At 70.4% G+C, this 53,021-nt stretch carries 64 protein-coding genes and 1 pseudogene (1 of these 65 cut by a window edge); 30 read left to right on the forward strand and 35 right to left on the reverse strand.

Going from position 1 to position 53,021, the window contains the following annotated elements:
- Positions 1 to 11 carry the beginning of a DoxX family protein gene (locus ABZ887_RS37850; RefSeq protein WP_361300131.1) on the reverse strand. Its footprint begins 349 nt before the window's first position, so the window shows 11 of its 360 coding nt (coding positions 1-11); the start codon lies at positions 9 to 11; the stop codon falls past the left edge of the window.
- Entirely contained in the window at positions 8 to 478 is a 471-nt protein-coding gene (locus tag ABZ887_RS37855; protein WP_361300134.1) for a cupin domain-containing protein, read from the reverse strand. Before ABZ887_RS37855 ends, ABZ887_RS37850 begins: the two co-directional genes overlap by 4 nt.
- An 80-nt stretch (positions 479 to 558) precedes the next feature.
- On the opposite strand from ABZ887_RS37855, the gene ABZ887_RS37860 reads away from it, so the two are divergent.
- Complete coding sequence (locus ABZ887_RS37860; protein WP_361300137.1) at positions 559 to 1,407, forward strand: LysR substrate-binding domain-containing protein; 849 nt, start codon at positions 559 to 561, stop codon at positions 1,405 to 1,407.
- 98 nt (positions 1,408 to 1,505) lie between these two features.
- Here ABZ887_RS37860 and ABZ887_RS37865 read toward each other — a convergent pair whose 3' ends face one another.
- Positions 1,506 to 2,246, reverse strand: coding sequence for an SDR family oxidoreductase (locus tag ABZ887_RS37865; RefSeq protein ID WP_361300140.1), 741 nt, complete (start codon positions 2,244 to 2,246; stop codon positions 1,506 to 1,508).
- Between the two features lie 87 nt (positions 2,247 to 2,333).
- Here ABZ887_RS37865 and ABZ887_RS37870 point away from each other — a divergent pair, with 87 nt between their 5' ends.
- A complete protein-coding gene (locus ABZ887_RS37870; protein WP_361300143.1) occupies positions 2,334 to 2,921 on the forward strand; it encodes a helix-turn-helix domain-containing protein in 588 nt (195 codons plus the stop codon).
- On the opposite strand, the gene ABZ887_RS37875 is transcribed toward ABZ887_RS37870, so the two are convergent.
- Together ABZ887_RS37875 and ABZ887_RS37880 are read right to left on the reverse strand one after the other, a co-directional pair.
- Positions 2,911 to 3,111, reverse strand: coding sequence for a DUF397 domain-containing protein (locus tag ABZ887_RS37875; RefSeq protein ID WP_361300146.1), 201 nt, complete (start codon positions 3,109 to 3,111; stop codon positions 2,911 to 2,913). The genes ABZ887_RS37870 and ABZ887_RS37875 overlap by 11 nt on opposite strands.
- Positions 3,093 to 3,935: a helix-turn-helix transcriptional regulator gene (locus ABZ887_RS37880; protein WP_361300149.1), complete on the reverse strand. Its 843-nt coding sequence runs from the start codon at positions 3,933 to 3,935 to the stop codon at positions 3,093 to 3,095. Before ABZ887_RS37880 ends, ABZ887_RS37875 begins: the two co-directional genes overlap by 19 nt.
- 177 nt (positions 3,936 to 4,112) lie before the next feature.
- Here ABZ887_RS37880 and ABZ887_RS37885 point away from each other — a divergent pair, with 177 nt between their 5' ends.
- Positions 4,113 to 4,487 (forward strand): hypothetical protein, encoded by a 375-nt coding sequence (locus ABZ887_RS37885; RefSeq protein ID WP_361300152.1) that lies wholly within the window; start codon positions 4,113 to 4,115, stop codon positions 4,485 to 4,487.
- 144 nt (positions 4,488 to 4,631) lie between these two features.
- Here ABZ887_RS37885 and ABZ887_RS37890 read toward each other — a convergent pair whose 3' ends face one another.
- A complete protein-coding gene (locus ABZ887_RS37890; RefSeq protein WP_361300155.1) occupies positions 4,632 to 5,225 on the reverse strand; it encodes a hypothetical protein in 594 nt (197 codons plus the stop codon).
- 155 nt (positions 5,226 to 5,380) lie between these two features.
- The gene (locus ABZ887_RS37895; RefSeq protein ID WP_361300158.1) at positions 5,381 to 6,409 is read right to left on the reverse strand and encodes a LacI family DNA-binding transcriptional regulator; all 1,029 of its coding nucleotides are present in this window, start codon (positions 6,407 to 6,409) and stop codon (positions 5,381 to 5,383) included.
- Between the two features lie 189 nt (positions 6,410 to 6,598).
- Here ABZ887_RS37895 and ABZ887_RS37900 point away from each other — a divergent pair, with 189 nt between their 5' ends.
- The 3 genes from ABZ887_RS37900 (at position 6,599) to ABZ887_RS37910 (ending at position 8,514) form a co-directional block, all read left to right on the forward strand.
- On the forward strand, positions 6,599 to 6,769 hold the full coding sequence (locus ABZ887_RS37900) for a hypothetical protein (protein ID WP_361300161.1): 171 nt from the start codon (positions 6,599 to 6,601) through the stop codon (positions 6,767 to 6,769).
- Positions 6,770 to 7,381, forward strand: a complete 612-nt coding sequence (locus ABZ887_RS37905; protein ID WP_361300164.1) for a TIM barrel protein — start codon at positions 6,770 to 6,772, stop codon at positions 7,379 to 7,381.
- A gap of 92 nt (positions 7,382 to 7,473) precedes the next feature.
- On the forward strand, positions 7,474 to 8,514 hold the full coding sequence (locus ABZ887_RS37910; protein ID WP_361300167.1) for a Gfo/Idh/MocA family oxidoreductase: 1,041 nt from the start codon (positions 7,474 to 7,476) through the stop codon (positions 8,512 to 8,514).
- Here the strand turns inward: ABZ887_RS37910 and sigJ are convergent.
- Entirely contained in the window at positions 8,507 to 9,454 is a 948-nt protein-coding gene (gene sigJ, locus ABZ887_RS37915) for an RNA polymerase sigma factor SigJ (RefSeq protein ID WP_361300170.1), read from the reverse strand. The two genes, ABZ887_RS37910 and sigJ, sit on opposite strands and share 8 nt — an antisense overlap.
- Before the next feature lie 162 nt (positions 9,455 to 9,616).
- On the opposite strand from sigJ, the gene ABZ887_RS37920 reads away from it, so the two are divergent.
- Both ABZ887_RS37920 and ABZ887_RS37925 read left to right on the forward strand, forming a co-directional pair.
- The gene (locus ABZ887_RS37920) at positions 9,617 to 10,678 is read left to right on the forward strand and encodes an LUD domain-containing protein (protein ID WP_361300173.1); all 1,062 of its coding nucleotides are present in this window, start codon (positions 9,617 to 9,619) and stop codon (positions 10,676 to 10,678) included.
- A gap of 55 nt (positions 10,679 to 10,733) precedes the next feature.
- A complete protein-coding gene (locus ABZ887_RS37925; RefSeq protein WP_217546300.1) occupies positions 10,734 to 11,096 on the forward strand; it encodes a DsrE family protein in 363 nt (120 codons plus the stop codon).
- Here the strand turns inward: ABZ887_RS37925 and ABZ887_RS37930 are convergent.
- The 8 genes from ABZ887_RS37930 to ABZ887_RS37965 form a co-directional block, all read right to left on the reverse strand.
- The gene (locus ABZ887_RS37930) at positions 11,090 to 11,350 is read right to left on the reverse strand and encodes a DUF3099 domain-containing protein (RefSeq protein WP_361300177.1); all 261 of its coding nucleotides are present in this window, start codon (positions 11,348 to 11,350) and stop codon (positions 11,090 to 11,092) included. The two genes, ABZ887_RS37925 and ABZ887_RS37930, sit on opposite strands and share 7 nt — an antisense overlap.
- A 297-nt stretch (positions 11,351 to 11,647) precedes the next feature.
- On the reverse strand, positions 11,648 to 11,935 hold the full coding sequence (locus ABZ887_RS37935) for a DUF1416 domain-containing protein (protein ID WP_003991226.1): 288 nt from the start codon (positions 11,933 to 11,935) through the stop codon (positions 11,648 to 11,650).
- 25 nt (positions 11,936 to 11,960) lie between these two features.
- On the reverse strand, positions 11,961 to 12,800 hold the full coding sequence (locus ABZ887_RS37940; RefSeq protein WP_361300180.1) for a sulfurtransferase: 840 nt from the start codon (positions 12,798 to 12,800) through the stop codon (positions 11,961 to 11,963).
- A 121-nt stretch (positions 12,801 to 12,921) separates the two neighbouring features.
- Positions 12,922 to 13,002, reverse strand: coding sequence for an Ms5788A family Cys-rich leader peptide (locus tag ABZ887_RS37945; RefSeq protein ID WP_350751515.1), 81 nt, complete (start codon positions 13,000 to 13,002; stop codon positions 12,922 to 12,924).
- Positions 13,003 to 13,203: 201 nt separating this feature from the next.
- Entirely contained in the window at positions 13,204 to 13,941 is a 738-nt protein-coding gene (locus ABZ887_RS37950; protein ID WP_361300183.1) for a DUF2993 domain-containing protein, read from the reverse strand.
- Positions 13,942 to 14,286: 345 nt separating this feature from the next.
- The gene (locus ABZ887_RS37955; RefSeq protein WP_361300186.1) at positions 14,287 to 15,402 is read right to left on the reverse strand and encodes a hypothetical protein; all 1,116 of its coding nucleotides are present in this window, start codon (positions 15,400 to 15,402) and stop codon (positions 14,287 to 14,289) included.
- A 9-nt stretch (positions 15,403 to 15,411) separates the two neighbouring features.
- Positions 15,412 to 15,666 (reverse strand): MoaD/ThiS family protein, encoded by a 255-nt coding sequence (locus ABZ887_RS37960; protein WP_361300189.1) that lies wholly within the window; start codon positions 15,664 to 15,666, stop codon positions 15,412 to 15,414.
- Positions 15,667 to 15,738: 72 nt separating this feature from the next.
- Positions 15,739 to 16,575: an alpha/beta fold hydrolase gene (locus tag ABZ887_RS37965; protein ID WP_361300191.1), complete on the reverse strand. Its 837-nt coding sequence runs from the start codon at positions 16,573 to 16,575 to the stop codon at positions 15,739 to 15,741.
- 179 nt (positions 16,576 to 16,754) lie between these two features.
- Here ABZ887_RS37965 and ABZ887_RS37970 point away from each other — a divergent pair, with 179 nt between their 5' ends.
- The 6 genes from ABZ887_RS37970 (at position 16,755) to ABZ887_RS37995 (ending at position 22,691) form a co-directional block, all read left to right on the forward strand.
- Positions 16,755 to 17,534 (forward strand): response regulator transcription factor, encoded by a 780-nt coding sequence (locus tag ABZ887_RS37970; protein ID WP_217546290.1) that lies wholly within the window; start codon positions 16,755 to 16,757, stop codon positions 17,532 to 17,534.
- Positions 17,535 to 17,641: 107 nt separating this feature from the next.
- Positions 17,642 to 18,664, forward strand: coding sequence for a LacI family DNA-binding transcriptional regulator (locus ABZ887_RS37975; RefSeq protein WP_361300194.1), 1,023 nt, complete (start codon positions 17,642 to 17,644; stop codon positions 18,662 to 18,664).
- A 319-nt stretch (positions 18,665 to 18,983) separates the two neighbouring features.
- On the forward strand, positions 18,984 to 20,156 hold the full coding sequence (locus tag ABZ887_RS37980) for a trypsin-like peptidase domain-containing protein (RefSeq protein ID WP_361300197.1): 1,173 nt from the start codon (positions 18,984 to 18,986) through the stop codon (positions 20,154 to 20,156).
- A gap of 54 nt (positions 20,157 to 20,210) precedes the next feature.
- Positions 20,211 to 20,438 carry a hypothetical protein gene (locus ABZ887_RS37985; protein ID WP_361300200.1) on the forward strand — a complete coding sequence of 76 codons (228 nt, stop codon included), beginning with the start codon at positions 20,211 to 20,213 and terminating at the stop codon, positions 20,436 to 20,438.
- Positions 20,439 to 20,538: 100 nt separating this feature from the next.
- Positions 20,539 to 21,273, forward strand: coding sequence for a response regulator transcription factor (locus tag ABZ887_RS37990; RefSeq protein WP_361300203.1), 735 nt, complete (start codon positions 20,539 to 20,541; stop codon positions 21,271 to 21,273).
- Entirely contained in the window at positions 21,270 to 22,691 is a 1,422-nt protein-coding gene (locus ABZ887_RS37995; protein WP_361300206.1) for a HAMP domain-containing sensor histidine kinase, read from the forward strand. The genes ABZ887_RS37990 and ABZ887_RS37995 overlap by 4 nt, the downstream gene beginning before the upstream one ends.
- Here the strand turns inward: ABZ887_RS37995 and ABZ887_RS38000 are convergent.
- The 6 genes from ABZ887_RS38000 to ABZ887_RS38025 all read right to left on the reverse strand — a co-directional run bounded on the left by ABZ887_RS38000 (position 22,666) and on the right by ABZ887_RS38025 (position 25,232).
- The gene (locus tag ABZ887_RS38000) at positions 22,666 to 23,025 is read right to left on the reverse strand and encodes a hypothetical protein (RefSeq protein WP_361300209.1); all 360 of its coding nucleotides are present in this window, start codon (positions 23,023 to 23,025) and stop codon (positions 22,666 to 22,668) included. The genes ABZ887_RS37995 and ABZ887_RS38000 overlap by 26 nt on opposite strands.
- Positions 23,022 to 23,378, reverse strand: coding sequence for a DUF6247 family protein (locus ABZ887_RS38005; RefSeq protein WP_361300212.1), 357 nt, complete (start codon positions 23,376 to 23,378; stop codon positions 23,022 to 23,024). Before ABZ887_RS38005 ends, ABZ887_RS38000 begins: the two co-directional genes overlap by 4 nt.
- Before the next feature lie 125 nt (positions 23,379 to 23,503).
- A complete protein-coding gene (locus tag ABZ887_RS38010; protein WP_361300215.1) occupies positions 23,504 to 23,707 on the reverse strand; it encodes a DUF397 domain-containing protein in 204 nt (67 codons plus the stop codon).
- 42 nt (positions 23,708 to 23,749) lie between these two features.
- Positions 23,750 to 24,148: a hypothetical protein gene (locus ABZ887_RS38015; protein ID WP_361300218.1), complete on the reverse strand. Its 399-nt coding sequence runs from the start codon at positions 24,146 to 24,148 to the stop codon at positions 23,750 to 23,752.
- On the reverse strand, positions 24,145 to 24,435 hold the full coding sequence (locus ABZ887_RS38020; RefSeq protein WP_361300221.1) for a hypothetical protein: 291 nt from the start codon (positions 24,433 to 24,435) through the stop codon (positions 24,145 to 24,147). The genes ABZ887_RS38015 and ABZ887_RS38020 overlap by 4 nt, the downstream gene beginning before the upstream one ends.
- Before the next feature lie 149 nt (positions 24,436 to 24,584).
- Positions 24,585 to 25,232 carry a Uma2 family endonuclease gene (locus ABZ887_RS38025; protein WP_361300224.1) on the reverse strand — a complete coding sequence of 216 codons (648 nt, stop codon included), beginning with the start codon at positions 25,230 to 25,232 and terminating at the stop codon, positions 24,585 to 24,587.
- A 262-nt stretch (positions 25,233 to 25,494) separates the two neighbouring features.
- Between ABZ887_RS38025 and ABZ887_RS38030 the strand changes: the two genes are divergently transcribed.
- From ABZ887_RS38030 to ABZ887_RS38040, 3 genes are all read left to right on the forward strand, one after another.
- Positions 25,495 to 26,238: a PH domain-containing protein gene (locus ABZ887_RS38030; protein WP_361300227.1), complete on the forward strand. Its 744-nt coding sequence runs from the start codon at positions 25,495 to 25,497 to the stop codon at positions 26,236 to 26,238.
- A 318-nt stretch (positions 26,239 to 26,556) separates the two neighbouring features.
- Complete coding sequence (locus ABZ887_RS38035; RefSeq protein WP_361300230.1) at positions 26,557 to 26,904, forward strand: hypothetical protein; 348 nt, start codon at positions 26,557 to 26,559, stop codon at positions 26,902 to 26,904.
- 90 nt (positions 26,905 to 26,994) lie between these two features.
- Complete coding sequence (locus ABZ887_RS38040; protein ID WP_361300233.1) at positions 26,995 to 27,708, forward strand: response regulator transcription factor; 714 nt, start codon at positions 26,995 to 26,997, stop codon at positions 27,706 to 27,708.
- Here the strand turns inward: ABZ887_RS38040 and ABZ887_RS38045 are convergent.
- Both ABZ887_RS38045 and ABZ887_RS38050 read right to left on the reverse strand, forming a co-directional pair.
- Positions 27,698 to 29,488 (reverse strand): ABC transporter ATP-binding protein, encoded by a 1,791-nt coding sequence (locus ABZ887_RS38045; protein ID WP_361300236.1) that lies wholly within the window; start codon positions 29,486 to 29,488, stop codon positions 27,698 to 27,700. The genes ABZ887_RS38040 and ABZ887_RS38045 overlap by 11 nt on opposite strands.
- Positions 29,489 to 30,354: 866 nt before the next feature.
- On the reverse strand, positions 30,355 to 32,151 hold the full coding sequence (locus ABZ887_RS38050) for a bifunctional metallophosphatase/5'-nucleotidase (RefSeq protein ID WP_361300239.1): 1,797 nt from the start codon (positions 32,149 to 32,151) through the stop codon (positions 30,355 to 30,357).
- Between the two features lie 178 nt (positions 32,152 to 32,329).
- Here ABZ887_RS38050 and mshD point away from each other — a divergent pair, with 178 nt between their 5' ends.
- Positions 32,330 to 33,259 carry a mycothiol synthase gene (gene mshD, locus ABZ887_RS38055; protein ID WP_361300242.1) on the forward strand — a complete coding sequence of 310 codons (930 nt, stop codon included), beginning with the start codon at positions 32,330 to 32,332 and terminating at the stop codon, positions 33,257 to 33,259.
- Positions 33,260 to 33,294: 35 nt separating this feature from the next.
- Here mshD and ABZ887_RS38060 read toward each other — a convergent pair whose 3' ends face one another.
- The 4 genes from ABZ887_RS38060 to ABZ887_RS38075 form a co-directional block, all read right to left on the reverse strand.
- On the reverse strand, positions 33,295 to 34,836 hold the full coding sequence (locus ABZ887_RS38060) for an ABC transporter permease (protein ID WP_361300245.1): 1,542 nt from the start codon (positions 34,834 to 34,836) through the stop codon (positions 33,295 to 33,297).
- The gene (locus ABZ887_RS38065; protein ID WP_361300248.1) at positions 34,833 to 35,696 is read right to left on the reverse strand and encodes an ABC transporter ATP-binding protein; all 864 of its coding nucleotides are present in this window, start codon (positions 35,694 to 35,696) and stop codon (positions 34,833 to 34,835) included. Before ABZ887_RS38065 ends, ABZ887_RS38060 begins: the two co-directional genes overlap by 4 nt.
- Positions 35,697 to 35,764: 68 nt before the next feature.
- Positions 35,765 to 36,574 carry a zf-HC2 domain-containing protein gene (locus ABZ887_RS38070; protein WP_361300251.1) on the reverse strand — a complete coding sequence of 270 codons (810 nt, stop codon included), beginning with the start codon at positions 36,572 to 36,574 and terminating at the stop codon, positions 35,765 to 35,767.
- Complete coding sequence (locus tag ABZ887_RS38075; protein WP_361300254.1) at positions 36,571 to 37,122, reverse strand: RNA polymerase sigma factor; 552 nt, start codon at positions 37,120 to 37,122, stop codon at positions 36,571 to 36,573. Before ABZ887_RS38075 ends, ABZ887_RS38070 begins: the two co-directional genes overlap by 4 nt.
- A 111-nt stretch (positions 37,123 to 37,233) precedes the next feature.
- Between ABZ887_RS38075 and ABZ887_RS38080 the strand changes: the two genes are divergently transcribed.
- The 8 genes and pseudogenes from ABZ887_RS38080 to ABZ887_RS38115 all read left to right on the forward strand — a co-directional run bounded on the left by ABZ887_RS38080 (position 37,234) and on the right by ABZ887_RS38115 (position 44,330).
- Positions 37,234 to 37,659 carry a GntR family transcriptional regulator gene (locus ABZ887_RS38080; protein ID WP_361300257.1) on the forward strand — a complete coding sequence of 142 codons (426 nt, stop codon included), beginning with the start codon at positions 37,234 to 37,236 and terminating at the stop codon, positions 37,657 to 37,659.
- Positions 37,656 to 38,534 (forward strand): ABC transporter ATP-binding protein, encoded by an 879-nt coding sequence (locus tag ABZ887_RS38085; RefSeq protein WP_361300260.1) that lies wholly within the window; start codon positions 37,656 to 37,658, stop codon positions 38,532 to 38,534. Before ABZ887_RS38080 ends, ABZ887_RS38085 begins: the two co-directional genes overlap by 4 nt.
- Positions 38,531 to 39,439, forward strand: a complete 909-nt coding sequence (locus ABZ887_RS38090) for an ABC transporter permease (protein WP_361300263.1) — start codon at positions 38,531 to 38,533, stop codon at positions 39,437 to 39,439. Before ABZ887_RS38085 ends, ABZ887_RS38090 begins: the two co-directional genes overlap by 4 nt.
- On the forward strand, positions 39,439 to 40,221 hold the full coding sequence (locus ABZ887_RS38095) for a hypothetical protein (RefSeq protein WP_361300266.1): 783 nt from the start codon (positions 39,439 to 39,441) through the stop codon (positions 40,219 to 40,221). Before ABZ887_RS38090 ends, ABZ887_RS38095 begins: the two co-directional genes overlap by 1 nt.
- A 319-nt stretch (positions 40,222 to 40,540) precedes the next feature.
- Positions 40,541 to 42,775, forward strand: coding sequence for an RNA degradosome polyphosphate kinase (locus ABZ887_RS38100; RefSeq protein ID WP_361300269.1), 2,235 nt, complete (start codon positions 40,541 to 40,543; stop codon positions 42,773 to 42,775).
- Positions 42,756 to 43,778 (forward strand): CHAD domain-containing protein, encoded by a 1,023-nt coding sequence (locus ABZ887_RS38105; protein ID WP_361300272.1) that lies wholly within the window; start codon positions 42,756 to 42,758, stop codon positions 43,776 to 43,778. The genes ABZ887_RS38100 and ABZ887_RS38105 overlap by 20 nt, the downstream gene beginning before the upstream one ends.
- Positions 43,775 to 43,858 (forward strand): annotated as a pseudogene (locus tag ABZ887_RS38110) (DNA mismatch repair protein MutT); the annotation flags it as partial. The gene ABZ887_RS38105 and the pseudogene ABZ887_RS38110, both read left to right, overlap by 4 nt.
- Positions 43,859 to 43,895: 37 nt before the next feature.
- The gene (locus ABZ887_RS38115) at positions 43,896 to 44,330 is read left to right on the forward strand and encodes an NUDIX hydrolase (protein WP_361300275.1); all 435 of its coding nucleotides are present in this window, start codon (positions 43,896 to 43,898) and stop codon (positions 44,328 to 44,330) included.
- A gap of 55 nt (positions 44,331 to 44,385) precedes the next feature.
- On the opposite strand, the gene ABZ887_RS38120 is transcribed toward ABZ887_RS38115, so the two are convergent.
- From ABZ887_RS38120 to ABZ887_RS38145, 6 genes are all read right to left on the reverse strand, one after another.
- Positions 44,386 to 44,850, reverse strand: coding sequence for a VOC family protein (locus ABZ887_RS38120; RefSeq protein ID WP_361300278.1), 465 nt, complete (start codon positions 44,848 to 44,850; stop codon positions 44,386 to 44,388).
- Positions 44,851 to 45,195: 345 nt separating this feature from the next.
- The gene (locus ABZ887_RS38125; RefSeq protein ID WP_361300281.1) at positions 45,196 to 45,522 is read right to left on the reverse strand and encodes a DUF1048 domain-containing protein; all 327 of its coding nucleotides are present in this window, start codon (positions 45,520 to 45,522) and stop codon (positions 45,196 to 45,198) included.
- A gap of 1 nt (position 45,523) precedes the next feature.
- Positions 45,524 to 45,880, reverse strand: a complete 357-nt coding sequence (locus tag ABZ887_RS38130; protein ID WP_361300284.1) for a DUF1048 domain-containing protein — start codon at positions 45,878 to 45,880, stop codon at positions 45,524 to 45,526.
- On the reverse strand, positions 45,877 to 46,203 hold the full coding sequence (locus ABZ887_RS38135; RefSeq protein ID WP_361300287.1) for a PadR family transcriptional regulator: 327 nt from the start codon (positions 46,201 to 46,203) through the stop codon (positions 45,877 to 45,879). Before ABZ887_RS38135 ends, ABZ887_RS38130 begins: the two co-directional genes overlap by 4 nt.
- Positions 46,204 to 46,872: 669 nt before the next feature.
- On the reverse strand, positions 46,873 to 48,567 hold the full coding sequence (locus ABZ887_RS38140; protein WP_361300290.1) for a hypothetical protein: 1,695 nt from the start codon (positions 48,565 to 48,567) through the stop codon (positions 46,873 to 46,875).
- 506 nt (positions 48,568 to 49,073) lie between these two features.
- Positions 49,074 to 49,265 (reverse strand): hypothetical protein, encoded by a 192-nt coding sequence (locus ABZ887_RS38145; RefSeq protein ID WP_361300293.1) that lies wholly within the window; start codon positions 49,263 to 49,265, stop codon positions 49,074 to 49,076.
- 101 nt (positions 49,266 to 49,366) lie between these two features.
- On the opposite strand from ABZ887_RS38145, the gene ABZ887_RS38150 reads away from it, so the two are divergent.
- Complete coding sequence (locus tag ABZ887_RS38150; protein WP_361300296.1) at positions 49,367 to 50,221, forward strand: hypothetical protein; 855 nt, start codon at positions 49,367 to 49,369, stop codon at positions 50,219 to 50,221.
- A 104-nt stretch (positions 50,222 to 50,325) separates the two neighbouring features.
- The gene (locus tag ABZ887_RS38155) at positions 50,326 to 50,493 is read left to right on the forward strand and encodes a hypothetical protein (RefSeq protein ID WP_361300299.1); all 168 of its coding nucleotides are present in this window, start codon (positions 50,326 to 50,328) and stop codon (positions 50,491 to 50,493) included.
- A 43-nt stretch (positions 50,494 to 50,536) separates the two neighbouring features.
- Here ABZ887_RS38155 and ABZ887_RS38160 read toward each other — a convergent pair whose 3' ends face one another.
- A complete protein-coding gene (locus ABZ887_RS38160) occupies positions 50,537 to 50,875 on the reverse strand; it encodes a metal-sensitive transcriptional regulator (protein ID WP_217546246.1) in 339 nt (112 codons plus the stop codon).
- A gap of 197 nt (positions 50,876 to 51,072) precedes the next feature.
- Between ABZ887_RS38160 and ABZ887_RS38165 the strand changes: the two genes are divergently transcribed.
- Positions 51,073 to 51,693 (forward strand): DUF47 family protein, encoded by a 621-nt coding sequence (locus ABZ887_RS38165; RefSeq protein WP_361300303.1) that lies wholly within the window; start codon positions 51,073 to 51,075, stop codon positions 51,691 to 51,693.
- A gap of 7 nt (positions 51,694 to 51,700) precedes the next feature.
- A complete protein-coding gene (locus tag ABZ887_RS38170) occupies positions 51,701 to 52,699 on the forward strand; it encodes an inorganic phosphate transporter (RefSeq protein ID WP_361300306.1) in 999 nt (332 codons plus the stop codon).
- The last annotated feature ends 322 nt before the right edge of the window (positions 52,700 to 53,021 follow it).

Below are 53,021 nucleotides of genomic sequence, written 5' to 3' on the forward strand. Positions count from 1 at the left end.
GCGCCCCTCACGAGGCAGGCTCGGTGGCGTAACGGCTCATCGCGTCGATGTTCGCCTGCCGGGTCGGTGCCGCACCGGTCGCGAACATGTCCCGCAGGTCGCGGAAGTACTGCACGTACAGGTCGGGCGTGAACGTGCTGAGCATGACGGCCGGTTCGCCGGTGACGTTGGCGAAGGTGTGCGGGGCGCCGGGCGGCACCATGACGAGCGTCCCGGCCCCGGCGTCGTACTCCTCGTCCCCGACGGTGAAGCGGACCGAGCCGGAGATGACGTAGAACCCCTCGTCGTGCCGGGCGTGCCGGTGCTGCGGCGGGCCGGGGGTGTGCGGCGCGAGGACGGACTCGGCGAGACCGAGCCGGTGACCGGTGGTACGCCCGTCCTCCAGGACCCGCATACGGGTGGTCCCGAGCATCAGCACCTCGCCGTCGCCGGGTCCGACGACGGATACGGCGGGGGTGTTGTTGTCGTGAGTCGTCATGCGTCGATTCGACGCCCCGGGCGGCACGGCCGTCCAAGACCTGTTCCGTCGCCCCGATACCCGATCGGTATCGTTGCAGCATGGAGCTACGTACGCTGCGCTATTTCGTGGCGGTCGCCGAGGAACTCCACTTCGGCCGGGCCGCCGCACGGCTCCATATGAGCCAGCCCCCGCTGAGCCGTGCGGTCAGGGCGCTGGAGGCCGAGCTGGGCGCGCGGCTCTTCGAGCGGTCGCCGGCAGGGGTCGCCCTGACCCCGGTCGGAACGGTCCTGCTGGACGAGGCCCGCGCACTCCTCGACCAGGCCGACAGGCTGCGCGTGCGGGTCGCTACGGCGGCGGGCGCCGGGGTGCTCACCGTCGGCCTCCTGGGCGACAGCACGGATCCGGGCGTACGGCGGCTGGCCCGGGCGTACCGCGAACGGCACCCGGGCGTCGAGATCCGTATCCGCGAGACCGACCTGACGGACCCCACGTGCGGATTGCACGCCGGTGCCGTCGACATCGCGCTCACCCGTGCGCCGTTCGACGAGACAGGGCTGGTGGTACGGGAGTTGCGCGCCGACCCGGTGGGAGCGCTGCTCCGTGCCGACGATCCGCTGGCCGGCCGGGAGAACCTGGAACTGGCCGACCTCGCCGGCCGGCGCTGGTTCCGGTTCCCGGAGGACACGGACCGGCTCTGGCAGTCGTACTGGAACGGCGGGGAGGTGCGGGAGGGGCCGGTGGTGCGGGCCGTCCAGGAATGCCGGCAGGCCGTGCTCTGGAACGGCACGGTCGGCATGACACTGGCCGGCCACGACCCGGGAGCCGGCCTCACGGTGGTGCCGGTCGCCGACATGCCACCGAGCCGGGTGGTGGTGGCATGGACGGAGGGAGACGGCAATCCGTTGCTGCGGTCGTTCGTGCGGGTGGCGGTGGCCGCCTACCGGTGATCGCCGCGCCGGACCGGTGACAGCCTGCGTCCGAGGGCATGGGAGATCCGGGGGATGTCCCCCGTTCCGATGCCGGGGCGGGCCGGCGCCGTTGAGCGTCAGGCCTGCACGGTCGGCCGGACGACGATCTCGCTGATGTCGATGCCGGCGGGCTGCTCGATCGCGTAACCGATCGCGGACGCGACGGCGGAGGGCGGCATCGCGATCTCGTCACGCTGCCGAGCCAGTGCTGCCGCCGCCTCGGGACTCCCTCCCCTGCCCACCCCCTCGGTGTCGGTGAACCCGGGTGAGACCAGGGTGACCCGCAGGTCAGGTCCCGACTCCTGCCGCAGCCCTTCGGTCAGCACCTTCACCGCCGTCTTGGTCGCCGCGTAGACACCCTGCGGGGATTTCACGACGTTGGCCGCGGTGGAGGCGACGTTGACGAACTGGCCGGAGCACTGCCGCCGGAAGACCGGAAGCGCGGCCCCGATACCGTTCAGCAGTCCGGTGACATGCGTCGCGACCATCGCGTCCCAGTCGTCCTGGCGCAGTTCGTCGAACGGTGACACCGCCATCGTGCCCGCGTTGGAGACCAGGACGTCGAGCCGCCCGAACCGGTCGACCGCCATGTCCGTCAGCCGCCCCAGGTCCGCCCGGCGCGTCACGTCGACGACGGCCCCCACGGCCGAACCGCCCTTCGCCGTGATCTGGTCCACGACCTGGTTCAGCCGGTCCTCCCGCCGGGCCCCGAGCACGAGCCGTGCGCCCCGCTCAGCAAGGTAGGCCGCCGTCGCCGCACCGATACCACTGCTGGCACCCGTGATCGCCACGACCTTGCCCTCGATCCCTGATGACATGATCAACGCCCTTCCCAAGGGGATGTGCGCAGGCCAGAGCATGGCCTACGATGGAAGTGGAGGCGCCACCACTTACCCCAAAGCTAAATGGGCACGCCCCCAGTTAGCAAGTCGAAGGAGATCCCGTTGCGGGCCGACGCACAGCGCAACAGAGACAAGATCCTCGCGGCGGCGGTGCGGATGTTCGCCGACGAGGGCCTGGACACGCATCTGGAGCGCATCGCCAAGGAGGCGGGCGTGGGCAGCGCGACGCTCTATCGCAACTTCGCGACCCGGGAAGCCCTGATCGAGGCCGTCTACCGCAACGAGGTGGCCCAGCTCTGTGACGCCGTCCCCGGCCTGCTCGCGGCGAAGCCGCCCTACGAGGCCCTGCACGCCTGGACGCGTCTCTTCCTGGACTACGTCACCACGAAATACGGCATGATCGACGCCCTGCGGGCCATCGCCGCGGCAGGAGACAGCCCCTACGGCCAGAGCCGGGACATGATCCGGGCCGCCATCACCGCACTGATGGACCCCTGCGTGGCCGCCGGCGCAATCCGCACGGACATCAGCCCCGCCGACCTTGCCACCGCCCTTGAGGGCATCGCCCTCACCTCGGCGAAGCCCGAACAACGCGAACGCGCCGAGCGCCTGCTCGACCTCACGCTGGACGGCCTGAAGATCAGCGCTTGACTCCGCGGACGAAGGCCGCCCAGGCGGAGGCTTCGAAGAGGAGGGTTCCGCGGGAGGGGGCCTTGCTGTCACGGACGGGGACGAGGGAGGGGGAAGGGAGACCGGCGGCGACTTCGAGGCATTCGCCGCCGTCCTGGTTGCTGTAGCTGCTCTTGCGCCAGATTACGTCGCTCAGGTCGATGGCTCGCATGGCGCTTCCTCCAGCATCCGTTCAATGAACTGCCGTGATTCGTCAGGAGATAGGGACAAATCACGTACCCGATCGTATCGGAGCTGAAGGTGTTCGACGGCGGCTGTTTCCTGCACGAGTTCGCCGGAATAGCCGGTCTCGACCCAGGCCACAGTCAGACCGCCGGGGCCCCGCAGGAACATGGTGTGGGTGTTCGTCAGGCCGTGAAGGCCAACGAACATCGGTAGCACCTGGATCGTGACATTGAGCCGGTGGCTCATCAATTCCAGGTGCTCCAACTGCCGCTGCCACTCCTCGGGTTCCTGTAGCGGCGTGCGCAGCACAGCTTCGGAGAGAATGGCGCGGTACTGGGGACAGTCATCCCGCAGCAGCGCCTCCCGTCGGCCCATACGAGCCTCGACCTGCGCTCCCAGTTCGTCGCCCTTGAGTCCGCCCTGCCTCAGCAACTCCGTCGCGTACTCAGGAGTTTGCAGCAGACCCGGGAGGAGGCTCGGCGAGTACTGCCACATGCTCACCGCGTCCGCCTCCAGCACCATGTACCGCCGATACCGCTCCCGGAACTGCGCAGGATCCGCCATCGCCAGCTCCCACAAAGCAAGCAGCAACCCCGGCGTCCCGTAGTACTGGTCGAGCGCCTGCACCACCTCCGGTCCGCCCAGCGTGTGTCCGTTCTCCAGCTTCCCGAACTGCGACGGATCCCAGCCCAATCGCTCGGCCAGCTCCCTCAGACTCACCCCCTTCTCCGCCCGCAACAACCGCAGCTCCTCCGCGAACCGCCGCCTGGGCTCCTGACTGCGCCCCGTCACCACCCGCCTCTGCGGCACCGGCGCCCCTCCCTGATTCCCCATGGAATGTGTGGAATCAGCGCCGCCAGACGGGGAAGAACCGGTCCTCCTCGGCGTGCCGACCCCACCTCCTGGCCATCCTCGTAGCAGCCTCGACACGCAGAGTAGTCCAACTCTCGCATTTCGTATAGATGTTGGACAAAAGGAGCGAATGCCATGGAGCCCGGAGCCCTGCTCTACGACACCGCCACCGACCAGGTCGGCGAGTACCGGGACCAGTCGGGGCCGTACGCGATGCTGCGTCCTGTGGGGGGAGGGAGAGAGTGGCAGGCGCATCCCTCGACGCTGCGGCCCGCCACCGACAGAGAGCGGCTGAGCGCGGGCGTACGTGCGGCGAACGACCGTAGCTCGTGGGCCGTACCGCCGAGTCCGGACGACCTGAGCCGCCCGCCCTGGCCCGTCCCCGGCTGCGCCGAGTGCACGGAGCTGGGCGGCCGCCGGGAGACCGCACTGGTCGCCCACGACCACAGCGCGGCCACCGACGCGAACGTGCTGCTGCGCCAGCACCAGCTTGCGGAGCACCGGCCGTGACCCGCCGTGTCTTCCGGTACGTGCCGTACGTGATCGCGCAGGACGCGAACGCGGCGCCCGAGTACGCGGCGCGGTGCGTGTCGGGGGACGAGGAGGACTGCGGGGCCGAGTCGGGAGTGCGCGGTGCTGACCCCGGCCTGAGCCTCACACCACCGTGGAGCCCTCGCCCGGGGGCCGGCGGACCAGGTGCAGGCAGACGACCGAGGCGATGACGGTCTGCCGTTCGGAGGCGTCCAGGTGGTGGGTCATTTCGACGTCGTACTGCTGTAACCCGGTCCACGAGTCGATGCTGCTCACGGTGACCCGGCCGAGGATCTCCGGCGCCGGGCCCCCTGCCGGGTCCGGCTCGGTGAGGTGCCATTCGGCGGACAGCTGACCCCGGCGGGTGAGCAGGAGCCGGCGTCCCCCCTCCGTCCGGAGGGTCAGCTGCCGGGACTTGACGAGTCCGCGGGCAGCGGCGGTGCCGACCTCCCGGTCCGCTCGGTCGGCGAAGTGGAACCGCACCGGTCCGAACTGCTGGAGCGGCTCGTACCAGGAACGTTTCTCGATGCGCAGGATGAACTCACCGGACGTTCTCGTCAGGAAGAAGTGCTGGTGGTTGATGTCCTTGACCTGGGCGAGCGGGGTCCCCTCCACGGTGGACACGGCCAGGAGAGGGCCCGTGTACCTGCGCCACATCGAACGCTTCGGCTGCCCCACCACGACGGCTTCCAGTGCGAACAGATCGGGTTCCGTCATCGGCTCCGTCTCCCCCCGTCCCGGTTTCCCCTCGACCGAGTACACCCACTGTGACCGAAAACCTGTGCGACTCCCACCCCTCGGGCACACATCGAGGGCGCGCCGGCGAGGTGCTGCGGTACCGGCGGATCTTCACGGACTACGCGGCACAGGGCTCACACGGGCGCCGTGGTGCCCCTGACGACCAGGCGCGGGGCGACCACGTCCTCGCTCGTCGCCTTGGCGGCGGGCGTCGCGTCCAGGCGGGTCGTTGCCGCCGCGACGGCGAGTTCGGCGATACGGGAGACGTCCTGGGCCACCGTCGTCAGGTCGATGTGGGGCAGGCGGGCCACGCGGCTGTCGTCGAAGCCGACCACGGAGAACTCGCCGGGAACCGAGACCCCGGCGCGGAAGAACGCGCCGAGCAGGCCGGTGGCGCAGGCGTCGTTGAAGGCGAGGACCGCGGAGGGCCAGGGGGTGGCGTCCAGGATCGTGCGGGCGGCCGTCGCGCCGTCCTGCTCGGTCAGGCCGCCGGGCAGGACGCGGACGCGGTCGGCGAGACCGTGGTCGTTCATCGCGGTGCGGTAGCCGCGGCGGCGTTCGGCCGCGCCCGGCGCCCGGCCGCCGTCGATGTGCAGGATGTCCCGGTGGCCCAGGGACACCAGGTGGTCGACGGCCTGGCGGGCGCCCTCGTCGTCGGCGGTGCGGACGACCCGGACGCCGGGTACGGCGGGACGCAGCCGCCGGGCCACGGAGACGACGGGCAGGAGGGCGGCGAGTTCGGCGAGGCGGGCGGCCGGCGCCCGGGGGCCCAGCAGAACCAGCGCCTCGCAGCGGTCGCCGAGCAGTGACTCGACGGCCTGCCGCTCACCGCGGCCGGCCGCGACCGCGCTGAGCGCGAGCTGGTAGCCCGCCGACTCGGCGGCCGCGTACAGGTGCTCCACCAGGTCGGTGTGGAAGGGTTCCTGGATCTCGAACTGCACGCCGATCAGGTGGGTGCGGTTGCTGCGCAGGAGGCGGGCGCGGGCGTCGGGGCGGTAGCCGATCTCCCGGGCGGCCTGCAGGACGCGTTCCCGGGTGGCCGCGCTCGCGCCCGGCACGTCGCGCATCACGATGGAGACCAGCGCCGTGGAGACGCCGGCACGGGCGGCGACGTCGGCGAGGGTCGGCCGACGGCCGTCGGGAACCGCGGGGGGCGGTGGCACGGCAAGTCTCCCTGAGCAGGTGTGTGGTGGTGTCGACGATCGTAGACGAGGGTGAACCCCGAGGTCAGGGTTACTGCAACGTTCTAGGAACCATGTCTTGACATGGCTGCCGCGTGCTGGCGTACTGACGGCAGCAATCTAGAACGTTCTAGATGCCAGCTTCCAGATGACAGACAGGGGCGGACGACGATGTTCACACTGGCGGTCTGTGCCGAGATGGTCTTCCGGGACCTGCCCGTCGACGAGCGGGCGCGGCGGCTGCACGACGAGGGGTTCCAGGTCGAGATCTGGGACTGGACCCGGCACGATCTCGACGCGCTGGCCCGCACCCCGGCCGAGTTCGGCTCGATGACCGGGTAAGTGCGGGGCAACCTCACGGACCCGGACGGCGTGGCCGAACTGCTGCGCACCGCGCGGGAGTCGATCGACGCGGCCGACCGGCTCGGCTGCCCGCGACTCAACCTGCACGGCACCGGCCTGGACGGGGACGGGCTGCCCGTGGACCCGGTGAAGGGCGAGCCGACGCAGGAGATGTGGGCCGCCGCGCGGGACACGCTCACGCGGGTCGCCGAGCTGGGCGAGCGGGCCGGTGTCGTCTTCACGCTGGAGAACCTCAACACGGCCGTCGACCACCCCGGCGTGCCGTTCGCGAAGGCCGCCGACACGCTGGCGCTGGTCGCCGCCGTGGACCGGCCGGGCCTGCGGATGAACCTGGACCTCTACCACGCCCAGATCGGCGAGGGGAACCTGATCGAGCTGGTCCGCGCGGCGCACGGCGCGGGTCTGATCGGCGAGATCCAGGTGGCCGACGTGCCCGGCCGTCGCGAACCCGGCACCGGCGAGATCAACTACCCGGCGGTCGCCCGCGCCCTGACCGCCCTCGGGTACGACGGCACGGTGGCGATGGAGGCCTGGGCGAGCGAGGACAGCGACAGCGCGCTCCGCCGGTTCCGCACCGCGTTCACCGTCTGACCAGCCCCGTCAGCCCTGTCGGCCCTGTCGGCCCTGTCGGCCCTGTCGGCCCCGTCAGCCCGCCCAGCGCCCACGGACGTAAGGAAACCCTCATGACCCCCATGGCCGGCACGGCCTCCGCGCCCACCTCGCACACCCTCTCCGTCGGCCTCATCGGCACCGGCCGCATGGGCTCCTTCCACGCCGAGACGCTCGCCCGCCGGCTGCCCGGCGTCCGGCTCGGCGCCCTCGCCGACCCCGTCCCGGGCGCCGCCCGGGCCCTCGCCGACCGGCTCGGCTGCGCCACCGCCCACACGGACACGGCCGACCTGTTCGCGGACCCGGACATCGACGCGGTGGTGATCGCCACCCCGGCCCGCACCCACGCCGACCTGGTCGAGGCCGCGGCCAAGGCCGGGAAGGCGGTCTACTGCGAGAAGCCGATGGCGGTCACCCTCGCCGACGCCGACCGGGCCGTCGAGGCGGCGCGGGTGGCGGGCGTGCCGCTCCAGGTCGGCTTCAACCGGCGCTACGACGCGGGCTTCCGGGCCGCCCACGACCGGATCAGGGCCGGTGACATCGGCACCCCGCAGCTGCTGCGTTCGCTGACCCGGGACCCGGGCCTCGCCGACCCGTCCCGCGTCCCGCCGTGGACGATCTTCCTGGAGACCCTCATCCACGACTTCGACACCCTGCGCTACCTCAACCCCGGCGCCGAACCGGCGGAGGTCTTCGCGATGGCCGACGCGTTGGTCCGCCCGGACTTCAAGGACCGGGGCCTCCTGGACACGGCCGTGGTCACCGTCCGTTTCGACAACGGCGCCCTGGCCACGGCGGAGGCCAACTTCCAGGCGGTGTACGGCTACGACGTGCGCGGCGAGGTCTTCGGCTCGAACGGCATGTTCACCATGGGCGACATCCGCCGCACCCACCTCACCGCCTACGGCCCCGACGGCATCGGCGCCGACTGCACGACGTACGACCAGGACCTGTTCCGGGACGCCTACGTCGCCGAGCTGGCCGACTTCACGGAGACCGTCCGTACCGGCCGCACCCCGTACGTGACCGGCGAGGACGCCCGCGCGGCCCTGGCCGTCGCCCTGGCGGCCGTCGAGTCGGTCACCACGGGCCGGCCGGTACCGGTCCTCAGGTGATCCGCCAGGGGCGGAGCTTCTCCGGGTTGCGTACCGCCCAGATGCGCCTGATCCGTTCGCCCGCGATCTCGAAGGCGAAGACGGTCGCGACGGCGCCGTCCTGCTGGGCGACCAGGCCGGGCAGGCCGTTGACGGTGCACTCCACGAACGTCGTGCGGTGGCCCGCCACGCGCGCGATCGCGGCGTAGGCACGGGCGATCCGCTCGCCGCCCACGATCGGGGAAGGGTGGGTGACGGCCAGCCCGCCGCCGTCGGCGGTCGCGATGGCGTCGGGGTCGAGCAGGCCGATCAGGGCCTCGATGTCCTTGGCCTCCCACGCCGTCCGGAACCGCCTGACGATGCCGGCCTGCCCGGCGCTCGGCCCCACGGGGGTCTGCGCGGTGCGGACGCGGCGGCGGGCGGAGGAGGCCAGCTGACGGCAGGCCGCCGGGGTGCGGCCGACGATCCCGGCGACCTCGCCGAACGGGTAGCCGAAGACGTCGTGCAGGACGAACGCGACCCGCTCGGCCGGGGTCATCGCGTCGAGGACGACGAGGAAGGCCATGGTCACCGACTCGTCGAGGGTGATCCGGTCGGCCGGGTCGGTCCCGCCGGAGCGCGCGGTGATCCACTCCGTGGGCTCGGGCAGCGGTTCCGGGATCCAGTCGCCCACGTACGTCTCCCGCCTGGCCCGCGCCGAGCCGAGCAGGTTCAGGCAGATGCGGCCGGCGACCGTGGTCAGCCAGGCGCCGGGCGACGCGATGGCCTGCCGCTCGGACGCGGGCATGGCGTACCAGCGGGCGTAGGTCTCCTGGACGACGTCCTCGGCGTCGGCGACGGAGCCGAGGAGCCGGTAGGCGAGGTTGATCAGCTGACGGCGCTCGCTCATGACCGCACGGAGGCCCGGATCACTCTGGTCGCCCTGCTCACCCTGTGCGTCCTGCTCGGCTCCCGCGGTCATGGCCGGCCCGTCTCCCTCGCTCGCCCGTGTGCCTGTGCCTCTACCCGTTACGACAGAACAGCGCGCCGGAATGTGAGGCCGACGTGCCGCCTCACATTCCGCGGGGCTGCGTTGTCGTACCGGTGAGGACGACGACAACACGTCGACGGTGAGGGGACTTTCATGAACGACTTCCAGGCCATCGCGGACCGGGTCGAGATCGAGGCACTGCGCGGCGAGTTCACCGACGCGGCGATGATGCGCGACCGGCCCCGCCTGGCCTCGCTGTTCACCCCGGACGGTGCCCTGCGCATGCCCGACATCCCCGTCGAGCTCATAGGCCGCGAGGAGATCCTCGCCGGGGGCGAGCGGCTGCAGAGCCAGTGGGACTTCTTCGTGCAGAACACGCACCCCGGCACGATCCTGATCGACGGCGACGGCGACACCGCGACCGGCCGCGCCTACATCCAGGAACTCGCCCGCACCCTCGACGGCCGCCAGGGACTCAACTACGCCGTCTACCACGACCGTTACCGGCGCACCGCGGAGGGCTGGCGGTTCGCCGAGCGGGTGTACGAGGTCAGGTACCTCGACACCTCCCCGCTGGCGGGCGCGGCGCCCCGAGCGGCCCCTGCCGCCTCCTTCGCCGACCCGGCGCCGTCCGAACGGCTGGAGCGGACGGCCGCCGCGCTGCGTGCCAACGGCTTCGCCGCCGAGATCCTGGACGACACCGCGGCCGCGCGCGCCCGCGTCAGGGACCTGCTCCCCGAGGGCGCCACCGTGTTCACCGGAGCCAGCGAGACGCTCCGGCTGTCCGGCATCGAGGAGGACATCAACAGCGGCGGGCGCTACGACGCCGTCAGGCCGCGCGTCCTGGCCATGGACCGGGTCGGCGACGCCGACGAGATCCGCAGGCTGGTCGCCGTTCCCGACTTCGTCGTCAACAGCGTCGCCGCGGTCACCGAGACCGGTTCGCTCGTCCTCGCCTCGGGCAGCGGCAGCCAGCTCCCCGCCAACGCGGGCGGGGCCGGCCACGCGGTCTGGATCGTCGGCGCGCAGAAGGTGGTGCCCGACCTGAACACGGCGCTGCGCCGCGTCGAGGAGCACGCCCTCCCGCTGGAGGACGCCCGCGCCCGGGAGGTGTACGGGTCGCCCAGCGCCGTCAACCGCCTGCTCGTCCTCAACGCGGACCTCCGCCCGGGACGCGGCACCGTACTGCTGCTCCGCGAGGCCGTCGGATACTGACGCCCGCGCCGAGCTGCCCGGCGCGGGCGCCCCGGGCGGTGGTTACGCTTCCGGCATGGCGAAGAAGCTGGTGATCAAGGTGACGGCGGGGGCGGACGCCCCCGAGCGGTGCTCGCAGGCGTTCACGGTGGCGGCGGTGGCCGTGGCGAGCGGCGTCGAGGTGTCGATGTGGCTGACCGGCGAATCCGCGTGGTTCGCCCTGCCGGGCCGGGCCGCCGAGTTCGAACTCCCCCACGCGGCCCCGCTCCCCGACCTGATCGAGTCGATCCTCGCCGGAGGCACGCTCACCCTCTGCACGCAGTGCGCGGCCCGCCGGGACATCACGGAGAAGGACGTCATCGAGGGTGTGCGCATCGCGGGCGCCCAGGTCTTCGTCCAGGAGGCGATGACGGACGGGACCCAGGCGCTGGTCTACTGACGGCGCTTCTTGCCGTCCAGCTCGTCCCACCACTCGTCGGACTGGGGGTCGCCGGAGGGATCGTCCCACCAGCGGTCGTCGGGGCCCCGGCGGTTCGCGACCATCGCGGCGATCGGCGGGATGACCATGGCCACCACGCACATCCCCACCGCGGCGGGAACCGACCAGATGCGCACGACACCCCACGCCAGGACGAAGAGACCGATGCAGATCCCCATCATGACGAAGTAGACGCGACGGCGACGGGCCAGCATGCATCCAGGGTAGGTCGGCAGGGCCGGTCCGGCGCCATGGCAGAACCGTCGGCACACACCCGCCGCAGGGCCGACGGACGGAGTCCGGCGCAGCGGCCCCGAAGCCTGCGAAGCAGTGCGAGGGACGCGTCAAGAAGGGGCGACGCGACGGCGACGGGCCAGCGTGCATCCAGGGTAGGTCGGCAGGGCGGGTCCGGCGCCATGGCGGAGACAGGGGCCCGGCTCGGTCCGGGTACGGCGAAGGGCCGCGGCTCCGGGGTGGGTACCGGAGGCGCGGCCCTTGTGCTGCCGCTGGTCTCAGACCGCGATCGCGACCTCGGCCAGGCCGCCCTGCTGGGCGACGACCGTGCGGTCGGCGGTGGCGCCGGGGACGAGGGCGCGGACGGTCCAGGTGCCCTCCGCCGCGTAGAAGCGGAACTGTCCGGTGGCGGAGGTGGGGACCTCCGCGGTGAACTCGCCGGTCGAGTCGAGCAGGCGGACGTAGCCGACCACGGGCTCGCCGTCCTTCGTCACCTGACCCTGGATCGTGGTCTCACCGGGCTTGATCGTCGAGGCGTCCGGGCCGCCGGCCTTCGCTCCACACATGGTCTGTCCTTAAGGGGTCGGGGGCTTACTTGTTGGCGCCGAGCTCGATCGGGACGCCGACGAGGCTGCCGTACTCGGTCCAGGAGCCGTCGTAGTTCTTGACGTTCTCGACACCGAGCAGCTCGTGCAGGACGAACCAGGTCAGGGCCGAACGCTCGCCGATCCGGCAGTAGGCGATGGTGTCCTTGGCGAGGTCCACGTTCTCCTCGGCGTAGAGCTCCTTGAGCTCGTCGTCCGACTTGAAGGTGCCGTCGTCGTTGGCGTTCTTCGACCACGGGATGTTGCGCGCGGACGGGACGTGGCCGGGGCGCTGGGACTGCTCCTGCGGCAGGTGGGCCGGGGCGAGCAGCTTGCCGGAGAACTCGTCGGGGGAGCGCACGTCGACGAGGTTCTGCGAGCCGATGGCCGCCACGACGTCGTCGCGGAAGGCGCGGATGGCGGTGTTCTGCGGCTTGGCCTTGTAGGTGGTCTCGGTGCGGTCCGGGACCTCCTCGACCAGGTCGCGGGCGTCCAGCTCCCACTTCTTGCGGCCGCCGTCGAGGAGCTTGACGTTCTCGTGGCCGTAGAGCTTGAAGTACCAGTAGGCGTAGGACGCGAACCAGTTGTTGTTGCCGCCGTAGAGGATCACCAGCGTGTCGTTGGCGATGCCCTTCGCCGACAGGAGCTTCTCGAAGCCCTCCTGGTCGATGAAGTCGCGGCGGACCGGGTCCTGCAGGTCCTTGGTCCAGTCGATGCGGATCGCGCCTCGGATGTGGTTCTTCTCGTAGGCGGACGTGTCCTCGTCCACCTCCACGATCGCGATCTCGGGGTTGTCCAGGTTGTCCTGGACCCAGTCGGCGTCGACGAGGACGTCGCTGCGGCTCATGCTCTTTCTCCTCCGGGGCAGTTGCGGCGGGGCGTGCGAGTGCGGGTGGGTGCGCGGCTGGGCGCACGGATGCCCTCGGCAGGGAGGGCAGGGGGATGCGGAGGCGGCACGGCCTCCGCCGTCAGAAGGGGCGACAGAGCATGGCGGCGACGCGGCACAGGTCGACTGCCCGCCGCTTCGTGAGATCCGCCTGACGCTTCATGGGCTCGATCGTAGGGACGGATAAGCGGGCATGTCACCGGCATGTCGTATGGTGAGACGCGATCGTCCGAATTGTGGGACGGGGTGGGGGTCCGGAGCGTGATTCCGGGGCCGCCGGGCGCCTGTATCGGTCATCACATCTACTGTACGGACGCGACCGTCTCGCGTGCTGGAACGGCGCCGGTCCCCGCCGTGCCGCTTCCTACCCGGCCAGCCTGACGTTCGAACCCTTCACCGCGATCTCCACACCGTCCTGCGCGGCCTCCACCTTGTCCAGCTTGATGCCGCCGGGGAGCTGGTCGATCGCCTGCTGGAAGTCGGAGGCCTGCCGGAAGCGGTCCTCGGCGAGGCCGACACCGGCGAGCTTGGGGAGGTTGTCGGCGTGCACCTGGACGGTGTTGTCCTTGACGGTGACCGTGCTCAGGACGGTCGCCTTCTGGTGGGCGCTGACGCCGGGGACGATGACGTCGACGGTGACCTTGATCTTGCCGTTGCCGCCGTAGGCGAGCCCGACGACCTGGCCGGTGAAGCCGAGGCCGAGGTCGGTGGGCTCCGTCTGGGCGTCCTTCAGCAGGTCGGCGTAGGAGATGTGCGCGGTGCCGGTGGCGGTCTGCGCGGTGGCGGAGCTGTAGTCGCCGGTGAAGGTGACGTCCTTCATGTCGGCGTTCAGGTCCTGGATCCGGATGGTCTTGCCGGTGGTGCCGGTGGTGGCGTCGTACTCCTTGATGGCGACGTGCACGTCGTCGAGGGTGCCGCCGGCGATCTGGGTGAGGAAGGGGAAGCCCTTGATGGAGACGTCCGGGGTGCTCGCGAGGTCCTCCGTCGTCTTCAGCTTGTCGGCGGCCTCACCCTGGGCGAAGTGCACGGCGACCCGGTCGACGACCACGAAGAGGACGCCGAGGACGACGACGACGATCAGAAAGATTCGCAGGGCACGCATGTGGTCGGTTTCCCCCGGGGTCGGCTGCTCATGTCGGTGCCGCCACGCTAACCCTGCGGGGGCGGGCCGACGGGAGATTGTCGAGCACCTGTGACAGTGCGGGCGCTGGTGATGCTGGGGGCTGCCGCCCCCAGACCCCCGCATCAGGGGTGAACCGGCCGATGTTCGGGTGCGGGCCGGTGGGGGCTGGTCGCGCCCACGCGGCGGAGCCGCATGTCGGACACAGCCCCGCGTCCCTGACGGGGCGCTGCACGACCGGCGTTCGAAGCCCAGCCACTTTTCTTCGACCTCGCCCCACCCCGCCAACCGAGTCGGGTGGGTGGGCAGAGGTCGGTGGGCGAAACGTCAGTGCAGGATCCACACCACCGGGGCCGCCGCCGTCAGGGGAAGGGCCACGCCCGCTGTGAAGTGGACGAACCTCGACGGGTAGTCGTAGCTCGCCGCGCGGTGGCCGACGAGGGCGCAGACCGCGGCCGACGCTCCGATCAGCGCGCCCTTCGTGCCCAGCCCCGTCATGCCGCCCACCGCGATACCCGCCCCGGCCGCGGCCAGCAGGGACACCGTCACCGACGCCGGGGTCGGCAGGGGCAGCGCCCGGGCCAGGACCGCCACCGCGACCGCGGCCGCGCCGACCGACACCGCGTCGGGGTCCGCGCCCAGGTAGCCGGTCGCGATGATCGCCAGCGCGGATGAGGCGACCGTGGCCATCAGGCCGTACATACGGGTGTCGGGGTCCGCGTGCGAGCGGAGCTGGAGGACGAGGGTGAGGAGGACCCAGATGCCCAGGGGGCCGAGGATCGCCGCCGGCGCCTGGTCGCGGCCCGCCACCAGGACCGCCACGTCCGCCGTGACCCCGCCCAGGAAGGCGAGCGCGATGCCCTGCCGGGCCGGCCACATGCCGTTCAGCCGGAACCAGCCCGCCGCCGTCACGGCCTGCAGGATCACCAGGGGGACGACCAGGGCGTACGAGGAGACGGGCGCCGCCACCGCGAGCAGCAGGCCCAGCGCCGCCGTGAGCAGCGCCGGCTGCATGCCCGGCTCGATGATCGGCGAGCGGCCCTCCAGGCGGGCCCGCTGGGCGTCCGTGATGCGCGCGTTGCCGGCGAGGGTCGTGGGACCGTAGCCCTGGTCCGCGGACTCGGCGGGGGCAGGGGCAGGAGTCGGGGCCGGGGTGGGTGCCTCGGGCTGCGGCTGCGCGGGAGCGGGGTCGGGGTACGGCTGCTGCTGGTCGGCGACGTACGGCCGCTCGTAGGACTGCGGCGGCAGGTAACCCGTCTCCGCGGCCCCGGCCTGCACCGGGGCGTGCGTCTGCGTCTCCCAGGTCTGCCCCTGCCACTGCTGCGTGGCGTACTGCTGCTCCTCGTACCCCCACTGCGGCTGCGGCTGGGCGGGAGGCTGCTGCTGGTACGACGGGTCGTGGCCCTCGTACTGCCCGTACGAGTCATACGGCTGGTTGGTCATCGCTCTCGCTCACCCTCCTGCGAACGGCGGGAGCACCTCGACCGTGCCGCCCTCGGCCAGCCGTACCGTCTCATGTTCGCGCGTGCCCACGGGGTCACCGTCGATGAGGAAGGAGCATCGCCGCAGGACGCGCGCCAGTTCCCCGGGGTGTCGCACGCGTACCTCCGCCAGCGCCTCGGCGAGGGTGTCCGCGTCGTACGGCTCCTCGGCGATGCCGGCCGCGGCCTTCGCGGCGGCCCAGTAGCGCACCGTGACCTTGGGCATCCGGTTCCTCAAGAGAGTCGATCAGTCGGCTGTGTACATCGGTTGTGTACATCGGCTGTGTACGGGGTCAGGCTAGCCCGCCCGGGAGACCGCCCAGTCGCCGATCCTGGCCAGGAGCCGGTCGTCCGCCGCGTGTTCGGCGTGGCCCATGCCCGGCTCCAGCCAGAAGTCGGCCGCGCCACCTGCGGCGTCGGCCAGCATCCGGGGGTGGTCGACCGGGAAGTAGCCGTCGCTGTCGCCGTGCACGATCAGCAGCGGGGTCGGGGCGATCTTCGGCACCGCCTCGACCGGGGAGATCGGCACCGGGTCCCAGTCGCGGTAGTGGATACGGGTGTGGAAGCCGTAGCGGCCGACCAGCCGGCCCGCCGGTCTGGTGACCAGCCAGTGGACGCGGCGCATGGGGGCGGTGCCCCGGTAGTACCAGCGGGCGGGGGACGACACGGAGACCACGGCGTCCGCTCCGGCGTGCAGGGCCGCGTGCCGCAGGACCACCGAGCCGCCCATCGAGAAGCCGACGGTGACGACGCGGGTGTGGCCGAGGTCCCGGGCCCACGCCACCGCCGCCGCCAGGTCGAGGACCTCGCGGTCGCCGACGGTGGTGCGGCCGGCGGACCGGCCGTGGCCGCGGAAGGAGAAGCTGACCACCGGGGCGTAATCCGTCAGGGCCGCCACCACCCGTCGTACGTGTGGCCGGTCCACGTCGCCCGTGAAACCGTGGGCCATGACGAACACCAGGTCACGGGAGAGTGGCCGGGAGCCGTCGTATACGACGGCGGCGGGATCGTATACGGAATCGATGGAAACCCCGTCGTCCGTGCGCAGAAACGTCCGCATAGAGCCGTTTCTGCTCGTCTCATATGCCGGACGAACGACGGAACGTGCCACATGACCTGCCGGACCGATGCTCATGTGGGCTATTCTGCTGGGCAGAGGACTCGGGCAGCGCCGCCACCGGGTCCTTTTGTGCTTTCGGAAGGGCTGTATACGAAGCGGGAAACTCCAGGTGACCGCCGGTGTACAGAACATCGGGAGCGCAGCGCAGTGTCATTGCACACAGTCCTCGCAGGGACCGAGGAGGAACCAGACATATGAGTTCTCTGCTGCTCCTGACCAACGCCCTCCAGCCGTCGACGGAGGTGCTGCCGGCCCTCGGCCTGCTCCTGCACAACGTGCGGGTCGCACCGGCCGAAGGCCCCGCACTCGTCGACACCCCGGGTGCCGACGTCATCCTGATCGACGGCCGCCGCGACCTCCCGCAGGTCCGCAGCCTCTGCCAGCTGCTCCGGTCGACCGGCCCCGGCTGTCCGCTCATCCTCGTCGTCACCGAGGGCGGACTCGCCGCCGTCACCGCCGACTGGGGCATCGACGACGTACTCCTCGACACCGCGGGTCCCGCCGAGGTCGAGGCCCGGCTGCGGCTCGCCATGGGCCGCCAGCAGATCGTCAACGACGACTCCCCCATGGAGATCCGCAACGGCGACCTGTCGGTCGACGAGGCGACGTACAGCGCGAAGCTGAAGGGACGGGTCCTCGACCTCACCTTCAAGGAGTTCGAGCTGCTCAAGTACCTCGCCCAGCACCCCGGCCGGGTGTTCACTCGCGCACAGCTGCTCCAGGAGGTCTGGGGGTACGACTACTTCGGCGGCACCCGGACCGTCGACGTGCACGTACGACGGCTGCGCGCCAAGCTCGGCGTGGAGCACGAGTCCCTGATCGGAACGGTCCGGAACGTCGGTTATCGATTCGTTACGCCGGAGAAGGGCGACCGGCTCAGCGACGAGGCCCGGGCCAAGGCAGAGCTCGCAAAGGCGGAGGATGCGGACGCATCGGCCGCCCTGGACGCGGTCGAGGTACCCACCGAGGCATAGTCGTCGTCCGGGCGAGGCATGAGCGTCGCCCGGACGGGGCATTGCTTCCGCAAGCGAAGCTTCGATACGCCCTGCCCAGAGCGGGTCCATCCGCGTAGACTCCGCGCGTGGCCAAGGTGACTCGGGATGATGTGGCGCGGCTGGCGGGTACTTCGACCGCCGTTGTCAGCTATGTCATCAACAACGGACCCCGGCCGGTCGCCCCGGCCACGCGCGAGCGTGTCCTCGCGGCGATCAAGGAACTGGGGTACCGCCCCGACCGGGTCGCCCAGGCGATGGCCTCGCGGCGCACCGACCTCATAGGCCTCATCATCCCGGACGCCCGTCAGCCGTTCTTCGGCGAGATGGCGCACGCGGTCGAGCAGGCCGCGTCCGAGCGCGGAAAGATGGTGCTGGTCGGCAACACCGACTACGTCGGGGAGCGCGAGGTCCACTACCTGCGCGCGTTCCTCGGGATGCGGGTCTCCGGCCTCATCCTCGTCTCGCACGCCCTGAACGACCTGGCGGCCGCCGAGATCGAGGCCTGGGACGCCCGGGTGGTGCTGCTGCACGAGCGGCCGGAGGCGATCGACGACGTGGCGGTGGTGACGGACGACCTCGGCGGCGCCCAGCTCGCCGTCCGTCATCTGCTGGAGCACGGCTACGACTACGTGGCCTGTATGGGCGGCACCGCCGACACCCCGGCCGTCGGCGACCCGGTCTCCGACCACGTCGAGGGCTGGCGCCGGGCCATGGACGAGGCGGGCCTGCCGACGGCGGACCGGCTCTTCGAGGCGCCGTACAACCGGTACGACGCGTACAAGGTCGCCCTGGAGATCCTCGCCGGTCCCCAGCGCCCCCCGGCGATCTTCTGCTCCACCGACGACCAGGCGCTCGGCGTCCTGCGGGCGGCCCGCGAGCTGCGCATCGACGTGCCGGCGGAGCTGGCGGTGGCCGGCTTCGACGACATCAAGGAGGCGGCGCTGGCGGACCCGCCGCTGACGACGATCGCCTCCGACCGCCCGGCGATGGCCCGAGCGGCGGTGGACCTGGTCCTCGACGACGGGCTGCGGGTGGCGGGGTCGCGGAGGGAACGCCTGAAGACGTTTCCTTCACGGCTGGTGGTGCGGGGTTCCTGCGGCTGCGTGTAGTACGTCGACTGCGGCTTGCTTCTTCGACCGCGGCGCACGTGGTTCCTTGACTGCGGGTGCGTCGTGGTTGCTCGCGCAGTTCCCCGCGCCCCTGACGGGGCGCTGCAGCAAGGGGCACCACAGACGCGCCCCAAAGGGGCGCGGGGAACTGCGCGACCAGCCCCCACCGAGCCGCACCCACAGGAAACCCTTCATGAACCCTTTCTGAGAACCCTCCCCGACCTGCGAGAAGGTTCCTTATATCGGGCAAACACGCTTCTCGCGGCGTTCTCAGCGGGCACTCAGGAGGCTCTCATGGTCGCGGGACAAGCTAATTGTCATGACCGAGAGCTTCCGCCGCAGCGGCGAGTACGAGAACCCGCAGGGTCCCCAGGGTGACGCCTACCAGGGCGCGTACCCCCAGCAGCAGCACGCCTCCTCCCCCGTCAACCCGGAGTGGCCGCCCCCGCCCACCCACCAGCCGGCGCAGCAGCCGGTGGCCGCGGAGCCGGCGGCGGACGGCGGTCAGGGCGGCGGCTACGGCGGCGGCACGGCCGTACTCCCCGCGGTCGGCGCCGACGCCGAGCACCCGGCGGAGCACCCCGAGCACTCGGTCCACGCAAAGAAGAAGCGCACCCGGGGCCCGATAGCCCTCCTCGCCGCGGTCGCGATCGTCGCGGCTGCCGTCGGCGGCGGCACCGCGTACGCCTTCCAGGAACTGACCGGCAAGAACAACGTCGTCTCCAGCAGCACCACCACCAGCGTGGTGCCCTCCAGCAAGAAGGGCGACGTCGCCACGATCGCCGCCGCCGTCAGCCCGAGCGTCGTCGAGGTCAACGCGACCCTCAGCAACGGCACCTCCACCGGTTCCGGCATCATCATCACCAGCGACGGCGAGATCATCACCAACAACCACGTGATCTCCGGCGCCCAGTCGATCAAGGTCTCCACCAGCGACGGCAAGTCGTACACCGCCGAGGTGGTCGGCACCGACAGCTCCAAGGACCTCGCCCTTCTCAAGCTCAAGGGCGCAAGCGGCCTCAGCGTCGCCACCCTCGGCAACTCCGACGGCGTCCAGGTCGGAGACTCGGTCGTGGCGATCGGCTCCCCCGAGGGCCTGACCGGCACCGTCACCAGCGGCATCGTCTCCGCGCTCAACCGGGACGTGACCGTCTCCACCGACGAGAGCCAGGGGCAGCAGAGCCAGGGCAGCGGCGGCAGCGGTCAGTGGCCGTTCTCCTTCGGCGGCCAGCAGTTCAACGGCGAGACGGGTACGTCGACGACGACCTACAAGGCGATCCAGACCGACGCGTCCCTCAACCCCGGCAACTCCGGCGGCGCGCTGATCGACGCCGGCGGCAACATCATCGGCATCAACTCGGCGATGTACTCGGCCAGTTCGGACTCCTCCTCGTCCTCCTCGGACGCGGGCAGCGTCGGCCTCGGCTTCGCCATCCCGATCAACACCGTCAAGTCCGACCTGGCCAAGCTGCGGGCGGGCTCCACCAGCTGAGCAACGGCAGACCACGCACGGCACGCACGGCACGAACGAGCAAGGGAGTACGTCATGATCAAGCAGGTTTCGCACCCGATGGCCGCCGACAGCCCGGCCGGTTTCAGCCTGGCCCTTGCCGTGGCGTACGAGCTGCACGCACCGACGGAGGCGGCGGTGGCCCCGGCCCCGCGCGCCCCGGAGGTCGCACCGGCTCCGCAGCTGATGGGGCTCCGCACCTCCGCGGCCCGGCCGCACCAGCGCAAGGTGCCGCTGAGCCGCATGACCCTGGTACGCGGCTAGGGCGTTCGCCCCACCAGCGTGCATACCCGACAGCCCGGAAACATGCGAGGCTGAGAGGCGTCCCGACCCAGTACCACCGCACCCCGAGGAACCGCGAGCGATGAGCCCCGCCGATGGCGACCGTGAACCCCAGCGCATCCTGATCGTCGACGACGAGCCGGCCGTACGCGAGGCTCTCCAGCGCAGCCTCGCCTTCGAGGGGTACGAGACCGAGGTCGCGGTCGACGGCGCGGACGCGCTGGAGAAGGCGACCGCCTACAAGCCGGACCTGATCGTCCTCGACATCCAGATGCCCCGCATGGACGGCATGACGGCGGCCCGCCGCATCCGCGGGGCCGGCGACACCACCCCGATCCTGATGCTGACGGCCCGGGACACGGTCGGCGACCGCGTGACCGGCCTCGACGCCGGGGCCGACGACTACCTGGTCAAGCCGTTCGAGCTCGACGAACTCTTCGCCCGCATCCGCGCCCTCCTCCGCCGCAGCTCCTACGCGGCTTCCCTGGCCGACGGGGTCGAGGAGGACGAGGCCCTGACCTTCGGCGACCTGCGCATGGACCTCGCGACCCGCGAGGTCACCCGGTCCGGCCGCCAGGTCGAGCTCACCCGCACCGAGTTCACCCTCCTCGAGATGTTCATGGCGCACCCGCGCCAGGTCCTCACCCGCGAGCAGATCCTGAAGGCCGTCTGGGGCTTCGACTTCGAGCCCTCCTCCAACTCGCTCGACGTCTACGTCATGTACCTCCGCCGCAAGACCGAGGCCGGCGGCGAGCCGCGCCTCGTCCACACCGTGCGCGGCGTCGGGTACGTCCTGCGCCAGGGCGGCGCCGAGTGAACAGGCTCACCGCCCGCTTCCGCACCCTCCCCCTCCGCGCCCGCCTGTCGATGCTGGTCGCGGCGGCGGTGGCGTTCGCGGTGGCGGCGGTTTCGGTGACGTGCTGGTTCATCGTGCAGGGGAAGCTGTACGACCAGCTCGAGAGTGACCTGCAGAAGGTACGCGGGCCGGCGTACATGGCCGCCCAGAACGCCCTCATCGAGTGCACCGACACGGTTCAGGACACCAACGGTCTGCGGATCAGCTACGGCCAGGTGGTCAAGACGGACGGCACGATCTGCCTCACCCATGACTCGACAGGCGTGATCAAGGTCAGTCAGTCCGACAAGGACGCCATCAAGGCCGGGAGTACCAACGCCCTCTACTTCCGCGACGGCACCGACGAGGACGGCAACGCGCTGCGTGTGATGACCCAGGTGTTCCCCACCGAAGGTGGCTCCTACGTCGGCCTGATCACCGCCGTGCCCCTGAAGAGCACCCAGGACACCCTCAAAGACCTAGCCCTGATCCTCCTCCTCGTCTCCGGCATCGGAGTCCTCGGCGCCGGCGCCGCCGGCCTCGCCGTCGCCCGGGCAGGCCTCCGCCCCGTCGACAAGCTGACCGAAGCCGTCGAGCACGTCGCCCGTACCGAGGATCTGAGCGTCCGCATCCCGGTGGAGGAGGAGTCGGACGACGAGATCGCCCGTCTCTCCCGCTCCTTCAACAGCATGACCACCTCTCTGGCGAACTCCCGGGAGCTGCAGCAGCAGCTCATCGCGGACGCAGGACACGAGCTCCGCACCCCCCTCACCTCCCTCCGCACGAACATCGAACTCCTCACCCGCAGCGAGGAGACGGGCCGCCCGATCCCCCCGGCGGACCGCAAGGCGCTGCTCGCGTCGGTGAAGGCGCAGATGACGGAGTTGGCCTCGCTGATCGGCGACCTCCAGGAGCTGTCCCGCTCGGAGGGGCAGCGCGGTGAGCGCGTGCAGATGGTGGCCCTTCAGGACACGGTCGAGGCGGCCCTGCGCCGGGCCCGGCTGCGCGGCCCGGAGCTGACGATCACGGCGGACGTGCAGCCGTGGTTCGTCCGGGCGGAGCCCTCCGCCCTGGAGCGGGCGATCGTCAACATCCTCGACAACGCGGTGAAGTTCAGCCCGGAGGGCGGCAAGATCGACGTCACCCTGGACCGCGGCGTCCTCACCGTCCGCGACCACGGCCCCGGCATCCCCGAGGACGAACTCCCCCACGTCTTCGACCGCTTCTGGCGCTCCCCCGGCGCACGGGCCCTCCCGGGCTCGGGCCTGGGCCTGTCGATCGTGGCCCGCACGGTGCAGCAGGCCGGCGGCGACGTCACCCTGGCCCGCGCGAGCGGCGGCGGCACGGTCGCAACGGTACGACTGCCGGGGGCGCCTACGGCTCCGCCGGAGATTCCGTAGGCGGTTCGACTCCCATCCAGAAAAGCTCTTCCACGATGATCTGGGGGTCTTCGAGGCGGGGTACGAACGTGTACTTGAGCCAGCCGTTCTCGTAGTCGAAGAAGAGCACACGAGGGCCCTTCGGATCACTGGATCGGACCGGCGTGACCGTCATTCCATTGGGGAGGCAGGCGTCCCTCTCCATACCTCGGAAATAGGGATCCTTCGCGGTGACCAACTCAGCCCGCGCCGCGCGGACGATCTCACGAACGTGGCCGGGCAGTGCCTCGTAGGCGGCAAGGGCATCAAGCCTCAAGTCCATCTGCCAAGGCGGCCCCATAAACCCGTCGGTCACTCGCCGGGCTCCAGTTTCCGCACTCGGTGACGGATCTTCGAGGCCTCTTCGAGAAGGGCCCTGGCTTCGGCGCCGTCAGTGGACTCCGAGGCCCGGATCTCGAGATCGTGCACATGTGCGTCCAGCTCGGGATCGCGGGCGAGGGCGTACTCACCCCACCAGAAAGCCATGAACGCCGGCACAGGAGGGAGGTTGAAGGTGTCGGCACTTGAGGCGATCGCCCTTTTCCAGTGCCTGTCGAAGTCCGGGAGCAGCACGGGAGCATGCTCGGCGATGGCCGCGCGCAGCGCCTTCGGCGTCCGCTCCGGCATCGACGGGATGGCCTGGTCGTTCTCCGTGGCGTGAGCGGTCATGACCGATGCCCTCCTTCGACGCTTCAGGTCTACGACCATAGCCGCCTCGCACTCCGTGGATCGGTCGTTCGTGTCGTGGTCACGGGATCCAGCGTGCGGGCGGCGCCGCCTCGAACATGAGGTCTTCAGGCATATGTCAAACGAATGTGCACCGACGGGCATCCCCCCTTGACTCCGTCCAGGAACACCGACCAGGACACGGCCGAGAAGACGAGGGGACGGGCGGCCGGGAGTTCGCTGTCCCGGACGGGGACTATGCCGGGGTGGCCGTCGGCGACCTCGACGCAGTCGTTGTCTCCCCCGTCTCTGCAGCTCGACTTGCGCCACACGGAGTTGCCGAGGTCGGGGGTGCGGGAGAATCCGCCGGAGGCTCAGTGGAAGCCGAGCATTCCCGGGGAGTCGATGCCGATGGCCACCACTCCAGGCGGGTAACGGTCTTCACGGTCGGTCAGGAGGATGGACATCCCGTTGAAGTCGGGACGCGGCAGTGCCGCATACAGGGCATGACAGGTGTCGGCTCCGCCGTATCCGTCCCGGATCATCGTGCCGACGGTGGCCGCCGCGGCCGTGTTCAGCTCGTCGACCTCGACGGACGAGAACGCGAGGACTCGGCGTGCGACGCCCTCGTCCTCCGACTCCGCCTGCATGAGACAGATCGCAGGGATCCGCAGGAGATCACCAGGAGTACGCGCCATGTTCGCGGCCAGAAGGTTGAGCGTCTTGTGGCCGTCCGCCAGTGCACGGGCCGCGCTGGTGTCGAGAATGATCACGCCGCTTCGGCCCCCCTCGCCGCGCGTGCCTTCTCGGCGGCAATCCGACGGATGTTGCCAAGCACGTCAGGGGCCTTGTCGAACTCCTCGTCGCTGATGTCGAGCCCGATCACGTCCCGCACAACCTGGCGATCGGCGGCGAGCCGCTCGGCGATCTGTTCAGCCGTGGGCTGCCGGGCCGCCAGTTCGTCCACGAGCTGCCCCAGAGTCAGCCCTCTTTCCTTGGCGATCTGCGCGAGGTGGTCTCGGGCCTGCCGGGAGACCTGGATCGTGGTGGTGTCCGTCATGGCTCCACCATAGCCACTCCATAAAACCGGCCGAGCCGTCTTTCATCGGCTTCACCCGTTCGTGGCAGTCGCCCATTGTCCTCGTCCAGATCCCGGGTGCGGCGAGCGAGAGGTGCCCCATGCCGAGCCGACCCCCTGCAAGAGAGCACTCACCCCCGCTTGGGGCCCGTGATCGTCTCCCCGATCACGAATCCCTTGGCGGGACCTTCGGGGACGGTGACCTCGGTGCCGTAGGGGACACGGTGGATGTCCTCCCAGTCGGCCTTGTCGGGGCGAGGCCCGGTGAAGAGGGTGACGGCGCCCTGGCCGTCGTAGTCGTCGATGATCACGCACACGGGGATTCCGGCGCGGGCGTACTCGCGGCGCTTGCGGACGCGGTCGCGGTCCTGGTTGCGTTTGCCCGGGGAGACTACTTCGACGACGAGATGGACGGCGGAGGCCTCCACTCCCAGTGCTTCCTCGTCGGCATACTGCTCCAGGTCTTCGGGAGCGACGAATGCGTCTGGAATCCACCCCTGGCGCTTGTGGATGACGTTGGTGTCCTGGTGGCATGCATGCTCGCCGCCGTCCAGGAACTTGTCCAGCGCCCGTCGCAGGCGATTCGTGATCTGGGCGTGGGTCAGACGACCGGTGGGCGACACCTCGATGGCTCCCTCGATGATCTCGGCGCGGTAGCCCTCGGGGAGTTCCATGGCCTTCCATGCCTGCCACAGGACCTCGTCCAGGTCGGGTCCGTTCACGATGTCAGCCGAAGCCTCGGACATGGTCTCGGGCCTCTCATGTGCGAGAGCGGTCAAGGGGACACCTCCTCATCAAGTGTGGGCTGGGCCTGCCTGCGGCACAAGCAACGCGATCACGGTAGGTACGGCGCCATGAGTGACCAGGGGAATCGACTCCAGCTCACCCGTTCGAGCGAAGGCGGAACGGTCCGCCACGGCTCAACTCGATCTGCGTTTTTTCGACGGGACCCGACCGGTCGCCGGCGCCTCAGCAAGCGGTCTTATCCTCTCCTCCAGTCGCGCACCCGTTCGGTGCGCCGGGGGAGGGGTACGGGACGACGTGGACGAGGGTGGAGTCGAGCGGGAGTACCGGAGGCGGCGCAAACCGCCCCTGACGCAGATCCTCCTGCTGGGGGTGATCCTGCTGAACGCGCTCATCCAGACCAGCCGGGCGTCCACCGGCCGCGACGGGGGCGGGTTCCGGTGGGCGCCGCCGTTCATCGTGGCGCTGATGGTCCTGGCCGTCGTGCGGCTCGTACTGGAGCGGTTCCGGGCGTACACCAGGGTCACGGCCGCGGGGATCACCGCGCAGGGTCCGGTGCGTGCGCGGAGCTGGACCTGGTCCGAGGTGTACGACATCCGGGTCGAGCAGGCGCCCCGCGGTTCCGGTCGGACGGCCCCGCAGTGGATCACCTACCTGTACGACTTCCAGGGCCGCCGCTTCCTGCTCCCGCACCTCAACGACTGGCAGCTGGACGACCCCTACGCCGAGGTCGCGGAACTCTGCCTGGCCGCCGCCCCGTACCGCAGCCTCACCTGGGAGCGCCGTCCGGACGTCGAGGAACGGATCCGGCAGGGGGCCATGCGGCGCAGGGCAGGGGTGTGGGGGGTGTACGGCGGGCTCGTGGCCTTCATCGTCATGATCCCGGTCGACTTCTGGCTGGTCCTGACGGAGCGTCCGGACCATCCGCTCGCGCTCTTCGTGTGCGTACCGCTGGTCTCGGGCGCCGTGTTCGCCGCCGTACTCCAGTGGTACTGGAGCGTGCGGCCGCCGCGCGACGGAGTGGTGCAGGGGCCCAACTGAACTCACAGCAAGCGGTCCTACCCTCATCCCTGTCGTGCACCTGATCGGTGTGTCACGTCCGGGGAGGGGGGCCTCGATGGGGGAGGCGACAGGCATGGAGCGGCTGTACCGGAGACGGCGGCGGCTCCCGGGGGCGTTTTTCGGGGCGGCGATCGCGGCGTACGCGGTGCTGTTCCTGAACATCTACACCGATGACGGCGGGGCGCGCCGCTTCGGCTGGCTGATCTTCGGCCTGGGCCTCGCGGGGCCCCTGGTCAAGGTCCCGCTGGACTGCTTCCGGGCGCACACCCGGGTCTCGGCCGCCGGCGTCACCGCGCAGTGGGCCCTGCACGCACGTGGACGTGGCAGGAGGTCTACGACATCCGGGTCGAGCGCGTGCGGAGCGAGAAGGCCGGGTCGATGTACCCGACGTGGATGACCTACCTGTACGACTTCGAGGGCCGCCGCTACCCGCTCCCCCAGCTCACCGACTGGCAGCTGGACGACGTGACCACCGAGGTCGCCGTCCTCCGGCTGGACGCCGCGCAGTACCGCGGCCCGCGCTGGGAGCAGCGCCACGACGTCGAGGAGCGGATCGTGCGGCGGACGGCGCGGCGCAAGGCCCGGATCCAGCAGGCGGTCCTGGGTGTGTTGCTGCTGATCTTCGCGGTCGTGTTCTTCTGGTGACCGGCCGGTTCGGACGGCCGTAGCCCATCCACATCCCTCGCCCAGGCCCGTCACAGCACCTCGTCACACTTTTGTCGGATGGCGAGTCAGATGGCGAGGAAGATTTTGCTGGCCGACGACGACGCGGCCGTGCGGGACGGGATCGGGCGGCTGCTCAGGTTCGAGGGGTACGAGACGGTCCTCGCCGGGGACGGCAGAGTGGCCCTCGATCTGGTCGGGACTCCGGAGAGCGAGCCGGACCTGGTGCTGATGGACGTGGAGATGCCGGGCCTCGACGGTCTGGCGGCCACGCGGCGGATCCGGGCCTCCGGGTCCACCGTGCCGATTCTCATGATCACCGGGCGGAATGCCGTGGGGGACCGGATCGTCGCCCTCGACAACGGCGCCGACGGGTATCTGGCCAAGCCGTTCGCCGCCGAGGAACTCCTCGCCCGGGTGCGGGCGTTGCTGCGGCGCAGTCCGCGCCGGGAGGCGCAGACGGCCCCACCCGGAGACCGGCTCCTGGGTTACGACGACGTGGCGATGGACCTGCGGACCCGGACCGTGCACCGCGGGGACCGGGCCCTCGACCTGACCAAGACCGAGTACGCGCTGCTGGAGTTCCTGCTGCGGTATCCGGGGCGGGTGCTCAGCCGGGAGCGGATCCTGCGGGACGTGTGGGGCTTCGAGTTCGCGCCCGCCTCCAACACGCTGGACGTCTACGTCATGTACCTGCGGCGGAAACTGGAGAGCCGCGGCGAACCGCGGCTCATCCACACCGTGCGCGGGATGGGCTACACGCTCAGGAACGGTGCTACCACCTGAGGATCATCGTCTCGTCGGGGGCCGGTACCGCCGACTCCGCCGCGATCGCCTCCGGGAGCGGGTGGGCCAGGGCGGCGTAGGCGCCGTCGCGGGCCAGGAGTTCGGCGTGGGTGCCCGCCTCCACCAGCCGGCCGTGGTCGACGACCAGGATGCGGTCGGCGTCGGGGGCCAGGGTGAGGTCGTGCGTGATCATGATGGTCGTGCGGCCGGCCATGAGCCTGCGCAGCGGGGCCACCACCTGGCGGGCGGCGATCGCGTCCAGGCCCGCCGTCGGCTCGTCGAGGACGAGGACCGGGGCGGCGCGGAGCATCGCGCGGGCGATGGCGATCCGCTGGAGCTGGCCCCCGGAGAGAGCCGCCGTGCCGGGGGCGATGTGGGTGTCGTAGCCCTCGGGGAGCGCGGCGATGAAGTCGTGGGCGGCGGCGTCCCTGGCCGCCCGCTCGATCTCCTCGTCACTCGCGCCGGGGCGGCCGCACTCGATGTTCTCGCGGACCGTGCCGTTGAGGATCAGCGTCTGCTGCGGGAGCAGGGCGACGTTCTCGCGGAGGAACTCCAGGGGGAGGTCGCCGAGCGGGACGCCGTCCAGGCAGATCACGCCGGCCGAGGGGTCGTAGAAGCGGGTGAGGAGCTTGGAGAGGGTGGACTTGCCGGCGCCGCTCTTGCCGGTGACCAGGACCAGTTCGCCGGGTCCGGCCGCGAAGTCGACGTCCCGGAGGGAGGCGCGCGGCGACTCCGGGTAGCGGAAGGAGACGTTGTGGAAGCTGACCCAGCCGCGGACGGGCCAGGGGCCGACGGGCTCGGCGGGGTCGGTGACGGCGGGCTCGGCGTCCAGGATCTCGCCGATGCGCTCGGCGCCCGCGGTGGCCGCGGTGAGGGTGAGGCCGAGCTGGCCGAGGTTGCGGATCGGCGGGTAGAGGTAGCCGAGGAAGGCCGCGAAGGCGAGGAGCTGGCCGAGGGTCATGCGGTCGGCGGAGATCTCCCAGACGCCCAGGCCGATCACGGCGAGCACGCAGAGGGTCTCGACGACCTCGACGAACTGCGCGTACATCTCGCTGAGCCGGGCCCCGCGCACGCTCGCCCGCATCCACGCGCGCGCCTCGACGTCGAGGCGCTGCTCCTCGTCCCGGCGGCGGTTGTACGCCTGGGTGAGGACGACGTTGCCGAGGGACTCCTCGACCACGGAGGTGATCGCGCCGTCGGCGACCCGCTCGTCCTGGGAGGCCGTCCTGATGCGGCCGGAGAAGCGGCGGGCGGCGAACAGGAACAGGGGCGCGAGGACGAAGGTGGCCAGCGCCAGGTCCCAGCGCAGCCAGAAGGCGGCGGCCGCGTAGAAGACGGCGGAGAAGGCGGCGGCGACGGTGCCGACGACCCCGGAGACGACCATCTGCTCGATGGCCTCGACGTCACCGGTGAGGCGTTCCACCAGGTCGCCCTGGCGGTGCTGCTGGAAGAAGTGCGGGGGCAGGTCCTGGACGTGCCGGAAGACCTTGGCGCGCAGGCGCAGCACGAATCTCTCGGCGGTCCAGGTGGCCAGCGAGTTGCCGAGGTAGCCGACGAACGCGCCCACCGCGGCGACCAGCAGCCAGGCGCCGGCCGGGCCCCAGAAGGCGGAGAGCGAACCGGCCTGCAGGGCGTTGTCGGTGAGGTCGGCGAAGAGCAGGATCGCGGCGGTCTCGGCGAGGGCGGACACCACGACACACGCGATGATCATCCACAGCCACTTGCGGTCGCCGCGGGTCAGCGGCCAGAAGCGGCGGAAGGCCGTACGGGCTTCTCTCATGGTCGGCAACTCCCTTCAGGGGTAGTCGGGGGGGGATCAGGGGGACGGACATGGCCGAGGCGGGGCCACCGGTGCGACCACGCGTAACCGGTGACCCCGCCTCACGGGGTGTGTCAGTGCTGGTCGCCGACGGGGCGCTTCGGCTCCGGCTTCTTCGGCGCGGGCTTCTTCGGGGCCGGGGCCGGCTTGCGGTGCTTCCTGACGGGGACGATCTTGTGGAAGCTCATGGTGTGCTACCTCTCTGCGAAGACTTCTGCGGTGACTTCTGTCGTGGTTCTGCAACAGTTTCTCTACTGCCCCGCTGCAACAACCTGTGAATTGATTTGAATTACGTCTGTAAATTCTTTGTCAGCGCTCGTCGCCGACCGGGCGGCGCTTCGGCTCGGGCTTCTTCGGCGCGGGCTTCTTCGGGGCCGGAGCGGGCTTGCGGTGCTTCTTGACGGGGACGATCTTGTGGAAGCTCATGAAAATTCCCTCCTCAGGGCTGGCGAGTTAGCGGTTGCCCACGGGGCGCTTGGGCTGGGACTTCTTGCAGTCCTTCTTCTTCGGAGCCGGCTTCGGGGCGGGCTTCTCGGCCTTCTTCACCGGGACGATCTTGTGGAAGCTCATGTCCTTCTCCTTCGTTCTGTCGTCCGCGCCGTTCGCTTTCGACATGGAAAACATTACGTGATCCGAGAGCCGGAGAAAGCCATTTTCACTTAGACCTCGATGAATTGCGGGTGAGATGAATTTTCAGGAGCAACCGGGAACCGTTCGCTGCCTCACATAGGTTTTATCCAGCGGATCCAGCAGGTGCAGCAGAAAGGGCCCGGTACGCACGGGGGTGCGTACCGGGCCCTGGGGCGTGCTGCCGCAGGAGCAGGCGGCTACTGCACGATCGCGATCCTGTTGGCGGCCGGCGGCGCGAGCGGGCTCGTGGCCGAGGAGTGGGCCGTCAGGTACTGGGCGAGGGCCGACAGGTCGTCGGTGCCGACGAGGTCGTTCGTGCCCTGGCCGAGGGTGGTGAAGCCGTCGCCGCCGCCCGCGAGGAAGGAGTTGGTGGCGACGCGGTAGGTGGCGGCCGGGTCGACGACCGCGCCGTCGAGGCGGATGGAGTCGGTGACGACACGGTCCGCGCCGGTCTTCGTCAGGTCCAGGGTGTAGGTGAGGTTGGCGGACGGCTGCAGGACCTTCGGCGCGGCCGCGTTCGTCCCGCTCACCTGCTCCTTGAGCACCTGGATCAGCTGCGCGCCGGTGAAGTCCTGGAGGTTCACCGTGTTGGCGAACGGCTGCACGGTGAAGCCCTCGGCGTACGTCACGACGCCGTCGCCCTCACTCCCCTTCGCCGCGTACGTCAGCCCGGCCCGCACCCCGCCCGGGTTCATCAGCGCGAGGTCGGTCCCCGGGTCCAGCTCCCTGCCGTACGCGAACTGGGCGTCGGCGATCAGGTCGCCCATCGGGGACTCGGTGCCGGTGTTGTTCACGTCGGCGGAGATGTAGCCGATGGCGCGGTTGCCGATCGGGGCGGCGAGGGTGTTCCACTTGCTGATCAGCTCGGTCAGGTCGGGCGCCTTGGCGACGTCCCGGGTGACCACGTGGTTCGCGGACTGCACGGCCGTACGCGCGATGTCGCCGGTACGGCGGTCGTAGGTCAGCGTGGTGTCGGTGTAGAGGCGGCCGAAGGAGGCGGCGGAGGTGACCATGCGGGGGTTGCCGGCCGGGTCGTCGACCGTGCACACGTACGCCGTGTGGGTGTGGCCGGTGACCAGCGCGTCCACGGCCGGGGTCACGTTCTTCGCGATGTCGACGATCGGGCCGGAGATGCCGCTGCCGGCGCCCGCGGAGTCGCAGTCGTAGTTGTAGCTGGAGGAGGCCGGGAAGCCGCCCTCGTGGACCAGCGCCACGATCGACTGGACGCCCTGGCGCTGGAGCACCTTGGCGTACTTGTCGATGGTCTCGACCTCGTCCTTGAAGGCCAGGCCCTTGACGCCGTCGGCGGAGACGATGCCGGGCGTGCCCTCCAGGGTGACGCCGATGAAGCCGATCTTGACGTCCTTCTTCTGCCAGACCCAGTAGGGCTTGAGGATCGGCTTGTCCGTCTTCTCGTCGAGGACGTTGGCCGCCAGGTAGGGGAAGTCGGCGCCCTTGAACTTCTTGTTCGTGTAGCAGCCGTCGGTGGGGTGGCAGCCGCCGTTCTGGAGGCGGGCCAGCTCCTTCGCGCCCTCGTCGAACTCGTGGTTGCCGACCGTCGTCACGTCCAGGTCGAGCTTGTTGAGCGCCTCGATGGTCGGCTCGTCGTGGAAGAGGCCGGAGATGAGCGGGGAGGCGCCGACCATGTCGCCGCCGGCGGCGGTGACGGAGTACGGGTGTCCCTTGCGGGCCTCGCGCAGGTGGGTGGCGAGGTACTCGACACCGCCGGCGTCGATGGTCTTCGTCGTCCCGTCGGCCTGGGCCTCGGTGACCCGGCCCGAGGAACCGGACGGCGGCTCCAGGTTGCCGTGCAGGTCGTTGAAGGAGAGCAGCTGGACGTCCTGGTAGCGGCTGGGGTGCTGGTGCCCGTGCCCCTTGCCGGAGTGCGCGTCGGCGGGCAGCGCGCTCGCCAGGGCCGCGACGGTGGCGAGCCCCGCGGCCGACGCGAGCAGCGCGTACGTACGGCGTCTGGACGGTCTGGACTTCGCTTGCATGGCGCCCCCTGTGGGTCTGCTGAGAAGTGGCCCGGTCCGGCGCAGCCTAGGGTCAACGCGCGTAGCACAACAGGGTGTTCATGGTTACATCTTGGTTGCCGATTGCCCTGCCCTTTACCTTTCCCCACCTTTTCCCGGTGTCCCCACTTTGCCGATCAGGCCCCGTACCCTCGTACGCATGACCAGCGACGACACCGCACGGCCGCCCATGTACTCCCGCTCCATCGACACCTTCTCCGCGCTCGCCCCGGATCAGGCCGAGGCCGTACGGGAACTGCTGGCGGAGGCCGCGCGGGCCGACGGCCAGCAGCCGGTGTCCGAGCAGGGCCGCCTCCAGCTCGCCGGCGGCGCCCGGGAGGGCGTCTCCCATCTGCTCCTGTCCGTCGGCGGCGAACTCGTGGGCTACGCCCAGCTGGAGGACACCGACCCGGTGGAGGCGCCGGCCGCGGAACTGGTCGTCCACCCGGCCCACCGGGGCCACGGTCACGGCCGCGCGCTGGGCGCCGCCCTGCTGGCCGCGTCCGGCAAGCGGCTGCGGGTGTGGGCGCACGGCGGCCACTCGGCGGCCCGCCACCTCGCCCAGGTCCTCGGCCTCACCCTGTTCCGCGAACTGCGCCAGATGCGCCGCCCGTTGACGGACCTGGACCTGCCGGACCCGAAGCTGCCCGAGGGCGTCACCGTCCGCACCTTCGTGCCCGGCCGGGACGACGCGGCCTGGCTCGCCGTCAACGCCGCGGCCTTCGCCCACCACCCGGAACAGGGCTCGCTCACCCAGCGCGACCTGGACGACCGCATGGCCCAGCCCTGGTTCGACCCGGCCGGTTTCTTCCTCGCCGAACGCGGCGGCGAACTCCTCGGCTTCCACTGGACGAAGGTCCACGACGCGGAGGGCCTGGGCGAGGTCTACGTCCTCGGCGTCTCTCCCGCCGCCCAGGGCGGCGGCCTCGGCAAGTCCCTCACGACCATCGGCCTGCGGTATCTGGCCGACCGCGGCCTGCCGACGGCGATGCTCTACGTCGACGCCGACAACACGGCGGCGGTGGCGGTGTACGAACGCCTGGGCTTCACGACCCACGAGACGGACCTGATGTACCGGACGGAGACCTGAGGGGGCCTCAGCGGCAGGGACTGTCCCTGCCCGCGTCAGCCGGTCAGGCAGTCGTCCGGGCCCTTCGGCACCCGCACGCCGAGCAGGCGGGCCGCCTCGGCCGTCGTCGTGTGCGGGGAGACCAGCTCCTGCCAGTGGGCCTTCACCCGGGCCGCCACCGTGTCGTGCGGCTCCCGGAACAGCTCCCGTACGACCTCGGTCTGCTGGGCCGAGACGGACATGCTGCCGCCGTCCGGGGTGAGGACCGCGGCCGAGCCGCTGAGGCTGTCGTCGATGCGGAGGTGGCGGAAGGTGTCCTCGGGGGTGGCATCGGAAGCCAGGGCCAGCCACATCGTGGTGACGGCGCGGGCGTCGCACATCTCGACGGAGGCCCGCTCGTTGCCCGCGACCAGGACCCGGGCGACCCCGACCGCGAACTCGGGGACCCGGTTGCCGCCCCACTGGGTGCCGACGGTGACCGTGCCGGGGGTGGAGCTCGTCGGCAGGGTGGCGTCCGTGGTGAGGTCGGTGATCTCCTGGATGCGCTGGCGGACGGTGAGCCGGGTCGTGGCCGCGTCGCCGCCCGCCTCCGACTGGACCCGGTGCACCGCCCCGGCCCAGTCGACCGTCCAGCCCTTCCAGTCCGGGTAGGCGCAGTACCGGGAGCCGCCCCGCTCGACGCACGTCTGGAACTTCGCCGGGTGGTCCGCCTCCGCCTTCCGCGCGGCCTGCAGACCGGCGGAGTCCCCCGGCGTCTGACCGGCCGCGCCGGCCACCGCCGCCGCCAGGGCCACGGCGGCCGCCGCCTTCAGGAGCCGCGCCCTGCCGCCGGCCACCCACATCGCCACGCACACCAGCAGCACCGTGAGCCCCGTCAGGTACAGCGCGTGCCAGCCCGCCGGGCGGCCCAGCAGTTCGCCGGGGACCGGGGTGCCGCCGTTCTCCAGCACCACCGGCCACAGCCAGTCCACGCCGTGCCGGCCCGAGCCGGCGGGCAGCAGGCTGGTGACGAGCCCGATCGCGAGCAGGAAGAACAGCGGGGCCGCCGGGTGGGGCAGGACCCGGGCCAGCAGCACGCCGAGCGCGCCGGCCAGCAGGACGGTCAGCGGGGCCACCGCCAGTTCGAACACCGAGCCGTGGCCGACCGCGCCCGGCCGCAGCGCCGCCCAGGCGAACTGGACGTCGACCACCACGGCCACGCCGACGGCGAAAGGCACGGCGGACAGGGCGTGGGCGAGCGTACGGCGTGCGGGTGGCATCGCCAGCACCCCGAACTGCTCCTCCAGCCCCCGCCGCCGGTTGAGCAGCGCCGCCCGGTGCACGCACACCAGCAGGGCGACGGCGAGCAGTTCCGGTCCGCCCTGGGTGGCGCGGTCCACGTCGTGCAGGACCGGATACGCGTCCATGCCCTCGTCCCGGCCGAACAGGCCGTACCCGACGTAGCCGAGATACAGCAGGCCGAAGACGAGCAGCGGGATCTGGAGGAGCAGCTGGCGGGCCTCGAACACGGCCAGGGCGAAGACGGACGCGGACGCGGTGTCGCGGTCGTGGCCGGCGCGCCCGGCGGCCGCCGGTTTCGTCACGAGCGTCGTCGTCATGCCGCCGCCACCTCGGTCCCCGCCGCTTCCAGGACCAGCAGGTAGCCGTCCTCCAGGGTCGGTTCGAGCAGGTCGGCGCCGGTGGGCGGGTCGCCGACGTTGCGGAAGGCGCCGGTGCCGGTGCGCCAGCTCGCCCGGGCGCCCGGGGCGCGTTCCGTGCTGCTCCAGACGCGTCCGGCCGCGCGGGCCGTCAGCCCGGCCGGCATGCCGTCGAAGCGGACCCGGCCCTCGGCGAGCACGATCACCCGCTTGCAGAGCATCGCCACGTCCTCGGTCTGGTGGGTGGAGAGCAGGACCGTGCGGTCCTCGCCCGCCTCCGCGATCAGCTCCCGGAACCGCATGCGCTGTTCGGGGTCGAGTCCGACCGTCGGCTCGTCCAGGACCAGGAACCGGGGGTCGCCGACGAGCGCGGCGGCCAGCGCGACCCGCTGCCGCATCCCGCCGGACAGCCGCTTGATCCGCCTGCCGCGCACGTCGGCCAGGCCGACCTGGTCGAGGACGCGCCGCACCTCGCGATGGCGGCCGCCGCGGTCGGTGAGCTCCTTGAGGATGGCGACGTAGTCGACGAACTCGAAGGCCGTGAAGTCCGGGTGGAAGGCGGGGGTCTGCGGGAGGTAGCCGAGCGTGCGGCGGACCGCGAGCCGGCCGGCCGGGGTGGCCGGGTCCGCGCCGTGCACCGTGAAGGCGCCGGCGTCCGGCGGTACGGCGGTGGCCAGGACCTTCAACAGGGTGGTCTTTCCGGCGCCGTTGGGCCCGAGCAGGCCCGTGACGCCGTCCGTCAGCGACAGGGTGACGCCGTCGAGCGCCGGGGTGCCGCCGTAGCGCAGGGTGAGGCCGGCGGCGGAGACAGTGGTGTTCAACGTAGGACTCCAGCGATCAGTCGGTCAGGTGATCGGGCGGTCGGGCGGTCAGTACGCCTTGTCAGGGCTTAGTAGGGCTTGGCGTCGAAGCGGTCCCGCACCTGGTGCAGCAGGACCGTCGCCAGCGCGGCGAGGGCGGCGGCCACGGACTGGCCGGCCGTGGTGAAGGCGGCCGGCGTGTGCGCCGGGTGCATCGCCGCCACCGCCATCAGGGCCGTCCACGCCCCGCCGACCAGTCCGGGCCCGAGCAGCGGGCCCAGCCGGACGGAGAGGGCGAGGCCCGCCGCGGTGAGCGCGAGGGCGGGCAGCAGCCAGCCGAAGGCGAGCAGTCCGTAGCCGGGAAGGGCCAGCGCGGCCAGGCAGTTGAGGCCGAGCGAGGCGGTCAGCGCGGCCACCGTGCGGATCATCAGCAGCCGGAAGCCGTGCGTCGGGGCGACCGCGGCGATCTCGTACGTCGGGTCGAGGACCGGCCCGTACGACAGGGCCACCGCGGCGAGCGGGAGCAGCGGGGCGAGGGCCAGGAACAGGGCCGGGGCGTCCACCGCGTGGACCACGAGGACCGTCGCCGCCAGCACGAACGCGACCGACGCCAGCCAGGAGCGGCGCAGCACCGGGGTCGCGGTGAGCAGCCGTGCGGTGGGCTCGGCGACCCCGACCCGGGTCAGCAGCCGTTCGCCCAACCCGGGCCGTGGGGCGTCCAGTTCGGCGTCGAGCCGTTCCCAGCCCGCGTCCAGCGCGACCGGGTCCGACACCGACGCGAGCACCGCACGGCAGTCGGCGCAGGAGCCGACGTGGGTGTCGGCCGACCACAGCAACGGCGGCGCCAGCTCGCCGCGCGCGTACGCCCGCAGATCCTCTTCGGCAACATGCCAGGTCATGCCAACTCCTCCCGCAGCTGCTTGCGCGCCCGCATCGCGCGGGTCTTGACCGTCCCCGGCGGGATGCCGAGCAGGACCGCCGCCTCACGGGTGGTCAGTCCGTCGATCACCGTCGCCTGGAGCACCGCCCGTAGTTCGGGCGACAGCCGGACCAGGGCCCCGGCGAGGTCCCCGTGCTCCACCCCCGCGAGCACGCGTTCCTCCGCCGAGGCCTCGTCCCGGTGCCGCAGCCGGGCCAGCGCCTGCCGCAGCCGGCCGCGGGCCCCGTCGCCGCGCAACACGTCGACCAGCCGCCGCGACCCGATCCGCCACAGCCACCCGGCCGCGTCGGCGTTGTCGGCGTCCGCGTGGTAGTGGGCGGTCCCCCGCCACACCGCGAGGAACGTCTCCTGCACGACGTCGTCCACGACCGACGGATCCGCGCACCGGCCGCGCAGCCGCGCGGTCAGCCACGGCGCGTACCGCCGGTACAGCTCCTCGAAGGCGCGCCGGTCCGCATCCGCCGCGATCGCCCGCAGCAGCTCCCCGTCGCTTCTCGTTCCGCTCACGTCTCCTCATCGCACGAGCCCCGCCGACCGGTTCACGGATCCGGCCTTGACTTTCCGAACAATCTTGCACCACCCTTTCACTACTCAATTAGTGAAAGGGTGGTTGTACGGGTGGTCGAGTACCGCATCGACCGGCGCTCCGGCGTCGCCACCTACGTCCAGATCGTCCAGCAGACCAAACAGGCCCTGCGCCTGGGTCACCTCCGGCCGGGAGACAAGCTGCCCACCGCCCGCGAGGTGGTCGAGGCCACCGCCATCAACCCCAACACGGTCCTGAAGGCGTACCGGGAGCTGGAGCGCGAGGGCCTGGTGGAGGCCCGGCGCGGCCTCGGCACGTTCGTGAAGCGCTCGCTCGGCACCGCCCCGGCCGCCGAGTCCCCCCTGCACGGGGAGCTGGACGACTGGGCCGCCCGGGCCCGGGCGGCCGGCCTGGACCGCGACGACGTGGCCGCACTCTTCACCGCCGTACTCGAAAAGCACTTCGAGACGCACTCCGAGAAGCACCTCGCGAAGCATCCTCAAGGAGAGAGTTCATGACCGACACCGCGATAGCGGCGTCCGCGCTCGGCAAGCGGTTCGGCCGGCGCGGGAGCTGGGCGCTGCGCGACTGCACCTTCCGGCTCCCCGCCGGGCGGGTCTGCGCCGTCGTCGGCCCCAACGGGGCGGGCAAGTCCACGCTCCTCGCCCTCGCCGCCGGTCTGCTGGGCGCCACCGAGGGCGAGCTGACCGTCCTCGGCAGCACCCCGGCCGAGGCCCGCACCCGGATCGGCTACGTCGCCCAGGACAAGCCGCTGTACCCGCAGCTCACGGTCGCCGAGACGCTCCGGATGGGCGCCGACCTCAACCCCGGGCGCTGGGACGCGGCCGCAGCCGAAGGCGTCGTGGCCGGCGGCGACCTGGACCCGGACTCCCGCATCCGCGCCCTCTCCGGCGGGCAGCGCACCCGGGTCGCGCTCGCCCTCGCCCTCGGCAAGCGGCCCGAACTGCTGCTCCTGGACGAGCCGATGGCCGACCTCGACCCGCTCGCCCGGCACGAGCTGATGGGCGTGCTGATGGTGCAGGCCGCCCAGCACGGCACCACCATCGCGATGTCCTCGCACGTGGTCGCCGAGCTGGAGGACTCCTGCGACCACCTGCTGCTGATCGGCGGCGGCCGGGTCCGGCTGGCCGGCGAGATCGACGACCTGCTGGCCGCGCACGCCCGGGTCGCCGCCGAAGCCGGCACCGACCTCGCGCCGCACACCGTCGTGGACTCCCGGACCACCGGCCGGCAGCTCAGCGCCCTGGTCCGCCCCGCCGGCCCGCTGCCCGCCGACTGGCGCACCGGCTCCCCCTCCCTGGAGGAGCTGGTCCTCGCCCACCTCCGCAACCCCGAGGCCCCGGCCCTGACCCCGCTGGAGGCCGCCGTATGACCGCCCTGACCGCACCCGCGCCGGCCGCCCCACGCGCCCACCTCACCCGCTGGCTGCTGCGCCTGCACCGCCCCGCGCTCTGCGTCTGGACGGGCCTGGTCCTGGCCCTCACCGCCCTGCTCCTCCTCTTGCACGGCCCGCTGACCGACGCCGCGGCCGACGCCTGGCGCCAGTACGACGCCTGCACGGACTGGGAGCGGTGCAAGTACAACCAGAACGCGATCCTGCGCTACAAGGACTGGTACAACTACGTCACCCTGGCCCTGGCCGCGGTCCCCTTCCTGGTGGCCGCCTGGGCAGGCGGCGCGTTCGGCAGGGAGCTGGAGTCCGGCACCGCCCGGCTCAGCTGGACGCAGTCCAGCACCCCGGTGCGCTGGTTGACCGTCCGGCTCGCGGTACCGGCCGCGGCCGTCGCCGCCGGGACCGCCCTGCTGGTCTGGCTGCACCACCTGGCCTGGGCCGCGGGCAACGGCCGTATCGACACCGCCAAGCAGTGGTACGACATCCCGACCTTCCACACCAACGGCCCCACCCTCGTCGCCCTGGCCCTGTGCGGCCTGGCCGCGGGCGCGCTGACCGGACTGCTGTCCCGCCGCACCCTGCCCGCCCTCGGCCTCGGCCTGCTCCTGACCGGCGCGGTCTGGACCGCCGCCCAGCTGCTCATGCCCCGCCTGTGGCCGACGAGGACCAGCAGCGGAGAGGCCTACTTCGCCCTCCCCAACAGCTCCTGGACCTGGCGGTCGGGCAAGCTCGCCGACGATGTCCAGTACGGCGACTACCACCCCGCCTCGCACTCCTGGCCGCTCCAGCTGACCACCACCGCCGTGCTCCTCGGCGTGACGGCCCTGCTCACCCTCGGCTGCTTCCTGGCGCTGCGCCGCCTGACCGGAAAGACGACCGCCTGATGACCGCCCTGCCCGCCGCCCCGGCCGCCCCCGCGGCCGCCCACCGCTCGCTGCGTCGGCTGCACCGCCCCGCGCTGCTCGTCTGGGCCGGGTTCCTGCTGGTCATGGTGGGCTGGCTGCTCTGGCTGCACCTCTCGAAGGTGCCGACCGAGCGGACCTGCCCCGGCCTCCACTTCGACAGCGAGAAGTACGCGGCCGACTGCGGATACTCCGCGTTCACCGACGCCAACAACGTCTTCAACTTCCTCGGCGAGGCCCTCACCTACGCCTGTGTCGCCGTCGCCGCCTGGGCGGGCGCCGCGCTGGTCGGGCGCGAGCTGGAGTCCGGCACCGCCAAGCTCGCCTGGACCCAGTCCCTCTCCCCGGCCCGCTGGCTGGCCGGCAAGCTCGTCGCGGCCGCCCTGCCGCTGGCCGCCGGCGGTGGGCTGCTGGCGCTGGTCTTCGACCTGGTGTGGAGCTCCGACAAGGACTGGCTGGTCAGCAACTGGACCTACGACCGCGTCTTCATCCCGCGCGGCCCGCTGCTGCCGGCCCTGCTCCTGCTCGGCCTCGCCGTCGGCGCCCTCGCCGGGATCGCGCTGCAACGTACCCTCCCGGCACTCGGCGCGGCCGCCGCCGTGACGCTCGTGACCAGGCTGTACCTGCGCGAGGCATGGCAGCAGCCGCGCGGCCCGCTGCACGGCTTCTGGACGGTGCATCTCCTCGTCACCGCGATGGTGCTCGCACTGGCCGCCGCGGCCACCGTCGGCGCGTTCTGCATCTTGCGCCGCCGGACCCGCTGAGAGACCGTCGGTCCCGTGTGTACCCCGGACGGGGGAAGGGCGCACGGGGCCGGTGAGAAGGTCGTACGGGATCGTCACTTTCGTGATCCCCAAGGCCTCCTGGGCCTGATCACAGACGTCCGCGAGCCTCCCTCCGCTATCCCATACGCCATGTCTTCGTAACCATTGGTTCAGACGGACTTGCGACGCTCAGCCAATGAAGCCCGCCGTGCCAGAGCCGTCGCCACCTCTTGAGGGGTTCGCGGGAAACGGGGTCGTCCAGCTCCCACCCGCGCGTTCCGACGCGCCTGTCACGGCCCGGGCGCGGAAGAATGGGGTCATGAGTCAGCAGAACGCCCAGGCAGCCGAGGTCCACCACGCCCAGCCCTCCGTGGGCTCCATAGCCGCGCACCGCCCGCACACCGTGGCCGCCGTGGTCTCCGACCTGGAACCCGACATCGACGCCGACCTCGACACGTACGAGGAGTCGCAGGTCGACGGTACCCTGCTGCCGCAGGGACGCTTCCTGGACCGGGAGCGCAGCTGGCTCGCGTTCAACGAGCGGGTGCTGGAGCTCGCCGAGGACCCGGAGACCCCGCTGTTGGAGCGGGCGAACTTCCTGGCGATCTTCGCGAGCAACCTGGACGAGTTCTTCATGGTCCGGGTGGCAGGCCTGAAGCGCCGTATCGCCACCGGTGTGGCCACGCGCTCCGCCTCCGGGCTGCAGCCGCGCGAGGTGCTGGAGATGATCTGGGCCCGCTCCCGCGAGCTGATGGCCCGGCACGCGGCCTGCTACCACGAGGACGTCGCCCCCGCGCTCGCGGAGGAGGGCATCCACCTGGTCCGCTGGGCCGAGCTGACCGAGAAGGAGCAGGCGCGGCTCTTCACGCTCTTCCGGCACCAGATCTTCCCGGTCCTGACCCCGCTGGCGGTCGACCCGGCGCACCCCTTCCCGTACATCTCCGGCCTGTCCATGAACCTGGCCGTGGTCGTCCGCAACCCGGTCAGCGGACACAAGCACTTCGCCCGCGTGAAGGTGCCGCAGTCGCTGTCCCGCTTCCTGGAGAGCTCCCCGGGCCGGTACGTCCCCATCGAGGACGTCATCGCCGCCCACCTGGAGGAGCTGTTCCCGGGCATGGAGGTCGTGGAGCACCACGCCTTCCGGCTCACCCGGAACGAGGACCTGGAGGTCGAGGAGGACGACGCCGAGAACCTGCTCCAGGCCCTGGAGAAGGAGCTCATGCGACGCCGCTTCGGGCCGCCGGTGCGCCTGGAGGTCGAGGAGTCCATCGACCGCGAGGTCCTCGACCTGCTGGTGCGCGAGCTGAAGATCTCCGAGGCGGAGGTCTACCCGCTGCCCGGCCCACTGGACCTGACCGGCCTCTTCCGCATCTCCGGTATCGACCGGCCGGAGCTGAAGTACCGCAAGTTCATCGCGGGCACCCACCGCGACCTCGCCGAGGTCGAGTCGGCGTCCGCGCCCGACATCTTCGCGGCCCTGCGCGAGCGGGACGTGCTGCTGCACCACCCGTACGACAGCTTCTCCACCTCCGTGCAGGCCTTCGTCGAGCAGGCCGCCGAGGACCCCGACGTCCTCGCCATCAAGCAGACCCTGTACCGGACCTCCGGCGACTCCCCGATCGTCAACGCGCTCATCGACGCCGCCGAGGCCGGCAAGCAGGTCCTCGTCCTGGTCGAGATCAAGGCCCGCTTCGACGAGCACGCCAACATCAAGTGGGCGCGCAAGCTGGAAGAGGCCGGCTGCCACGTCGTCTACGGACTGGTCGGCCTGAAGACGCACTGCAAGCTGTCCCTGGTGGTCCGCCAGGAGGGCGAGACGCTCCGCCGCTACAGCCACGTCGGCACCGGCAACTACCACCCGAAGACCGCGCGCCTGTACGAGGACCTCGGCCTGCTCACCGCCGACCCGCAGGTCGGCGCGGACCTGTCCGACCTGTTCAACCGGCTCTCCGGCTACTCCCGCCGGGAGACCTACCGCCGCCTGCTGGTGGCCCCCAAGTCGCTGCGCGACGGACTGATCGCGCGCATCGAGAAGGAAATTCAGCACCACCGGGCAGGCCGGCCCGCGTTCGTCCGCATCAAGGCCAACTCGATGGTCGACGAAGCGATCATCGACGCCCTCTACCGCGCGTCCATGGCCGGGGTACCCGTCGACATCTGGGTGCGCGGCATCTGCGCGATCCGCCCCGGCGTCACGGGCCTCTCGGAGAACGTCAGGGTCCGCTCGATCCTCGGCCGCTTCCTGGAGCACTCCCGGCTCTTCGCCTTCGGCAACGGCGGCGAGCCCGAGGTGTGGATCGGCAGCGCCGACATGATGCACCGCAATCTCGACCGCCGGATAGAAGCGCTGGTCCGGGTCACCGACCCGGCCCACAGAGCCGCACTCAACCGGCTCCTCGAAAACGGCATGTCCGACTCCACCTCCTCCTGGCACCTGGGCCCGGACGGCGAATGGAACCGGCACGCGACCGACGCGGACGGCCAGCCCCTGCGCAACATCCAGGAGATGCTCATAGACGCCCGGAGGCGCCGGCGTGGCACAGCAACACCTTGAACCGACGGACCCCACGGCCCGGGTCGTTACCGGGGAGGCCCTCGCGGGCTACCTGCGCGCCCAGGCCACGGAGTTCCTCCGCGCGCTGCGCCTGCACCGGGAGACCGGGACGGTGAGCGCGACGGAGGAGTCCGTCGACGCGGCCCGCGCCCTGCGCCGCTCGGCCCGGCGCATCAGCGGCAGCCTGCACACCTTCCGCCCGCTGCTCGACGCGGACTGGTCCGAGGAAATCCGCCCCGAACTGGCCTGGCTGTCGGGCACGTTGGGCCTTGAGCACGCCTACGAGGCCCGGCTGGAGCGCCTGTTGCTGGCGCTGCACCGCCTCTCCGGCTCGACGACCCTGCCCAGTCAGGCCACTTCGGAGACTCCGCAGGACCGCGGCAACCTCACCGTCGGCGCGGCCAAGGCGGGCGCGCTGCTGGACCGCCAGCTCACCCTCGCCCGCACCCGGGCCCACTCCACCGCCCTCCAGGCGCTCGGCTCCTCCCGCTTCCACGCGGTCGCCGACAAGGTCGCGGTACTGGCCAGCGAGGTCCCGCTGACGGCCGCGGCGCCCACCGCCGACCTGCGCCCGCCGGCGGCGGCGGCCGAGGAGCGCCTCACCGACGCCATCGCCGCACTCCCGCTGGTCACCGCGGGCCACCCCTACAACGCGGAGGCCCTGGTCCACGGCCTGTCCCCGGACCCCGCCCCGCACCCCCAGGACGGCCCCTGGCACCAGGTCCGCCTCCTGCTGCGCCTGCACCGCTACGCCCGCGAGGTGCTGTGCGGCGAGGGCGCGCCCGTGGACGTACGGCTGTTCGCGGCCGGCCAGGCCCTGAACCGCCACCGTGACGCCTCGGAAGCGGCGGCCGCGGCCGCGTCGGCGGCCCGCACCCCGCGCATCGCCCCCGCGACGGCCTACGCCCTCGGTGTCCTCCACGCCGACCAGCGGCACGAGGTGGAGGCGGCCCGGTTCGCGTTCCAGCAGGCGTGGCAGAAGCAGCGGGTGGAGGCCGTGTGAGCGACACCCCGGTGCTGGCGGCGGGCTGCGTCCTGTGGCGCCGCTCGCCGGTCGACGGCGACCTGGAGATCTGCCTCGTAAGTGATTATTTCGGCGCCACACGGCAACAGGGAAATCATGAGACGTGAGTCTGTGGTCCAGGCGGCGGGCTGCGTACTATGGCGCCTGTCGTCTACGCATCAGCTGGAACTGGCGTTGGTCTACAGGCCTAAATGGGATGACTGGTCCTGGCCCAAAGGCAAGCTCAAGCGGGGCGAGACGCATGAAGAGGCGGCCCGTCGTGAGGTGCTCGAAGAAACAGGTCACACATGCCGTCTAGGGGCTGCACTTCCGACAGCCCTTTACGTCGACCACCAGCACCGATTCAAGGAAGTCCGCTACTGGGCAGCTGAGGCAACCGGCGGCGCCTTCGAACCCAGCGAAGAAGTCAGTGATCTCGTGTGGCTCACGCCAGACGAAGCCGGTGAACGAATCACACGCGAGAGCGACCGAGACCTGATCTCAGTCGCCTTGATGTCCATCGTCACACACGAGGACGGAAAGGGGCTGTGATGGTAATCAGCAGGAATGGCGTTGGGACGGACCGCCGACTGTCAACGAGTAACGGTCAACTCCTGTGGATCAGCTGAAGTCGATCATGTCGCGAGGGCGGCGAGCCTTCGATGAGGCCGAAGGCTGGCCCCGGCTCACGAGCGCACAACGCTGAACTCGTTGCCATCGGGGTCCTGTATCGTGATCCAGTCTCGCGGTCGGCGTGGACCCTCGCCCCGAGTGCGCATAGCCGCTTGACCTCCGCGGCTGCATCGGTGGCGCTCAGGTCGAGATGGACCCGGTTCTTGCCCCACTTGTCCTCCGGCACCAGCTGAAAGAAGATGCGGGGCAGCCTGCCGTCCATGCCAACGAGCAGGACAGTGGGGTCGTCCTCCGGATCGTTGATCCCCAAGGAGCGCAGCCGGGTCAGCTCCTCCTGGTCATACGGCGCGATTTCGTAGTCGTCCAGGGCCTGAGCCCAGAATCGGGCGGCCGACGCCGGATGAGGGCTGTCGAAGACGATGTCCTTGATGGATGCCACAGGACCCCCTTCAGAAACGGGTGTCAGCGAGATGATCCGAGCCGTCCGTGGCGAGTAACTGGCAAGTCCACCCCAGGCTAGTGAACACCCTGATGCTCCAGGACTCCTCAGCGAACCGGAGTGGGCGGACCTCCTCGCCCCGCCGATCGGCGCGGCCTGACCCCGCCGTTCTGGTCCCACGTCCGGCACTACGGTGACGTGAACGTCGACCTGGACACCCGCCTCAACGTCACGGCGGCAACCGTTCCGCGGCCCCGCGCCGCGGACAGCGAGCCCATCCGATCTGCCGTGGAGAACGCACGAACCTGCTCCGTTACCCGCCTGGGGCCGGTGGGGCGGCGGGCGTCACTTCTCGTCCGAGTCGGGTTCCGCGCTGATGGATGCCTGGTAGGCATCCGCGTAGGTGGGGGAGTCCTTGACCAGGTCGTCGCAGAACGCGGCCACGTCGGTGCCGATGAGTTCCAGGACACCCTTGCCTGCGGCGACGCCCTCCTCGAAGAAGTCGACGATCCCGGAAAGCAGGGGCCCGTCGGACAGGCTGATCGGTCCGACCTTGAACAGGTACTTCTGCATCTCCCTGTAGACGATCTGGTAGTCCGGCGGGAGAGTCTTGACCCTGGCCACGTGCGCCCGCCACTGTTTCTTGCCCTCGATGATGTCTTGGATGGTCACGTCAGCCTCCCAGCCGGCTCAGTTTCCTTGCGACGTTCCTGTTCAACTGCTCGCGCCACCGGTCGCGATAGGTTCGAGCCCCTGCTCCACCGGCGAGCGCGGCGCAGAAGCCTTGGATGTCCTCACCGAGCACCTCGTGGACGCTTTGCCCGTCCGCCGCTGCTACTTCGAGCAGCCCCAGGGCGGCGTCGAGGATCGGCATCAGGTTGCGGCCGGTGAAGTCCCCATAGGGGAAGAGGTGGGCCACGATCTGTCCCCACGCCGCCCGGTAGTCGTCCGGCAGGGCCTCGGCCCGGCCTTCGAACGCCTTCCATTCCCTGGTGAGATCGCTGCCTGTGACCTTCTCCCAGAAGTTCATCCCCCACCCTCCTTGAGCCTGTCGATGCGTGATGAGATGTACTGCCATTTCGCCCAGAACTTCGCGAGTTCCTCGCGTCCGGCGTCGTTGAGCGCGTAGAACTTGCGCGGCGGACCGACCCCGGATGGTCGTTTCGTCACCTGGACGAGCCCGTTCCTCTCCAGCCGCAGCAGGATGGTGTACACCGTCCCCTCGATGACGTCGGCGAAGCCGAGCTCGTTGAGCTGGCGGGTGATGGCGTACCCGTAGGTTTCCTCGCTGCCGATGATTTCGAGCACACACCCTTCGAGCGTGCCCTTCAACATCTCCGTCAGGTCGTCCATCGCCGGTGCTCCTCAACCCTGTCAGTACTATGTAGTGCCGAGTACTACTATACGGTATCACCGAGTAGTGGAGGGCGGCACTATCTCCGACAGGTGTCAACCCGGGACCGGTCGGCGAGGACCCGCGCTCCACGACGGCAGCCACTCATCGGCCCGACTGGGCAGCTGCACAACTGGAGCGCGCGCCCGAGCCAAGCGATGGTCCGCAGAGCCTGGTCAGCAGTCCGGACGAAGTGGCGGGGCAGGGGGATCAGCCACCCCAGTCATCAAGGGCAGCCAGAACAGCCGGCCAAGGAGCTGAAGGCGGTCCGGGCTGATCGGGAGGAACTCGCCTGCGCGCAGCGGGTACTCATCCGGCTGAACCCGCAGGCGGAGGTGGACGAGACGTCCGGACCGGCTGCTGGACAGGTCGCGAGCCGGGCGGTGCTGCTGGTGCCGCACCAGAAGAAAGGCATGGCCGAGACAACTCCGCCCAAGGAGTACTCCGAAGGTCTTGAGGTAGGTCGCCCGTTCCGCCGACGAGCCGGCCATAACCCAGGATGTGTGTTGATTGCTCTCGATCAGTGCTGTAGAACCGGCTGACCGAGCGGGACTGGCTACACAAAACCCCACCGAGAGGTTCCCCACCGGGCCCTATGCAACGTCGGGCTTAGACGGCGATTCTTGGCCTTACTCCTGAGCCTTGACCGTCTTGTCCTTGCGCCAAGAGGCCTGCAATAGATCGGGATCGAACGGGGCCTTGTCGCTCCGCTCCTTCGGCACCGGAAGAACTACAACCGAGATGAGAACCTGGAAAATAACCTCCTTTTTCTCATCCAACTCCATCTCCTTCCACTTCGTTCGACTCCAGCCACGTAGAAGATTCCTCTTAGACTCCGTTCGGAGGTGCTCCTGTTGCTCGTCCTGGAGCGCAAGGATATTCCTGTTGAGGCGCGTCAGCACGTCGCGCACATCGCCCCAGTCGACCTCTCCGTTTGCGACAGAGTCCTTGATTTTCATGCGCTGAGAGATCAACCCGCCGAGCTTCCCTTCCCCCCTCCACCGGGCGGTTTGAGGTTTGATTCCCGAAAAGTTCTCGTCCAGATAGGACAAGACCAGATCTTCAAGGAACTTGTCGACCATCGCCACCCGGCGCCCCACACCTTTGCAGCTAGCGTCGCCGCACCGGTAGTAGTCGCCGTATTTGGCGTTCTTCCCGGTAGCCTTGTTGCCATTGAGTTTGGAGTAACACACCTCCCCTAGTTCGTTGATCCGGCCGCACCGCAAAATTCCTGAGAAGAGATACTTTCCGACGCGAGTGTTTTCACCTCTTGCCGCTTCGCCGGTATCAGGATTTTTCATACCACGGTGCAGACGATTCGCGTTCACCCCGGCCATGATCTGTTTCCAGGTCTCATAGCCCACCTGGTCAACCTCGGGGTGGGCATGCTCCCACTTCCCCAGTGTGGGTTCGTCCGAATCAAGATTCCTGATGATTCCCCCATCCAGGATCCGGCCGCCCCACCATGCCGGATTGGTGACAGAACCCTTCACACCTTGCTCGGACCACTTACCGCCCCGTGCGGTGAGGATGGGGTTTCCGTCGCTGTCCTTCTGCTGGTTGATCCAACCCGTGATGTGGCGCCAAGAGCGGCCGTCAGCCCGCTTCTTGACCATCTGGATCAGATAGGGCCACTCAGCGGGATTCTTCATCTCGTTGCTCAGGCGGCCTGCGCGCTTCTCTGCACCAAGCCAACCGAAGCGGCGGGGACCGCCGGGAACGGCTCCTTCCTCGGCGCGGTCCTTGGCACTGCGCGTGGTTCTCTTACGGATCTTGGACACCTCAGCCTCACCAGCTCCGGAAGTCACCAGGCCAGCGATGATCGTTCCGTCGTCATCGACGAGGTTCAGGGGCGTCCTGTCTTCGATGAAGGTCCCCGTGCCGTTCATGAACAGTGCGTCTTGCAGGGCGATGAAGTCGCGGGGCAGCCGCCAGACTCGCTCTCGCTCCACCGCAACACAGCCCTTGAGCGGGATGTCTGTCTCTTCCTCGTAGCCATGAGTGATGTCCTTGAGCATCTGGAGGAAGGCAGGCCGGATGACCTCACGCTTCGCTGCTGTGAGGTTGTTGTCCTCGTAACACACGACGACGGCGCAGTTGTGCAGGGCTGCGTTCCGCGCATTGTTCTTGTGCTGGCGGCCAACCCCGATCGCGTCGCCTTCCAACCGGTCTGCGGAGATGCGCGCCATCGAAGCGATAGGCGTTCTCCCGCCTAGCCACTCCTCGACCGTGCCTCCCTTCTCCAAGTGGGCTTGCAGCTCAGGCGCCACATAGGAGCGGGAGAACGTCTTAGACGGACGTGCCGGGTTCCTGGTGTCGATCACGCGATGCATCGTAGTGCACTGTGATTACCGATGCTATGAAGAATGCTCCCACCCGAAGGGCAGCTCAAGCGCGGCGAGGTCGCGGCCGCCGGCGCCTTGCGCGAGGTGGAGGGAGGAGACAGATTGCACGGCCCGCCCTGCGAGCCCTCCACCGTCCGCCACCATGCCAACGACCGCCCCAAATAGGTGCGTTACTAGGCGGACGGGCGGCGCACTCCGCCCCGAACCATGACGTGGGCAGGATCCTTGGGCTCCGCCCGGCAGAGCTCGATGGCTCCTTACTCAGCCACGGGACGCCGAGTTGGTGGACGAACTGCTGGACTCGCTGCACAACACCCATCAGAGGGAGCGCCCACGCCAGGGGGGCGCACAGCCTTACAGAGGTGCGGCTTTGATGGGGCGTCGGCTGAGACGGCCGTGAGGGGCGCGGAGTTGTAGTCGATATGCGGCTCCGCCGCGTGGCCGCGACAAGCCCCCACCGGCCCTCAGCCACCGAACGCCCGGACTTACCCCCCGGTCACATGCCCCTCCGCATCCGTGCGTGCCAGGCTTCTCGCCCGCCGGGCCGGCCCCCGCCACCCACACGTGCACCTGGCGAAACAGAACCGCCCCTGTTCAACCGTGCCCGCATCGTGTTCCGCCCGCTGCAGGGCCCGCCCGGAACCGTCCTCCTGCGCCACACCGACAACGTTACCCATGCTCGGTAAAGCACTGGTATGCGTGACGGCCCCTCCCACCCCTCGTTAAGCGGAACGACAGGGGGCCCGTGACGGACGTACCGGCTGGGGGTAGGCAGGCGATGGATCGGCGGCAGCACTGGCGCGCTGGAAAGACGGCCGTCACCGTAGGGCTCGTGGTCGGCCTCGGCGCCTGCGCCACCGCCTGCGGCGGCGCCACGGCCGAGGGCGTCGGCGGCACTCCCGGCGACAACCCGGTCTCCCTCCTGAAGCGCACGGCGGACACCCTGCGCACCACCCGCACCTCCCGGGCGACGACCTCGATGGAGATGGCCACCGGCGGCACCCGGGTCACCATCCGCGGCAAGGGCGTCTACGACTACGACAAGCAGTTCGGCAGGCTCACGGTCGTCCTCCCGCAGGACCCCGCCGGCACCTCCGAGCACCGCCCGATCACCGAACTCCTCGCCCCGGGCGCGCTGTTCATGAAGAACCGGGGCGCGGGGGTGCCCGCCGACAAGTGGGTCCGCGTGGAGACCGCGACGCTCTCCGACGGCAACCTGGTCACCGGCGGCGCGACCGACCCGTTCGCGGCGGCCGAGCTGCTGCGCGGCACCCGGACGGCGACGTACCTGGGCGAGACCGAGCTCGCCGGGACCGAGGTCCGGCACTACCGGGGCACCGCCGACCTCGCGGCCGCCGCCCGCTCGGCGTCGGCCGGCAACAGGCCCTCCCTGGCGGCCGCGGCGAAAGGGTTCGCCACCGCCGAGGTCCCGTTCGACGTGTACCTGGACGACCAGGGCCGGATCCGGAAACTGCGGCAGCGGTTCAGCTTCGTCAACGACGGCGGCAAGGGCACCGTCGCGGTCGCCTCGACGACCCTGCTGTACGGTTTCGGCACGCCGGTAGACGTGAAGCTGCCACGTTCCGAGGACATCTACGCGGGCCGGATCGCCGAGAACCAGCCGACGCACTAGTCAGGGAACGGCTCTGTACAACCTGTGAACTAGCCCGTCCGTGCCATGCGCGTTGTGTAGACCGCTGCCTACTCTAGAGAGTCGGTGACGGCAGAGAAGAGGTGATGCACGTGGCTCCGGTCGGCGGTACGGCAGTTCAGGACCACGTGGCCCTCGCCGAGATCGAGCTGTGCGGAGAACTGATCATCGCGGCGTCGGCCGCCGAGGACCGGCTCAGCCTGGAGAGCATCGACGAGGTGCTGCGCGTGGCCGAGGAGCGCGAGGCCTGCTGATTCCGGCCAGCACCGGCCGGCTCCCCCGCTCCCCTTCTCCCCCTCAGGTGCGCAGCAGGCGGGCGATGGCCTGAGTGGCCTCCTCGACCTTCGCGTCGATCTCCGACCCGCCCTTGACGGCCGCATCGGCGACGCAGTGCCGCAGGTGCTCCTCGAGGAGTTGAAGGGCGAACGACTGGAGCGCCTTGGTGGAGGCGGAGACCTGGGTGAGTATGTCGATGCAGTAGGTGTCCTCGTCGACCATCCGCTGCAGACCCCGGATCTGGCCCTCGATCCGGCGCAGCCGTTTGAGGTGTTCGTCCTTCTGCTTGTGGTAGCCGTGCGTGGTCGCCGGCGCTCCGCTTCCGGAGGGCTTGGTGGCGCCGGCCTCGGTGGTCGTCATCGCGTCCTCCGCACTGTCGAGACATATACCCCTGGTGGGTATATGGTAACGAACTTTGCTGGGTATAGGGCCCTCGGGACGCCCCCGTGCTGATCACCAAGCCCGATGGGCGAAACTGGAGGGCGGCCCATTAGCCGTGGCCGGATGATGCGCTTAGCATCAGCCTGACCGAAACCCATGCATACCGAGGACCCCAAGTGCGCTTTCGTCTGACCCCCAGGGAGACGAGCTTCTACGACATGTTCGCCGCCTCCGCGGACAACATCGTCACGGGCTCGAAACTCCTGATGGAACTGCTCGGGGCGGACGCGTCTGCCCGGGCCGAGATCGCAGAGCGTATGCGGGCAGCGGAACACGCAGGTGACGACGCCACGCACGCGATCTTCCACCAGCTGAACTCCTCGTTCATCACGCCTTTCGACCGCGAGGACATCTACACCCTCGCGTCCTCCCTCGACGACATCATGGACTTCATGGAGGAGGCCGTCGACCTGGTCGTCCTCTACAACATCGAGGAACTGCCCAAGGGCGTCGAGCAGCAGATCGAGGTGCTGGCGCGGGCCGCCGACCTGACGGCCGAGGCGATGCCGCACCTGCGCACGCTGGAGAACCTGACCGAGTACTGGATCGAGGTGAACCGCCTGGAGAACCAGGCGGACCAGATCCACCGCAGGCTTCTCGCCCACCTCTTCAACGGCAAGTACGACGCGATCGAGGTGCTGAAGCTCAAGCAGATCGTGGACGTCCTGGAAGAGGCGGCGGACGCGTTCGAGCACGTGGCGAACACGGTGGAGACCATCGCCGTCAAGGAGTCCTGAGCCGTCGATGGACACCTTCGCGCTCGTCGTGACCATCCTGGTCGCGCTCTTCTTCACGTACACGAACGGTTTCCACGACTCGGCGAACGCGATCGCCACGTCGGTCTCGACCCGGGCGCTGACCCCGCGGGCGGCGCTCGCCATGGCCGCGGTGATGAACCTGGCCGGCGCGTTCTTCGGCACCGGGGTCGCCAAGACCGTCAGCGAGGGCCTGATCGCGACGCCCGAGGGCTCCAAGGGCATGGGCATCCTCTTCGCGGCGCTGGTCGGCGCGATCGTCTGGAACCTCGTCACCTGGTACTTCGGTCTGCCGTCCTCCTCCTCCCACGCGCTGTTCGGCGGCCTGGTGGGCGCGGCCCTGGCCGGCGGCACGGAGGTCCTCTGGAACGGCGTCGTCGACAAGGTCATCATCCCGATGTTCCTGTCGCCGATGGTCGGCCTGGTCCTCGGCTACCTGGTCATGACGGCCATCATGTGGATCTTCCGCCGCGCCAACCCGCACAAGGCGAAGCGCGGCTTCCGTATCGCCCAGACCGTCTCCGCGGCCGGCATGGCCCTCGGACACGGCCTCCAGGACGCCCAGAAGACGATGGGCGTCGTCGTCATGGCGCTGGTGATTTCCGGCCACGCGACGTACGGCGACGGGATCCCGGTCTGGGTCAAGATCGTCTGTGCCGTCATGCTCTCCCTCGGCACCTACGCCGGCGGCTGGCGCATCATGCGCACGCTGGGCCGGAAGATCATCGAGCTGGACCCGCCGCAGGGCTTCGCCGCCGAGGCGACGGGGGCGTCGATCATGTTCACCACGGCGTTCCTCTTCAAGGCGCCCATCTCCACCACCCACGTCATCACCTCGGCCATCATGGGCGTCGGCGCGACGAAGCGCGTGAACGCGGTCCGCTGGGGCGTGGCCAAGAACATCGTCCTGGGCTGGTTCATCACGATGCCGGCGGCAGCACTGGTCGCCGCCGCGGCCTTCGGCGTGGTGGACCTGGCGTTCCTGTAGCCCCTCGGCCCACCCACCCACCCGACTCGGTTCGTAGAGAAGCGAGGTCGAACCGCCCCGTAAGGGGCGCGGGGAACTGCGCGGCCAGCCACGACGATGGCGCAGCCGACCGACGACGGATCGCGGCACTCTTGGACCGCCACTCCGTTCAGTGTCGACTGCGGGTGCGCCGTGGCTTGTCGCGCAGTTCCCCGCGCCCCCAAAAAACAGGGTACTGCGCCTCAAAAGCCAGGGCGCTGCAACGCAGACGGGCCCGCCCCCGGGAGCCAGGGGCGGGCCCTTTTGCGTCCTCGCGGTGGCACCGCCATGCAGCACCGCGAGG

Source organism: Streptomyces sp. NPDC047061 (assembly GCF_040643955.1).
GTDB lineage: Bacteria > Actinomycetota > Actinomycetes > Streptomycetales > Streptomycetaceae > Streptomyces.

Coding starts and splice junctions, on each gene's coding strand:
- ABZ887_RS37855 (WP_361300134.1), bottom strand. CDS start 478: ATGACGACTCACGACAACAACACCCCCGCCGTATCCGTCGTCGGACCC.
- ABZ887_RS37860 (WP_361300137.1), top strand. CDS start 559: ATGGAGCTACGTACGCTGCGCTATTTCGTGGCGGTCGCCGAGGAACTC.
- ABZ887_RS37865 (WP_361300140.1), bottom strand. CDS start 2,246: ATGTCATCAGGGATCGAGGGCAAGGTCGTGGCGATCACGGGTGCCAGC.
- ABZ887_RS37870 (WP_361300143.1), top strand. CDS start 2,334: ATGGGCACGCCCCCAGTTAGCAAGTCGAAGGAGATCCCGTTGCGGGCC.
- ABZ887_RS37875 (WP_361300146.1), bottom strand. CDS start 3,111: ATGCGAGCCATCGACCTGAGCGACGTAATCTGGCGCAAGAGCAGCTAC.
- ABZ887_RS37885 (WP_361300152.1), top strand. CDS start 4,113: ATGGAGCCCGGAGCCCTGCTCTACGACACCGCCACCGACCAGGTCGGC.
- ABZ887_RS37890 (WP_361300155.1), bottom strand. CDS start 5,225: ATGACGGAACCCGATCTGTTCGCACTGGAAGCCGTCGTGGTGGGGCAG.
- ABZ887_RS37900 (WP_361300161.1), top strand. CDS start 6,599: ATGTTCACACTGGCGGTCTGTGCCGAGATGGTCTTCCGGGACCTGCCC.
- ABZ887_RS37910 (WP_361300167.1), top strand. CDS start 7,474: ATGACCCCCATGGCCGGCACGGCCTCCGCGCCCACCTCGCACACCCTC.
- sigJ (WP_361300170.1), bottom strand. CDS start 9,454: ATGACCGCGGGAGCCGAGCAGGACGCACAGGGTGAGCAGGGCGACCAG.
- ABZ887_RS37920 (WP_361300173.1), top strand. CDS start 9,617: ATGAACGACTTCCAGGCCATCGCGGACCGGGTCGAGATCGAGGCACTG.
- ABZ887_RS37925 (WP_217546300.1), top strand. CDS start 10,734: ATGGCGAAGAAGCTGGTGATCAAGGTGACGGCGGGGGCGGACGCCCCC.
- ABZ887_RS37930 (WP_361300177.1), bottom strand. CDS start 11,350: ATGCTGGCCCGTCGCCGTCGCGTCTACTTCGTCATGATGGGGATCTGC.
- ABZ887_RS37935 (WP_003991226.1), bottom strand. CDS start 11,935: ATGTGTGGAGCGAAGGCCGGCGGCCCGGACGCCTCGACGATCAAGCCC.
- ABZ887_RS37940 (WP_361300180.1), bottom strand. CDS start 12,800: ATGAGCCGCAGCGACGTCCTCGTCGACGCCGACTGGGTCCAGGACAAC.
- ABZ887_RS37945 (WP_350751515.1), bottom strand. CDS start 13,002: ATGAAGCGTCAGGCGGATCTCACGAAGCGGCGGGCAGTCGACCTGTGC.
- ABZ887_RS37950 (WP_361300183.1), bottom strand. CDS start 13,941: ATGCGTGCCCTGCGAATCTTTCTGATCGTCGTCGTCGTCCTCGGCGTC.
- ABZ887_RS37955 (WP_361300186.1), bottom strand. CDS start 15,402: ATGACCAACCAGCCGTATGACTCGTACGGGCAGTACGAGGGCCACGAC.
- ABZ887_RS37960 (WP_361300189.1), bottom strand. CDS start 15,666: ATGCCCAAGGTCACGGTGCGCTACTGGGCCGCCGCGAAGGCCGCGGCC.
- ABZ887_RS37965 (WP_361300191.1), bottom strand. CDS start 16,575: ATGAGCATCGGTCCGGCAGGTCATGTGGCACGTTCCGTCGTTCGTCCG.
- ABZ887_RS37970 (WP_217546290.1), top strand. CDS start 16,755: ATGAGTTCTCTGCTGCTCCTGACCAACGCCCTCCAGCCGTCGACGGAG.
- ABZ887_RS37980 (WP_361300197.1), top strand. CDS start 18,984: ATGACCGAGAGCTTCCGCCGCAGCGGCGAGTACGAGAACCCGCAGGGT.
- ABZ887_RS37985 (WP_361300200.1), top strand. CDS start 20,211: ATGATCAAGCAGGTTTCGCACCCGATGGCCGCCGACAGCCCGGCCGGT.
- ABZ887_RS37990 (WP_361300203.1), top strand. CDS start 20,539: ATGAGCCCCGCCGATGGCGACCGTGAACCCCAGCGCATCCTGATCGTC.
- ABZ887_RS38005 (WP_361300212.1), bottom strand. CDS start 23,378: ATGACCGCTCACGCCACGGAGAACGACCAGGCCATCCCGTCGATGCCG.
- ABZ887_RS38020 (WP_361300221.1), bottom strand. CDS start 24,435: ATGACGGACACCACCACGATCCAGGTCTCCCGGCAGGCCCGAGACCAC.
- ABZ887_RS38040 (WP_361300233.1), top strand. CDS start 26,995: ATGGCGAGGAAGATTTTGCTGGCCGACGACGACGCGGCCGTGCGGGAC.
- ABZ887_RS38045 (WP_361300236.1), bottom strand. CDS start 29,488: ATGAGAGAAGCCCGTACGGCCTTCCGCCGCTTCTGGCCGCTGACCCGC.
- ABZ887_RS38050 (WP_361300239.1), bottom strand. CDS start 32,151: ATGCAAGCGAAGTCCAGACCGTCCAGACGCCGTACGTACGCGCTGCTC.
- mshD (WP_361300242.1), top strand. CDS start 32,330: ATGACCAGCGACGACACCGCACGGCCGCCCATGTACTCCCGCTCCATC.
- ABZ887_RS38060 (WP_361300245.1), bottom strand. CDS start 34,836: ATGACGACGACGCTCGTGACGAAACCGGCGGCCGCCGGGCGCGCCGGC.
- ABZ887_RS38070 (WP_361300251.1), bottom strand. CDS start 36,574: ATGACCTGGCATGTTGCCGAAGAGGATCTGCGGGCGTACGCGCGCGGC.
- ABZ887_RS38085 (WP_361300260.1), top strand. CDS start 37,656: ATGACCGACACCGCGATAGCGGCGTCCGCGCTCGGCAAGCGGTTCGGC.
- ABZ887_RS38090 (WP_361300263.1), top strand. CDS start 38,531: ATGACCGCCCTGACCGCACCCGCGCCGGCCGCCCCACGCGCCCACCTC.
- ABZ887_RS38095 (WP_361300266.1), top strand. CDS start 39,439: ATGACCGCCCTGCCCGCCGCCCCGGCCGCCCCCGCGGCCGCCCACCGC.
- ABZ887_RS38100 (WP_361300269.1), top strand. CDS start 40,541: ATGAGTCAGCAGAACGCCCAGGCAGCCGAGGTCCACCACGCCCAGCCC.
- ABZ887_RS38115 (WP_361300275.1), top strand. CDS start 43,896: ATGAGACGTGAGTCTGTGGTCCAGGCGGCGGGCTGCGTACTATGGCGC.
- ABZ887_RS38130 (WP_361300284.1), bottom strand. CDS start 45,880: ATGAACTTCTGGGAGAAGGTCACAGGCAGCGATCTCACCAGGGAATGG.
- ABZ887_RS38135 (WP_361300287.1), bottom strand. CDS start 46,203: ATGGACGACCTGACGGAGATGTTGAAGGGCACGCTCGAAGGGTGTGTG.
- ABZ887_RS38145 (WP_361300293.1), bottom strand. CDS start 49,265: ATGGGTAACGTTGTCGGTGTGGCGCAGGAGGACGGTTCCGGGCGGGCC.
- ABZ887_RS38150 (WP_361300296.1), top strand. CDS start 49,367: ATGGATCGGCGGCAGCACTGGCGCGCTGGAAAGACGGCCGTCACCGTA.
- ABZ887_RS38155 (WP_361300299.1), top strand. CDS start 50,326: ATGCACGTGGCTCCGGTCGGCGGTACGGCAGTTCAGGACCACGTGGCC.
- ABZ887_RS38160 (WP_217546246.1), bottom strand. CDS start 50,875: ATGACGACCACCGAGGCCGGCGCCACCAAGCCCTCCGGAAGCGGAGCG.
- ABZ887_RS38170 (WP_361300306.1), top strand. CDS start 51,701: ATGGACACCTTCGCGCTCGTCGTGACCATCCTGGTCGCGCTCTTCTTC.